Genomic DNA, 57671 nt, shown 5'->3' on the forward strand with positions numbered 1-57671 from the left:
GCCAGATCCAACGAAAATTGAAATTGTGGAAGAGCCGTGGATTACTGCAACAATAATGGTCCCTGACCAATACTTGGGAGAGATTCTATCTCTATGTGAAGAAAGGAGGGGAGAACAGGAGGATTTATCTTACATTGGTAACACAACAACAGCATTGTTAAGATATAAATTACCACTATCTGAAGTTGTTTTTGACTTTTATGATCGATTAAAATCAATTTCCAAAGGATATGCAAGTTTGGATTGGGAAATTTCCAGCTATCTGGTAAGCCAAATAGATAAATTAAGCTTTTTAATTAATGGAGAGCCCGTAGATGCACTGGCTTGTATCGTTCACAAAAGTAGGGCAGAAAAAAGGGGGCGTGAAATATGTGCACGCTTGAAGGATCTAATACCACGTCAGCAATATAAAATCGCGATTCAAGCGGCAGTGGGCGGAAAAATTATTGCCAGAGAAACGATTAACCCATACAGAAAAGATGTAACAGCTAAACTCTATGGTGGAGATGTAACGCGAAGAATGAAACTACTTGAAAAGCAAAAGAAGGGTAAAAAAAGGTTACATTCTATAGGGAACGTAAATATTCCACAGAATGCTTTTATTCAAGCCTTGAAGATAAGTGATTGATCTTAAAAGACTTCTTGTATAGTTTTTGGCAACAACCGTTAGAAACGAAAAAACTTACTTGACACCCTTCGCCAGCCCCCTTATCATGAAACTGAAGCTATTTATTTATCTTCTCTGTACAGATTAAATGACAAAAAACTCACGTATCTGGCGTCTCATGTTTAATTTTTTGCACTATGTGCACTCTATGTCTTTATCAAATTTCTGGGTTTTTACCTACACAAGCTGAAATACGCTATTTAAAACATTAAAAAACGCCAACTTAAAAAATAGATAGTGAATAACTAGCTACCCTAGGGTTTCTTTTGCCTTTTTTTCTGTTTAGTAAATTTCTTAATGTTTATAATTTAGATTAGTTGCGGCTTAAAAGCAACTGAATCGCGGTTATTAAACGTTTAGAATAAAAAAAACGCCATACTTGAAAGTATAATGTAAGTAATTAGCCAACCACGGGGCTTCTTTTGCCTTTTTTTTATTTGGTAAATTTCTTAATATTTATAGCTAAACGACAACCGTCATCCCGCTGCTTGTTAGCGGCTAAGAGATACCGCGGCGGTATGACGTAGGACTGCTGTCATTCAAGTAGCTGAAACTGGAATGACACGTCATAAAGGAACCAGTGTCAGCTACTTGGATGATACCTTTTTTCTACTTAGTTTGGGTTATGCAAGAAGTCTATTTACTTCTTAACTTGACGCACATGATGTCTTGCAGCATCATCTACTGTCTCTAAATAAATCATTGCTAGACATATACCACTGTGTACTTCTACGGATACCTTATTGCCTAAACTTCGATTAAAGCAAGAATTTTTTCCCGGAAAAGCAAGATTACTAAGGTGCAGTTCCCATTTTAATCTTTTAGTTGATATTTAAGCTCTCGGTATACCAAGTAAAGATATTTTAGTATTTTTTGGCAAAGAAAAAAAATGGGTAATACCTTTTTGTAAAGTGTAACCTACCATGGGAGGTGAAGGTGTGTAAAAGATACTGCCCGTACTTAGAAAAATGTTAATATTCTGTAGTATGTGATCAATTGCTCCTCCAGTAATACCCGTTACTATTGATGGCAATAACTTTACTGTTTTTAAGTGAGCCATTGCTTTAGAAAAGTCGCAATAATCTTGATCAGGTAGATATATCGTATTCAAATTAGCACGTAAATCCAGATTTACGCTATCCAAATCTCCTACTACAAGATCAGGTTTTACGCCAATTGATAGAAGCTTGTTTGCTCCTCCATCTACAGCAATAATAGGTATATCTCGTTTAAAAAACGATGAGCTCGGTATTTTTCCATTTAGCACTACAATAGAACGATATTGTTGTTGTGTACTGCAGTGCAGCACATGATCATGGTGCAGGTTTTGCATCGTAGTAACATTTTTGAATAATTGATATTATGCTAATCACTAATCCAGCAATATTGCTAAGCACCACAAAAATTGAGCTCTGGTAAAGACCATAGCCAATCCAAGACAATGAACAAATAAGATAGTTTACTAACATTAACATCGATACATCATGAGTAACTTTAGTGATATATGCTTTATATACTTGAGGTGATAATCCAATTAGAGATGCAATTAACGCAATGAAGCCGAAGCATTCTTCAATATTTATATACATACATTTTCCTACGCTTGCTTTAACAATATCAGGTTCAAAGGGTTGTACTTTATGTACTCTCAGCTTTTCTAGAGCACCCCTAATGCGTGTAATTTATAACATCATTTAGTCTATTAATCAAGAAATTAATAGTGACTTGCATTTATGAAACCCAATCGGCTCCTATGCTAATTATTATCTAAACTAATCTTCGGTTGTGCATCTTGCTCAGAGATTAGGGCAACCAACAAATTATTTATCAATTGAACCTTTTGCTTGCCATCTAATTGTAAGCTTTTGTTTTTTTCAAAATGAGCTATTACTTCCTCGACAATTCCTATTGCATTTTGCACTATATGCCTTCTTGCCGAAGTGATAGCATGTGCTTGTTGACGCCTTAACATTGCTTGTGCAATCTCGGACGAATACGCCAAATGCGATATTCTTGCTTCTGTAATCTCAATTCCTGCAATATCTAATCTTTGTTGTAACATTGACCGCAATTCATCTGAAATTTTATCAGAATTTTTACGTAAAGACTCCTCATCGCTTTCGCTATCATACGGATAATTGCTTGCTAATTCTCTTATTACTGAGTCACTTTGTACAAAAACAAATTCGTGATAGTTGTTAACATTATAATACGCCTTCGCCGGGCTGTTCACTCTCCAAACAATCACTGCTGAAATCTCTATTGGACTTCCATTGGCATCATTCACTTTTATTTTTTCTGTGTTGATATTTTGAAATTTTAGGGAAACTATATATTTGCTTGAAAAGGGAAGCGTTACACATATTCCAGACTTAAAATAAGTTCCAATATAATGACCAAAAAACTCTATCACTCTTGCTTCATTAGGGTCATTAATAAAAAATCCTTGAAGAAAAGTCAAAATTGAAACGGCAGCAACTCCAAGTGCAATTGTGCTGTCATATGCCAAAAAAAGCAGCGATAAAATTAATCCTAGCGCTATTAGTACAGGAAAAAACCGGAGTTGACTTAAATTTCTATCGTTTATCGTATTCTTATCCATATTGTCTTTAAACTTCTTTTTCACTTGAACCCTCTCTGTTGATCGTTTTATTTATCTTATTTACAAATAGTTTAAACTCTCTTAATTCATGATCAGGCAATTTTACTTCAGTTTTATGCGCTATCGTAAGCGGATCGATGTGTTTGCCGTTATATATAACTTCGTAATGTAAATGAGGTCCTGTTGCAACACCAGTGCTACCAACATAGGCGATGACCTGCCCCTGCTTTACTTTAGAGCCTAACTTTATATCGCCACTAAATCTACTTATATGCGCGTAACAGGTTGAATACTCATTTTTGTGTTTTATTTTGATGTAATTTCCATAGCCACCATTCTTTCCTATATATTCTATCACACCCTCTGCAGCAGCGTATATGGGAGTGCCAAGTTTAGCTGCATAATCCACTCCTTTGTGAAAAGCAATTTTACCGCGAACAGGATGCTTTCTATTGCCAAATTTTGAGGATATGCGATAATCTCCATTTAAAGGATTTGCAAAAATTTCGCCATTTTTTAAGCTTATTCCTTCTTTATTAAAATACCTTTCTTTGCCGTCTTGTGATTTATAATGATATAAACTAATAGCTTTTTTGTTTATTGTCAGTGAAGCATATAAAATTTTTTCTTCAGTCTTCTGATTATTAGGCAATCTCTCAAAAAGAACCTCCAATTTACTCTCTGGCACAATGTCTTTTTTAAAATCAACACCAAAATCTTTATATATGTTGATCAATTTCACCACTGTATTTGGCGCCAACCCTTCCGTGGCAAAAAAGGAAGATTTTATGGTACTGGATATGAATAACAACTTTCTATCACTTTCTGTCGTCAAAGTAGCTTTTTTTTTTCTGATTCCATGCTGGAATGGCTGTGCAAGATCTGTTGATGTTTCAGTAGCATATGCTGGTAAAATACAAAGCAATACAAATATTACCAGCCTCATAGCTTATCAACAAAAGTAAAATTACCTTCCACATACTGTACATCATCATTATCTTCCAGCTCTTCAACCAATGCAGATAATTTATCAATCAACTCTTTATCGCTAATTTCAATCAGATCTTTTGGCTGCCATGAAAGACGAGCAAGTTCTGGTTCTCCGAATTTTGCATAAAAGGCATCGCGTACTTTACCAAAATCTTTTATTTCACAAGTTATAACGTGTAATCCTTCTTTGTCATTTTCCTCAATATTCAATACTTCTAATTCGATTCCATGACTGAATAAATCGTCAAAATTCACACCCTCTGCTTTATAGACGATTAAGCCTACATGATCGAAAAGGTAACTAACACTTCCTGTTTCTCCTAAATTTCCACCTTTACGAGAAAAGATATAACGTACCTCAGAAGCAGTACGGTTGCGGTTATTAGTCAAGGCATGGACAATGAGTGCAGTGCCAGAAGGCCCATGACCTTCATATTGGATTTCCTCATAATTTTCTCCAGCAACGTTACCAGTTGCATTTTTTATTGCTGTTTCTATTTTATCTTTTGGCAAATTTTCCTTGCGCGCAGCAAATATAGCAGAACGAAGGCGTGGGTTGAGTTCGTGATCGGGTAGCCCTTGCTTTGCAGCAACTGTTATTTCTCTAATCAGCTTCGTAAATTTTTGAGAGCGCTTTGCATCCTGAGCGCCTTTCCGATGTTTTATATTTGAAAATTGTGAATGACCAGCCATATTCAAATAGTTAAAAATCTAAATTATATATCAAAGCATAGAAAAAGCTAAAGCAAATTTTCAAGCCTCCGGCTTGGCATCTTGTAGGTTTTCTGCTAATAACATACTTTCATACTGCTCAGCTTCTAAGTCAAGGCCAATAGCTGAATGGACTGCTATTAAATAGTTAATAGATTTAGAAAAATATTTAGAATCCTTATAGCTTGCCATATTCTGGAAACGCTTAATTGCTGCTAAATATTCACCACGCCTCAGGTAAAATTTACCGATAGAATACTCTTTTGTTGATATATGCTCTGTGATTAGCTTTGTTTTTTCCTTTATCTCGTCTACATATTCGCTGCCTGGAAAGAGATTAATGTATTCTGTACCCAGCTCTAAAGTTTTATATGCAGTTTGCTGTCCAAGTTGCACTTTATTAATTTGCATGTAATAAGATAATACTCTTAAGTAGTATACATATGGTAAATCTTCACCATTTGAATAAACATATATATAATCAGCCATATCACTTGCAGCACTGCTATAGTTACCCATATTATAGTGAGAAACTCCAGATAATAATTTCGCTTTCATTGCCCAATAAGACAAAGGATACAAATCCTCTATCTTGTGAAATGCCCTAATAGCTTGTTTATATTTTTTCTGGTCAAAAAGTTCAACTGCTTCTTCATATAGTTCAGTTTCAGTTTTTTCAAGATCATCCGCATACGATTGTGTAAAGGAGCAAATTAGGAAAATAAAGCACGTGATTAAAGTCTTATACATAAGATTTTTTTCGATCAAAATAAAGTATAGACCTAAATATTACTTAAATAAATAAATTTCTTAGGCAATAGCCGGCCCTTCTTCTTTATAACTACGGTCAGAACTACCTGCATTTCTTGATTCACCTCGTCCTTCCACTTTTGGATCTTTCAGCGTCTTGCTGTAGGAATGTATAGTTAAGATCTGTACAGCCATAAAAATTGCAATACCTATCAAGCCTAAAGTAGGTCCAACAGCAGGATTTAAGGACGATGCTAATGCCATTAACATTATCCTTCTTATTAAAAATATAGAAGAACCAGCAAGCGCCAATCCGGCTACAGATATATTGCTAGTTTTCTTGCTAGATTTCTCATCAAGATCAGACTTTTCTGTTTCCTTTTTCTTATTTTTTTCATGCTTATCAATATAAGAAACAAGAGTTGCAAGAAAAGCAATTGCATTGGCAAGAAATAAAATTGCATCCTCTGCTGCTTCAAGTGAAGATGTTTCACCCATTATCATACCTACAATAACCAGTGCAGTTGTTATAGCCTCAATATAGATCAAACACTGACCTATATCAGAAATATTGTGCTCTTTTTCCTTTACTTCCTCTCCATTTTCAATAATCTCCAACTCTCGTTCTTTTTGTGCTATCTTCCTATTATTGTAAATTAAATATAGCGTACAAATAAGAGATAAGACTGTAAAAGGTAATATAGTGTGGCTTAGCGCGCCACTTATCACGCCAAGTAATACCTGATCGCTACATATTTTTTCCAGTTCAATAGCCATAAATAATGCAAATGGAACCATTGTTACCAATGATACACATTGTCTATATAGCTCTCTTTTTTTTAGTGCTAATAGTTCTTGTTCTAGCCTTTCTCTTTTGACTTCTTTATCAACTGTTGGCCAAAAATCCCAAAAAAACTCTTCTAATGGTTCAAAATCTCTTTTTTTCTTATTCTTTCCTGGAACCTTTTTGGTAGAAGAAAATTTGCCACTAGGTATTTTCATAATATTAACCTAATTAGTTGTAAGTTAATACAATTATACACCTTTTTGCTTTCTGAGTCAATATCACTAAGATATTAACTACTCTTGTCTATTAACTATTTCCTAGGAGATTTAACCAATCTGTTTGATGCCGGCTAGGATATAATTATAGCCTGACCACATAGTTATAATAGCTGCAACCCATAAACAAATCGCACCTGTATATTGAATCATATAATAATCGTTCATTATTAGCGCTACTACAGCAACCATCTGCAAAAATGTTTTAATTTTGCCAGCTTTGCTTACAGGTAGACTAACATTTGTAGCTATCAAAAACTCCCGCAAACCCGAGACTAATATCTCCCTACAGATGATGATAATCGATGGTACTATTGTAAAATCATTTATCTTCTGCTTATAAACTAGCATAATTATCGTTGAAACCACTATTAATTTATCAGCAATTGGATCAAATAGCTTGCCAAATTTTGATTGGACTTTCCACGCACGCGCCAAGTAACCATCAAAAAAATCCGTAATGCACGCAAACACAAAGATTGATATTGTTATCAGGCCTGCATATTTATTTTCTATATAAAAACTTAATATTATTGCTGGTACTGCAAGCGCACGAGAAATTGTAAGCAAATTAGGCACGTTTTTCTTAAGCATGTAATACCATTCTACGTAGTAGGTAAACTTATACAGAAGTACACCAGAGTTCACAAGCTAATAGTTTACAATTGAACATTTATAAAAACTCCATATACTTAAAAAATATAAGCTTAAAATATAAGGATGTAATGATGAACGATGATTTAGATAGTACCACAAAACAAGAGGCACTTAATTATCACAGTAGAGGTGGTAAGCCTGGTAAAATTTCAATCATGCCAACAAAACCTTTATCTACCCAGTATGATTTGTCACTTGCTTATTCCCCTGGCGTTGCAGCTCCGTGCCTTGAAATAGCTAAAAATCCTGAGGTTATTTATGATTATACGGCAAAAAGCAACTGTGTTGCTGTCATTTCAAATGGCACTGCAGTGCTTGGACTTGGTAATATCGGTCCTCTTGCTGCAAAACCTGTCATGGAAGGCAAAGCTGTTTTATTTAAGCGTTTTGCTGATATTGATGCAGTTGATATAGAAGTTGGTACAGAAAATATAGAAGATTTTATCAATGCAGTAAGGTACCTTGGGCCAAGTTGGGGGGGGATAAATTTAGAGGATATAAGATCTCCCGATTGTTTTATAATAGAGAAACGTCTGAATGAACTGATGGATATTCCAGTGTTCCATGATGACCAGCATGGAACTGCAGTGGTTGTTGCAGCTGGTATAGAAAATGCTCTTGATATTGTCGAAAAGAAATTAGAGGACGTTAAGATCATTATGAATGGTGCTGGAGCAGCCGGTATTGCATGTTTAGAAATACTAAAGTCCATGGGCGCTAAAAATATAGTGCTGTGTGATAAGCAAGGAGTAATATACAAAGGTAGAAACGAGGACATGAATGAGTGGAAGGAAAAATATGCAATTGATACTTCCGAACGTTCTCTACTTGATACAATAAAAGGCGCTGATGTATTCATCGGACTATCTGCAAAAGATGTGTTAAATGAAGAGATGTTAAAGAGTATGGGCAAAGACCCGATTATTTTTGCTCTTGCCAATCCCGATCCAGAAGTAAGGCCTGAGTTTGCAAAATCTGTGAGGCCAGATGCAATAATTGCAACTGGTAGGTCAGATTACAACAACCAAGTCAACAACGTAATGGGTTTTCCTTATATATTTAGAGGGGCACTTGATGTACATGCAACAACAATAAATGATGAAATGAAAATTGCAGCTGCAGATGCAATAGCAAAGCTTGCCCGTGAGCCAGTACCAGGTGAGATATCTGCAGTCTATGGCGGTCGTAAAATGGGCTATGGACGTGAATATATAATACCTACTCCATTTGACCCAAGATTAATTTCTATAGTAGCTCCTGCTGTTGCAAAAGCCGCAGTTGATTCAGGTGTTGCAAGAAAGGCAATACAAGATTGGAGTAAATATGAAAATCAATTAAAATCTCGTCTTTCTAATGTTCTCAGCACGCTGAATTTACTATCTTCACATATGTAATTTATTGGATAAAGTTAAAAGTGATAAACCAACCCAAACTCTAAGCCATATATGCCAAACCTATTGGTAATGGTTGCAGTTGTTGATTCAACACGTGCAGTTTCATCAACTTTACTTCCTCCACCGGCAGGAATATATCCTTCACCAGCTAGTATCTTTATTCCTGGTACAATATCTTTAAATTGGTTATCAAGGATACCAAAATAGCGTAAACCAGCAAATGCTTGAGTTTGTGCTGTAAGTTGGTGATTGATACCAAGTTTTGCTTGGTAAGCCAAGGCATATCTGGTTTTTCCTAGAAATTTAACCCTAGTTACACCTGCACCAATACCAACATATGGGGTGAATGGCATTTTTGCTATATTAAAATCACGATATACATTGACCATTCCAGCTAAGTTATTAAAACCTTCATTTTTCATCTTAAATGCAGCTCTGAACTCTGCTTCAACACTACAATTTTCTTGAATGTGAATATCAACCTTTCCACTTCTCCAAGGTGAATTGCATTCCGCTCCAGTAGACGCATCATTGTGACGACGAAGTTCAATATATCTTGCTTTTTTCTTATCTGAATAATCTTCATCATATAAGTTAGTCTGAGAATATAAGCCTTCAAACTCAACTCTCATATTTTTGAATAAATACCCTATTGCAGCACTACCGGCAAACCCTGGAACATATTTAGGACTGTATCCAGCTTCAATTCGCTCCTTCTTATTAAAACTAAAAACCCCCTCTGTTATATTGTCACCTGCATCTTCTTTTCCTTCTAGAGAACCTATTGCATTGAAGAATGCTCCAAAATAGTTAGCTTTGATGTAAACATTCTCTAAGTTATTTATTTTATCATCGTAAGATAAGCACCTAAATGAAAAAGTTAGCAAAACCAAAGATATGTGAATTTAAATCTTTCGCCCACCACAAAGCCTCCCTGCATAACTTGTCATTCCATTATTATAGTATGCTTCTATTTTTTATGATAGCAACTTTTTATTGCGCTCAATCGTTTTAGATTTATAATGAAAGTATTGTAATTTAAAGCAAATCAATGACTATTGCAATTCACGAATTAGAGAGGATCATCAAACAATCGTTCCCCGACGCTGATATAAAAATTCATGATCTTGCTGGAGATGATGACCATTATCATTTAAAAATAAACTCCAAGTGTTTTCTTGGAAAGACAAAAATAGAACAACATAAAATGGTATATAAAGCTCTGGAAGGTCAGTCTATACACGCCTTGCAACTGGAAACTAATACTTTAAAATAAGGTGAATTTATGAGCAATTTTGAACAAATAAAAAAAGATATAACAGAAAATGATGTGGTATTGTATATGAAAGGCACTTCTGATTTTCCTCAATGCGGATTCTCTGGACTCGTCGTGTCAATCCTAAAAAAATTGAACGTGAAGTTTAAGTATATTAACGTGTTGGAGAATGATGAAATACGTGAATCTATAAAAAAGTTTTCTGATTGGCCAACAATTCCACAATTATATATAAAGGAAGAGTTTATTGGTGGTTGCGACATCACTCGCGAGATGTACGAAAAAGGCGAACTGCAAAGTTTATTGAAGGAAAAAAAAATTATTGCGGAATAAGTACCAAGAAACCAGTGACCAGACGCTGGATAGCGTAGTATAGCTATGAAAAAGGATCTTATGTCTTAAACCGTATCCGTTCAGGGGAGCGGCAAAATAAGGTAGACAAAGCAAGATAATAATGTTGATGTTAACACTATTGTCAAGTTTACTGGCCTTTCTATTAGTGAGATTGAAGAATTAAGTGTGAGCGGTTACAAATAATTTACCATTTCTTCTGGTTTCACTATCCTTTCAAACTCTTCCTCAGTGAGCAGTTGAAGTTTTGCTGCTGCTTCTTTTAGAGTGATATTTTCTTTATAAGCAAGCTTCGCTATTTTTGCTGCATTGTCGTACCCTATATGCGTATTTAATATAGTGACCAACATCAACGACTGATTCAGTAAATCTTTTATCCTCTCTTCATTTGCTTTAATACCAACTACACATTTTTCTGTAAAATTTAAACTTGCGTCAGCTAAAAGTCTTATAGACTGCAAAACATTGTAAATTATCACTGGCTTAAACACATTCAATTCAAAATGACCGTTTGAACCACTAATGGTTACAGCAACATGATTTCCCATAACTTGAGTGCATACCATAGTCACCGCTTCACACTGAGTTGGATTCACTTTACCTGGCATAATTGAAGAACCAGGCTCATTTTCCGGTAACATTATTTCCCCAATTCCGCATCTTGGACCAGAACCAAGCAGCCTTATATCATTTGCAATTTTCATTAAACTGACTGCTACTGTATTGAGTGTTCCACTGAGCTCAACTAAAGCATCATTTGCTGCTAGCGCTTCAAATTTATTGCCTGCTGAAGTAAATGGAAGGTTAGTAATTCCTGCAACTTGCTTTGCAAAATCTTCAGCAAAACCCTTTTTAGTATTGAGTCCCGTGCCAACCGCAGTGCCACCTTGTGCAAGCTCATATATATCACTTAAAGTTGATTTTACTCTCTCTATCCCCTTTTTAATCTGGGCTGCATAGCCAGAAAACTCCTGTCCTAGTGTTAGGGGCGTTGCATCTTGCAGATGAGTACGTCCTACTTTTATTATATCTTTAAATTCCTGAACCTTATTATCCAGCACCTTATGCAATTTTTCAAGATTTGGAATAAGCAAGCGGTTTATCTGGTCTGCTGCTGCTATATGCATTGCTGTTGGAAAGGTGTCATTTGACGACTGACCATAATTCACATGATCATTTGGATGTATCGGAGATTTACTACCCAAATTACCACCTAAAATCTCTATTGCGCGATTGCTGATCACTTCATTCATATTCATATTAGTCTGCGTTCCGGATCCGGTTTGCCAAACAACAAGCGGAAATTCATTATTAAATTTGCCATCTATTACTTCCTTTGCGGCTGCGCAGATTGCGTCCCCTACCTTATTATCTATGCTACCCTGCTTCATGTTAACATGTGCTGCTGCAAGTTTTACTATTGCTAATGCTTTAATCAGAGGCTCTGGCATTTTTTCTGTGCCAATCTTAAAATTTTCTAAAGAACGCTGAGTCTGCGCTCCCCAGTAATGTTCACTTGGTACTTTTACTTCCCCTAAGCTGTCTGATTCTATTCTCGTCTTTCTATCCATATTTTCCTCCTGGTGTTATGCAAACTGGTTCACTACATAATTTTTTCATGCCTACTTCTTGGTTAATTAAATCATACTAGATCCAAGTAGTCAAGTGTACGAACATTGCAATTTTCAGGTAACTTGCATGGTAGATGTACAACTGTACGAACATTGTCTAGCAGGAGGGTGTCATCCCAGCGCCCCTATGATGTCATCACAGTGCTTGACACTTGGATCCAGAAATTTTATTAAGTTGGTAAGCATAAAAGTAGCCGTTTTATGTTAAAATACAACGTTTTGATGATTATGAAAAGGCTGGATCCCAGTGTCAAGCACTGGGATGACACCATCTGCCACGCAAATTGCCTGCAAATTGCAATGTTCGTACAGTTGTGTGGTAGATGCAAGTAGCTGACACTGGGATTTGTTGTGTTTAACAAAAACAAATGTTCGTACAAATATATTCTAGTTATATGATAAAATAAATGAAATTCACATCTTAAAAGGATCATATACATCGATTTCCTTAGAATTACTCTTTTTCAATTTTTCACTTAATAATCTTAAAATAGGCTGTAAATCACCATTAATTGATAAGCACAGCACTTCTTTATTGAGATAATTAGCTAGGTGATTCTTCTTTTCCAGAATTTCTGCTTCCCTCAATAAGTCGCATTTGTTTAATACTACAATCTCTTCTTTTTCAACAAGATCACTATTGTAAAGTTCCAATTCATTATGGATACAACTATAAGCCGAAACAACGTCATCGTGAGTTACATCGATTAAATGAAGTAAAATTTGACACCTTTCTATGTGCTTTAAAAATTTATGCCCGAGCCCAACTCCAAGGTGAGCATCAGTAATTATTCCAGGAATATCTGCTATTACAACTTCGCTATCATCCACTTTTACCATGCCTAAATGAGGTCTTACGGTGGTAAATGGATAATCGCCTACTTTTGTATCGGAATTTGAGCAGCGAGTCAAAAATTTTGATTTACCTGCGTTTGGCATGCCAATAATTCCAACATCTGATAAAACTTTTAGTTTTAATAATACATGTTTTTCTTCGCCAGGCTGACCGTAAGTAAAATGTCTTGGTGCCTTATTAGTAGAAGATTTAAAATTAGTATTTCCAAGTCCACCTTTTCCACCCTGTGCTACTTGAAATTCCATACCAGGCTTGTCAAGGTCTACTATTATCTCTTCACTTTCTTCATCAATTATTTGTGCACCGACTGGAACTTTAAGTATAACGTCTTTCCCTGCTGTGCCAGATCTATCCCTGCCTGCACCATTTTTTCCACTATCTGCTTTAATGTGTCTTCTATAACGAAAATGAAGCAAAGTGTTGAGATTAGCGTCGCTGATGAAAACTATGTTTCCACCCTTTCCTCCATTACCACCATTTGGACCACCAAATTCAACGAACTTTTCTCGACGAAAACTTGCACAGCCATCACCACCGTCACCGGCTTTTAAACACAATTTTACTTCGTCTATAAAACCCATGCTAACCCACGATAATATTTAGCATCCTTTCCTAACGTGCTTTCTATTCTCATTAGCTCATTATACTTCGCGAGTCTATCAGAACGCGATAGCGACCCGGTTTTTATTTGCCCGCAATTTGACGCAACTGCTATATGAGATATTGTTGTGTCTTCTGTTTCACCTGAGCGATGAGAAACAACAGCTTTATAGCCATTTGATTTTGCCATTTCAATTGCATTAAACGTTTCTGTTAACGTCCCTATTTGATTTGGCTTGATCAGTACAGCATTTGCCATTTTTTCCTCTATTCCTTTACGTATTAGTTCACAATTTGTAACAAATAAATCATCCCCGACCAATTGAATTTTATTCCCTAGTTTTGCAGTAAGCAATTTCCAGCCTTCATAGTCGTCTTCACTCATTGCATCTTCTATAGAAATTATTGGATATCTTTCCACAAGGTTACAATAATATTCGGTTAACTCTTCTGAAGTAAGCCCCTTACTTTCAAATTCGTAAATTCCATCTTCATAAAAAGTAGATGAAGCAACATCAAGGCCTAGTGCAAAATCACTTTGCGCTGAATAACCTGCTGATTCTATAGCGTATATGATCAAATCAAGTGCTTCTTCAGTACTTTCAATATTTGGTGCAAAACCACCTTCATCCCCTACATTTATGCTATAACCTTTTTTCTTAAGAATGCTACGTAAGTTGTGGAATACCTCCGCAGATATTCTAATCGCTTCGCTGAAAGTCTCAGCACCGACCGGAAGAATCATGAATTCTTGGAAATCGAGCTTATTGTCTGCATGTACTCCACCATTAATTATGTTAATGAGTGGAACCGGCATAACACTCGTCTGCTTTCCTCCCAAATATCTATATAGCGGCATTTTGAAACTGTTTGCTGCTGCTTTTGCAACTGCAAGAGACACACCCAAAGTTGCATTTGCTCCAAGTTTTGATTTGTTTTTTGTTCCATCCAGTTCAATTAATGCTTTATCAATTGCATTTTGGTCCGCTGCATTCATTCCAATGATTTCATCTGCTATTATCCCATTTACAGCTTGAACAGCTTTCAGCACTCCCTTACCACAATACCTTTTCTCATCTTGGTCCCTGAGTTCCAAGGCTTCTAATTTACCAGTTGAAGCTCCAGAAGGTACAGATGCCCTGCCTATTGCGCCATCACAGAGCTCAATTTCTACCTCAATAGTGGGGTAACCCCTGCTATCTAAAATTTCTCTTGCAAATACGTTATTGATTATCTTATTCATTACATTAAACCTTAACTTCCGCAATAAGTGCTGCAGTTTCTTTTGCTAGCTTAGCTATATTACTACCAGCACCAATAAATAATACTATATCACTTGGACTTGTCGAATCACTAATAAAATGTGAAATGAGCAAAGCATCATTCATAATTTTTGTGTTATTAAATCCATTACTGATTAAAGCTTTTTGTATATCATCAATCCCACAACCAGGAATAGGATTGTCTTCTGGGGGATGAACAGGAGTGAGGATGACATAATCAAACATCATGAAAATTCGTATGAATTCATCAAAAAAATTACGAATGCGGGCAAAACGAAGTGGTTCGATAATTCCTATTACTTTTCCTTTAGTAATCGAACGTGCAGCCGTTAAAGTTGCATATATTTCATTTGGATGATGGGCATAATCCTCAATTAACTTAACACCTTTAATATCGGCAATCAAAGAGAATCTTCTTGCTACTCCTTGAAATTCCAAAAGGCCTTTTTTAATCTCTGCATCGCTAATTCCGAGCTTTATCGCAACTGATATTGCAGCTAGGGCGTTGCTTACTTTGTGAATTCCAATTGCATTTGATAGTACTATGTTTTTTAAAGGGCTGGATCCAAGTGTCAAGCACTGTGATGACATCTCTGTACACTTTCCTTTTGTCATTCCAGCACGTAATGCTGGAATCCAGTTGTTCAACACATCAAATTCTATGCTGTTAGCATGCTGTTTAATGTTGCTGGCTCTTATGCTACCATTCTCAAACCCAAACGTTATAGAATTACCCGCATCATAATCGATGTCTACAGAATCAGGTAAAACTGCAGAACCTGCATTATTCACGAATTGGGAAAATGCATTTTTGATATTATCAAATGTGCCGTAATAATCTATGTGGTCATTGTTGATACTTGTTATGACAGCAATCTTTGCAGGGATTTTTAGCATAGTTCCATCAGACTCATCAGCCTCGATCAGAAAAGTGTCACTCCCTCCAAGTTTGAAGTTGCTCTTATAGGAATTTAATATCCCTCCTACAGTTACAGTCGCATCAATGCTAGAATGATCAAAAATGGAAGCAATCATAGCGGTTGTTGTTGTCTTTCCGCTTGAACCTGAAACCGCTATCACATATTTATCTCTTAAAAGTTCAGCAAGCATGTCTGATCTATGCAAAACGATTTTATTGTTATTTTTTGCCGCAATTAACTCCACATTATCAGATTCTATCGCAGAAGAATATACAACTATTTGAGCTCGGCTTATATTATCAGCATTGTGACCAATGTAAACTTCTATACCCAGCTTTTGTAATCTATCTACATTGTTGTTTGACTGTGCATCACTGCCTTGAACTTTGTAATTGGAATTGTGAAGAATTTCAGCAATGGCACTCATTCCGATTCCACCTATACCAATAATATGTATTATTCCTTCTTGAGTTTTGTTAATATTTAGCAGTAGATGTTTACTCATTACTAAATTTATTATAGTATAATTTAAAATCCTCATAGTATCGAACCCTCTTACCGAATACAATGATAAAAAACCTAGCCTTCCTATGTCTAATATTCGTTTTGATGAGTAGTTGCAGTTTTAGCAACAGGTTTAATTGCACTGCAGGTCATTACAAAATTGGCAGCAGCTACACAATAAATGGTATAACTTATTATCCAAAAAACTGTAAACACTATGAAGAGATAGGGACAGCGTCGTGGTATGGAATAGAAGATCATGGCACGCTTACAGCAAATGGTGAAGTGTTTAACCGTCACTTGATCTCTGCAGCGCATAAGACTTTGCCCCTACCCTGCTTTGTTCTTGTCACTAATTTAGAAAATGGAAGAAAGCTTGTTACAAGGGTTAACGATAGAGGACCATTTATTGAAGGTAGAATAATAGACTTATCAGAAAAAGCAGCTCAAGTCTTAGGATTTCATAAATCTGGGCTTGCAAAAGTAAAAGTCCAATACCTAAGAAAGATGTCAGAACAATTGATACAAAATACTCCTCATTACAGAAAGCAGTATGAAAAAGAAATACAGAAACGTCACCCAAAACAAGACAGTGCAGAAAGTAAGGGATATGTTGCATTTTTTAAAAGTGCTCAGGCTGCTAAATCAGCTGCATCAAAGCTTCGCAATCAAGGAATAAAAAATGTTAGATTGCTTTTTAAGAACGATCAATATTGCGTGAAAGTGAGTTATAGGTAGTGGTGAGTGCAGAATTTGAAAAATTTGGTTAATGTCAGAAACGCTGGCTAACTATTGTAAGTTAAAAATGTGATATAAAAAAGATATCAACAATTTATAGCTATACCACCGCGATATCTCTTAGCCGCTAACACGTAGCGGAATGACGAGCTTATCGTCACGCCACCGCTAACCGTCATACCGCGATTCATTCGCGGTATCTCAGCCGCTAACAAGTAGCGGGATACTTGACCTTTACAGGAATGACAGTTGTCGTTTAGCTATAAATATTAAGAAATTTACCAAATAAAAAAAAGGCAAAGAAACCCTAGGGTAGCTAGTATTCAAATTCTCCCTTGTCTATTTGACGTCTTTTACTGTCTTAAACACTTTATAAGCGCGTTTCGGCTTGTATAGGTAGAAACCTAAAAGTTTTATAAAGATATGAGGTGCACATAGTGCAAAAAATTAAGCATGATTTACGCCAAATACATTAAGTTTTTTGTCATTAATCCACTGCAGAGATTGCGAAGATAAATAAATAGCTTCAGTTTCATGATAAGGGGGCTGGCGGAGTTTGTCAAGTAAGTTTTTCGTTTCATCCAATGCGCTGCCAAAAGTTTGTTATGCAAGAATGCACTAGCCATTTCTCACAGATTCATTTAAACTTAATCAAGTAGGAGTATTATTAACGCGAAAAGAGTTTAATTAGAGATTTAAGTGATATGGCGCGTGAGGAAGATATAAACCAATTAGTAGAAAATGGATTTGATATTAACTCAAAAGATGCAAGTGGAATCACTCTCTTGCACAAGTTCACAAAAGAAGGTGATTTAGTTGGAGTAAAGTCATTACTAGAGCACGAAGCTGATTTCAATGTCGTAGACAACGAAAATAGAAATCCACTGCATTATGCCATTATGCATGGACACAAGAAAGTTGCTAAACTTTTTGTTAATCAACTGACAATTAATTCCAAGGATAAAAATGGATTTACTCCACTGCACCTTGCTGCACTACAAGATGACACGGAATTAATAGATTTTTTGATAACAAAAGGCGCAAAAATTAATGAAAAAGATGTCAAAGAGGGCTATACTCCTCTTCATATAGCTTCACTATACGGTTCTAAAAAAAGCGTCCAAATTTTAATTGATAGCGGAGCAAATCTCGAATGTGAAGATAACAATTTTCGTACTCCTTTGTTTTTAACCATTTATCAATGCACCGCACATTATGACAGCAGAGCAGAAATTATAGAATATCTGATAAAGAAAGGTGCAAATATAGAAGCCAAAGATGCAGAAAATAACACTACGCTTTTCCTAGCAGCGTATAACAACAAAATGCAAATAGTAAAGCTTATTGCAAAAAAACAGCAAGCAAGTAACGATAAAATTAAACTTAAAGAGTTTTTTTGCACAAAAAACAATCATGGTTTTGATGCATTAGATTGCGCTATTGAGCATAATAATAGAAAAATGGTAACATTTCTTGTATCAAAAGGAATAGATGCAAATGATCAAGATTTTAATGGCAACGCCAGGCTGCATAAAGCTAGCCATAATGGTAACACTAAAACAGTTAAGCTCTTATTGAGGCTTAAGGTAAACATTAATGCTGTTACTAAATGTAACAGAACTCCCTTGCTACTGGCAGTTAAAAAAGGCCATACAAAAATTGTGAAAATGTTATTGGAAGTTAGAGCCAATATGAACATTTGTGAGCAACAAGGTTTTGCACCTCTACATCTTGCTGTTCAAAAGGATTATTTTGATATAGCTCAGCTATTAATAGAAAAAGGTGCAGACCTTAACATTAAGTGTAATAACGGTCATACCGCAATAGATATGTTCATTAGCAAGGCTCATAGCAAAAAAAACATCGAAGAAAATTACAAAAAATTTTGCAGATTTTTGATGCTTTACCTGAAAGAGCTACATAGTAAACACAAAGCCTGTTGTATACTTTCAACCCTAGCTCTAAGCCTAACAATTATAGGCTTACCATTTATTTTCAAGCCTATTATTAAATATAGAGAAAGAAGTAAAATATATAAAAAAACTAAGGCTATGCTGGTCTACATTTAAGTACAAGAAGAGTATACAAAAAATACATAGCCAAAGCTAATATATGACAATTATCTGCTCGATGAAAACGAAATTAAATACATTTTTAATATTTTTATAGAAATCTATTAGTATAGATCTATATGCTGTTCTAATGGCTATTTTTAAATGCTTAATACTCCTCTTCATTATTTCTTGCACACATCTACCTACCAAGCAATATCCTATTAACATAGACAATTATAAGCACGATTATCCGTTGCAACAATATAACACCTCTTTGGAGATTAATGAACCGGCAATACCAGAAATTATGCCTTTACCAATAGAGTTTCCCGATCTCACAATCAGTAATCAGCTTATTTCTATTAATGTTAGTGAAGAAGTATCAGTAAAGGATTTGCTGATTGAGATAGGAAAACTTTCTGACGTTAACTTGGATATGGACCCAAAAATATCAGGTAATATTATTTTAAAGCTAAAAGATAAGGATATAAACGAAGTAATTCAGAGTATAGCAAATAGCGCCAAACTGCGTTACTCAACAAGTAATGGTGTAATTAGAATTGAGCAGGACTTGCCATACGCACAAAATTATTACGTAGACTTCATCAATATTCAACATTCTGCTCAAAGCAGTTTCGTCATTAATAACAATATTACTAACAGTGATGGAAGTAACGTTGATAGGGACTATAACAATGTTATGAAGTCTCAATACAGTAGTGACTTATGGAATTCATTAGAAAAAGGCTTGAATGCAATAATGGATGTTAACGGGGTGGATGATGGCGAATTCCTTTCATCCAACAGAGAAGCTGGTGTTATTATTTTGAATGCTAGAAAAGATATCCACAAAGCTGTTGAAGAATATATTAATAAGGTTAAGAAGTTAGCGTCTTCTCAAGTAATGATAGAGGCAAAAATAGTTGAAGTTGTGCTAGATGACAAATACCTTTCTGGTATGAACTTAAATGACTTACAAGATGGAACTAAGTCTATAATAAATCAAGATAACTCCATTATTAACCTAGCAATGAACTTTGGTGCAAATGATCTAGGAGATTTAGTAAAAAATTTAGACAAATTTGGCACTTCAACTGTAATTTCAAGCCCCAGAGTACATGCTATAAATAATCAGCAAGCGATGATTTCATTTACTAAAAACCATATTTATTTTACCTCCGATATACAAAAAGATACTAGAAACTCTAATCAGACCTTAATTACCAAGATGAATAGCGTCCCAATAGGTGTTGTGCTAATAATCCACCCAAGCATTAACATTGATACTAGTGAAATATTCATGGATATACATCCAACTTTATCAAGAATTAACGGCTACACTAAAGATCCAGATATAGAGTACGTCGCACAGCAGAGTAAAATGAAATTAAATAGCGACATTCCAATTGTTGAAATCAGAGAAATGAACTCTATGTTAAAAATTAAGAGCGGTGAAATTATGGTAATCGGCGGGCTTATAGAACATAGAGAAGATAAGCAAAGCTTATTGCATCAGAAATCAAAAAGGCTAGCGAATAATATTAGAACAGTAGAAACTGTCATTTTTTTAAAAGCAACAATCGTACCAACATTTGGTTTGTTAGATAGAAAAGATAAGAATTTATATATATATTAAATTATCACTAAAAATTAAATATCAAACCAACTTCAATATTGTGAGTAGATATGTCATCTGCAACAGGTATCGGAACGCTAAAGTAACGATAGCCGAGAAAGGTTTTGATTTCTGGGATTATTGAATAATCAACACCAAGTTTTATTTGATAAGCAAACCAAGGAACATTCAGTGGCATTGAATTTTGGGGTGACCCATTAATCCTTTTTAATCTAAAAACTGTTGGTCCTATACCAAGACCGATGTACGGAGCAAATTGTGTATCCTGAACGCTGGGATTATAATAGAAGTTTAACAAAAACGCAAATATACTTGCTGATTTATCAAATACCGGAGGAGAATTACTATCTTCAATATTGGCTATAGAATACGCGGCTTCAAAATCAATTTTACCATTTTCTCCAGCATAGTAACCTAAAGACATGCTGCTAAACCACTGGAAATCAATTTTACCATCAAATTGCTGTATACTTTTAATTTCATCTGCCACTATATTTTTTATTATAAAACCATAATGACTTTCAACTAAAGTTAGGACTCTCTCCCCTATTGCCTTTATACCCTTTACAAATATTTCTGAATTATCATGGTATACCTTACCACCGTTAGCGCTAACATAAAAATCAAGTTTTTTTGATTTTTCTTTTGTAGGCTCAGCTTGATCTGCAATACGTGACCACATATTTTTCTGATCAGCTACTTGGAAAACAGAAGGTGGACTACTTTCAAGTTCTTGATATTTTATTGGTATTTCTTTTGCAGTAACCTCCTCAGAACGTATCACACTTTCATCATTGTCTGTTTCTAATTTTAAGGGTTGTACTTGCTCAATGTGTGTACTATTACTAATATAAGTAATAAAAAAATAGACACATGGAATGAAAATCAAAAATAAAGCAATAGATATTTTAGTTATCACAAATGAACCCATAATTATCATTTATAGTATAACTACTATATCATATATTTCTTTAATGTACAAAAAATTAAGGTAAGATACTTCCGATTAGATAATTATTTTCCACTCCTTTAACATTAACTTTCACAATACTCTTGGCTTGAGCTTTTGGTTCAAGCTTTACTAATGCAAAATTTTCTGTTCTACCGATATGATTTTGCTCAACCAGAACGCTTTGCTCGGTGCTGAGCAAAGATTGATAAAAACTGCTCATCATTTCCTTATTCACCTCTCTTAGGTGCTTTACCCGTTCTTTACGTACATTTTCTGGTATTTGCGGCATCCGTGCAGCAGGTGTATTTTTCCGCTCTGAATATGGAAAAGCATGTAGGTAAACTACATTTATTTTTTTTAGTAGATCAACCGTATCCTGAAACATTTCATCAGTTTCTGTTGGAAATCCAGCAATAATATCAGCGCCAAATGCTATATTAGGTCTCAAGCTCTTCATTTTATGATAAAATTCTATCACTTGCTCTCTGTTGTGACGACGCTTCATTCTCTTTAGTATTAAATTATTACCAGATTGTAGACTCAAATGTAAATGAGGCATAAGTCTTGACTCATTAGCTATTAAATCCATTAATTCGTCGTCAACTTCAGCAACATCGATAGAGGAAAGTCTTAGCCTCTTCAACTCTGGTATATCCTTTAAAACTCTCCTAATCATTGAACCAAGTGATGGCTTACCCAACAAATCTGTACCAAAGTCAGTAATATCAACCCCTGTAAACACTACTTCTTGATATCCATTTTCTACAAAGATCCTGATTTGCTCTATAATACTGTTTATTGGCACAGATCGATTATTCCCTCTTGCCTCAGTAATTGAACAAAATGTGCAGCTATGATTACAACCATTTTGAATTTCAATAAATGCCCTTGACTTATCTTCAAATCCATTAATTAGAACAGGTTCTACTTGGTTATCACTGACCAAGATTTTATCGTCATTTAGTAAGTAATTTTCAGCTTTTAGCTTATCTTGATTACCGAGCACTTTACTTACACCAGGAATGCTACTGTAAACTTCTGGATCCAACTGAACAGCACAACCAACTACGATAATTTCTTTATTTGGATCATTTTTGTAAATCTTACGTATCTTTTGCTTTACCTGACGTTCTGCTTCGTTTGTCACTGCACAGCTATGCACCACAACAACATTTTCTCTCTTTGCTTTTTTTAATGCTTCTTTGATTAACTCGCTCTCGTAAAAATTTAGACGACAACCAAATGTTATCACTTCATTCATGTTAGTATTTTTTGCTTTAATAGACCTAAATTATATCAAATATCCAAGCAAAGTCTCTTGCATGACTATTTTTTGTAAATAAATGCTATGCAAGCAGCAGACACTGGGATCTCAACGATTTTCACTCAGACACAGTATCACTCCTTTGCTTATTATAGTCTTTTGACCTTTTTAAGATACAATCCGGATTGGATACTGAGTTGGTGAGTATAAAAGTATAGCTTCTACGTCATACCGCCGCGGTATCTCTTAGCCGCTAACAAGTAGCGGGATGACGATTGTCGGTGAATCTAAGTTACCTTAGCTACATTTCTAGCTGTAACTATAAATGTATGGATTTTTTATCGTGCCATGTTATAATTAACGTCTTGCTAAAAATTAAATATTGATGAATGAACTAAGAAAGTTAAGTATTACACAAATGCATGACGGGCTCAAAAAAAAGAGTTTTTCTGCCGTTGAACTCGTAGAGGCGCACATCAGTGCGGTTGAAAATGAGAAATTAAATGCATTTATAACAAAAACCCCAGAGATAGCAATGAAAGCTGCTAAAGCTGCAGATGAATATTTCTCTAGGCAAAAGGATGATTTAATCTCGCCGCTCATGGGTGTACCAGTTGGCATCAAAGATCTATTCTGTACAAAAGGAATAAAAACAACAGCATGCTCAAAAATGCTGGAAAATTTCGTTCCGACTTACGAATCTACGGTGTCTGACTTGCTTTTAAAAAGTGGAGCAGCCATGCTCGGTAAGCTTAATATGGATGAATTTGCTATGGGTTCTGCGAACACAAACAGCTATTTTGGCCCTGTCGAAAATGTGTGGATTAGAAAAAGTGATGGGGAAAAAGTTGTTCCTGGTGGATCATCTGGTGGATCTGCAGCATCGGTGGCTGGATTTTTATGCGCTGGAGCACTAGGGAGTGACACCGGTGGATCTGTACGCCAACCAGCAGCTTACTGTGGAGTAGTTGGAATAAAGCCAACTTATGGAAGATGCTCGCGTTTTGGTATGATTGCATTTGCGAGTTCTCTAGATCAAGCAGGAGTCATTACTCGTTCTGTCTCTGATTCAGCATTAATGCTGGAAGCAATCTGTGGCTATGATACAAAAGATTCAATATCAAGTAGAAAGCCAGCACCTAAATTTTCCAGCTTTATAAATGGTGATGTTAAGGGTAAGCGTATTGGTATACCAAAAGAATATAGGATGGATGGAATTTCAGAGGAAATAGTCCATAATTGGGAGAAAGTTGCTTCCTATTTAAAAGAAAATGGCGCTGAAGTTGTTGACGTTACTCTGCCACATACTAAATATGCAATACCAGTCTATTATTTAATTTGTTCTGCTGAAACTTCATCCAATCTTGCTCGTTATGACGGTGTGCGTTATGGGTTCAGGGTTGATGCTGATACCCTTGAAGAAATGTATTCACTAACAAGAGCAGAAGGTTTCGGTAAAGAGGTGAAAAGAAGAATTTTAATTGGCGCTTATGCGCTTTCTTCAGGTCATCATAATGAATATTACGAAAAAGCGCAGTGCATTAGGGCATTAATCAGAAATGATTTTATAAAAGCGTTTGAAAAAATAGATTACATACTTGTGCCATCTGCTCCAACAGAAGCTTTTGGCTTAAATGAAAAGCCAGATCCGCTAATTATGTGCATCAATGATGCGTTTACTGTGCCGGCAAGTCTGGCAGGATTGCCTGCTATTTCTGTTCCTGTTGGGCTCTCCAATGAGGGTTTACCACTTGCCTTGCAAGTGATTGGAAATTATTATGATGAAGCTGGAATATTAAATGTGGCAAGTGTGATAGAGCAAAATTGCGGCAGAATAATTAGACCTCTTGCATAATCTATTTTTTGATAGTAATTTTTGCATTAAAATTTGCTTACGCTCCTCAACGTACTCTATGGTTCCATTTTTAGATGAATAGCAAAAACAGGGTATATTAATCTGTTTACAAAATTTTCGTGTAACAGTTCACACTTAATTAAACAGACTGAATTCTGTAATTTTGGGATGTTGAAAAATTTACCTCACGTTGTCATTCCAGCGCATAACGCTGAAATCCAGATTTATAGAAACGAAAAAACTTGCTTGACACCCTTCGCCAACCCCCTTATTATGATGTGTAGTACAATGATACAAATTAAGAATTCCCCCATCCTGTGCTGGTTCTTCGATCTGAAATCCTACTTCTACCTGATCACAACCAATGTTAATTTGTCCTATTAATGCTTTAATAATGCCGCGCTTAGTTTGCCAATCTAGCTGTTCCAGGTTCGATTTTACACTAGAATAAAAATTCTTTATGCTATTTATAATAAGACTTATTCCTTTTTCTACTGCCTTCTGATCAACTACCTTTTTTTCTCTTCTTCTATCCCTTGTAAGCGTTCTTTCATTTTTCTCATTGTCTGTTTAAATTCTTCCTCGCTTATATATCCTTTCTCTCCTGCATTTTCTTGACTATAATAATCTTCCATTAATTTTTCGATACCTTCTTTTATTTGATTTTCTCTTCTTGCAAACTTTTTCTCTGATGATTCATCATTTTTATTTTCTAATACTCTACGTTGGTATTCCTTTTTTATCATCTCTGGGTTTTTTAGTACATCTTTCACCTTTTCCCATACTGACCTTACCCAGAAAAAGTAGAGAGAAAGTTAAGACGTTTTTGGAGTAAAATAAAACGTTTTTTCAAAATATGACAAATAGAAGAGAATATACAGCAGAATTCAAATTGGAAGCTGTTAAGCTGACAAATGAACAAAGAAAGGCAGGTCAAACAATTACAAAAATAGCAAGAGATTTAGGAATAAAGGGTGGTTTATTAGGAAAATGGATAAAGAAACACAACGAAAAAAAGTCGGCAGCAGATGCATTTCCAGGTAGAGGTAACATGGCTCCTTACGACAAAGAGAGGTTTGATTTACAAAGCAAAAGTAACAAGAGAAAGAGACATTTTAAAAAAAGCCCTGGCCAGTCAAAAAGAGTAAAATATTTTTTTATATAGTAACTGCTATAAAGTACAGGAATTATGTAGGATTTTCTGCTAGTGGCTACTATAAGTGGACTACAAGGAAAATAAGCAGTAGAGAATCAGCAAATAAAGAGTTATTAGCAGATATTCAAAAAATATATCAAGCTTCTAAATGTAGATATGGAGCTCCTAAAATTCATGCTGAATTAAAGGCTTTGGGTAAAAGTTGCAACTTAAAAACAGTGCAAAGTATTATGCAGAAAAATGGTATTCAGGCTATATTGAGAAGAAAATTTAAAATTAAGAAACAACAAACGGACAGTAGCTCCCAATATATTAGACCAAAACTTTATTGTCGATCAACCAAATAAAGTATGGGATTACTTATATAAAAACCAAAGAAGGATGGCTATATTTGGCAACAATAATCGATCTATATTCACGCATGGTAGTTAATGAGCAGTTCAATAAATAAACAATTGGTTATGGACTCTTTATTAATGGACGTTAACAAGCGTAAACCTGTTAAAAATCTACTGCTGCACAGTGACCAAGGTTCACAATATACTGCGCAAGGGTATCAATATCTCTTAGCTGTAAAGAATATAGATGAGTAATAAAGGCTGTTGTTACGACAATTCTGTTGCAGAAAGCTTCTTTAGCTCATTGAAAAGAGAAATACTTATTGATACTTCACAACACTCTGCTCAACAAACTAGAACTGCAATATTTGAATACATAGAAATTTTTTATAACAAACAACGTCACTATTAACTATTGCATTCCAGAACAATTTGATGCATCATTCTTTTTGTAAAAAACATTCCACACTTTCTCTCCACTTTTTCTGGGTAAGGTCACTTTTCCACTGATCATATTTAATCGCCATAACTTTACTCCTACTTTAACAATATTTTAATTATCATATATTATGGCAAGAAAGTCAACCCTACCTAATTTTGCTTAGTAAGCACACTAACTATGAAACAATCTATATTACCATCAAAAACAGAATTTATATTGCCCACTTCATGTCCGGTTCTTAAATCCTTCACCATTTGATATGGATGCATAACGTACGATCTGATCTGATTACCCCAGCCTATATCGCATTTTTTACCATATTCTTCAGCCATTTTCTGTTCTTTTTTTTCCAGTTCAATTTGGTATAAACGTCCTTTAAGTAATTTCAATGCCTCATCTTTATTTCTGTGTTGAGAACGACCATTTTGGCATTGAACTACAACACCAGTTGGAATATGCGTAATGCGTACCGCACTTTCAGTTTTGTTCACATGCTGACCGCCTGCTCCAGAAGCTCGGTAGGTGTCGATCTTTAGATCCTTTTCATCCACAGCAATATCAATTGAATCTTCTATCACTGGAGTTACTCCTACACTTGCAAAACTGGTATGACGTTTACCATTTGCATCAAACGGCGATATTCTAACCAGCCTGTGAATTCCACTTTCACTTTTTGCCCACCCATAAGCTTTTTCTCCAACGATTTTTATCATTGCAGACTTTATACCAACTGACTCTCCTTCTAATTTTTCTACAACTTCAACTTTAAAGTTGTGATAAATTTCTGCCCACCTTATATACATGCGCATCAGCATTTCAGCCCAATCATTGCTCTCGGTTCCGCCAGCTCCTGAGTGGATTTCTAAAAAGCAGTTATTATTATCTGCTTCACCAGTAAATAAGGACTCTGTTTCTTTATACTTGATTAATTTCTCTAGCTTAGCTAATTCATTTTCAACTTCAGAGAAAAATTCTTCATCATTTTCATCAATAGCAGACTTCATTAAGCTGATGGCATCGTTGTAATCGCTTTCCAGCTTTAAAAACGACTCTACGTCATTCTTAATTTTAGAACGTTCTTTTAAAACTTCTTGTGCTTTTTGGTTATCTTGCCATAGGTCATCATTCGACGCTTGGGAGTCAAGCTCTTCAAGGCGCAACTTTAATTTTTCTATGTCAAAGACACCTCCTGATAAGAGAAATACTTTTATTTAAGCTTTGAAAGTGTTCAAGAATTTCTGGATAAGTTTTCATTATACTTTAGATTTTAATATATTTACTATCAATAACAATAACAGTAAACAAAATAGAAATTTAACCATATGATAGTTAATTTAAATAATTTCATTATACTTTAATGTTTAAGGAAATCAAGCGCGTATATTTATTAAAAAATAAGGTAAAGTAATGAATATTAAAATAAGTTCTCATTATGGTTTAGACAAAAAGGCTATTGATGACTTAATAGAGTCACTTGATAACGAGGAGCTAGAGAATGTTTGTAGTATTGTAAAAACGATAGATAGCGTTCAGTTAGCTTATTTTTTATCTACTTCAATCAGTGATCACAGGGAGAAATTAGTTAATATCCTCGATCAACATTTGTTAAGTGATGCCCTAGTGCATGTAGTGCCAGATTTACAAATAGAGATCATAGAAACATTGGGAATAGAAAATACAGCAAAGTTACTAATGCTCCTTGATGTAGAAGATATAGTAACCATAGTGAAAGATTTAGATAGAAAGTCTGTAGAAAATATACTTTACTATTTGCCCAGCAAAACTCAGAAATCGGTAGAGGAGTTGCTATCATATCCAGAAGAAAGTGCAGGAAGGTTAATACATAAAGATATGGTTATAGCTCCATATTATTGGACAATAAATCAACTGACAGAATTTGTGTGCAACTATAAAAAAATACCAGAAAAATTTCACCAGATATTCATTATCAACTCAAAATTAGAGCCTATAGGCAGTGTTAATTTAAATAAGGTAATATCTCACTCAGGAGACACAATAATAAAAGAGATAATGGATCATGACATAAAAATCATTAAAACTGGAGTAGACCAAGAGGAAGTAGCAAGAATATTTAAAGATTACTCTCTATTATCGGCTCCGGTAGTAAATAAGAATGGTAAAATTATTGGTGTGATCTTAATTGAAGATGTGATAAAAGTTGTTCAACAAGAAACAGAAGAGGATGTACTCAAAATAAGCGGTGTATCTTCTAAAGCCGATATAAATGCCCCTATACATAAAACTATAATTAAAAGGCTACCTTGGTTACTGTTTAACCTCTTAGCTGCAACAATGTGTTCCATAGTAGTTGGCTTTTTCGATGATGTAATAAAAAGTTTTATAGTGCTGCCAATAATCATGCCGATAATTGCATCAATGAGCGGAAATGCAGGATCCCAAACAGTAACGCTAACCATCCGGGCAATCGCAACAAAATATCTAACTGAGCAAAATGCAAAAAGAATACTGATGAAAGAATTTTTAATAGGTCTTATAAACGGGGTGATCTTATCTACTATTTCATTAGTAGTGTTAGCAATAAGGTTTCACAACTTCAAAGTGGAGATGATTTTTGTGGTCTCCATGATTATGATGTCAATTATTGCAACGTTCATCGGAACTTTCATTCCTATAATGCTTCATCGCTTAAAGTCTGACCCTGCCGTTTCTTCTTCAATCCTAACATCGGCAACAACTGATATTCTCTCAGCTTTTATATTTCTTGGTTTAGCTACGATCTTTTTATTAAATAGCTAATACTATCTATAGCTATACCGCCGCGAACCGTCATGCCGCGATTCATTCGCGGTATCTCTTAGCATAGATCCCGCTAACAAGTAGCGGGATGACGAGAAAGGGGCTACTTGGATGACATTCTTCCTGGTGTGCCCAAATCACAATGTTCGTACATCTGTGGATTTATTCGCGGTATAGATATCGCTAACGAGTAGCGGAATGACGGTTTTTCAAATTGTCGTAAGTCAGTTTAGCTATAATATCAAGTTTCACCAACTATTTCTCTCTATTAAATAAGAATAAATTACCTATACAAAAATAGATTGGCAATATTTCAAGTCTGCCAAGCAGCATTAAAAACGATAGAAATAATTTTACTTCATTACTGAAAGAGGAATAATTACCCGAAGGACCTATTAAATTACTAAATCCCGGGCCAGAGTTTGTAAGCGTTGCAGAGACTGAACTGATGCTAGTTATAAAGTCTGCATTGCTTAAGTAAGACATCACTATTGATGAAATGGTAAACGTTAACATGAAAATTGCAAAAAATATAAAGACAGAGTGAACTTCATCATTCTCCAGAATTTTTCCATTGAATTTTACTCCATTGTCTGCATCAGGGTTTAATAAAAGGTAAAAGTAATTTCTTATAGACCTTAAAAGAACAATCAAGCGGAAGATTTTGACACCACCACTTGAAGAACCGCTACATCCACCAACAAAGGTTAGAAAAAAAGCTAAGACTGAAATGAAACTCCAATCTATATGATTACAGATTGCATAACCAGTTGACGTAATCAAGGAAGTGATGGTAAATGTGCTGCATCTAAATGATAATGACACTCCTAAATCAACATTTTTATACAACCAAAAACAAGCAAATAAAGATGAGATAGTAGCTATCTTAACAAAGTAAGAGACCTGTTCATCATAGCAAATGTCTAACCGTCTTATAATTTTTAAATAGCTAAGAAAAGGCAGAGAACCCAAAATCATAAAAACGATCGTTATGGCTTCTAGTATGGGATTATTATAGTGCCCTATAGAATCATTATAGTTAGCAAATCCACCAGTTGATACAGCAGACATTCCGTGACATATTGCATCAAATAGTGGCATACCAGCTAGATAATAGGAAAATATGCATAACAAAATTAAGCCATAATATATTGCCGTAACATGAATCACTACGCTTCGCGTGTTCGGCAACTTCCTTTTGGTAGCATCTGAATATTCAGAATAAAGTAAATTATTTAGGCTGAGAACCTTAAACATAGGAAAAACTGCAATTCCTAAAGTGATTACGCCAAAACCCCCCATGCCGTGTAGCATTGCTCTCCACAGCAGTATTCCTGGAGATTGTTTTTCAATATCATTAAATATAGTTGCCCCTGTGGTTGTGATGCCAGATATCGTTTCAAACAATGCATCAACATAGCTCAGATTATCAAAATAGAAAGGAATAGCTGCAAACAGAGACAAGGCAATCCAGGTGCAACTAGTAATCGCAAAAATTGCTGGCATTCCATGCAATCTACTTAATTTACCGAGTAAAATAAAAATTGCGCCAGATGTGCAGGTAATTATGAATCCAGCGAAAAAATTTTTCCATTCGTAGCTGAGATACTTATTGGTAATATCAGGAATAAGCATTGCTAAGCTAAATAGCAATAGGAATATTCCCACAATAAATGCAATTGAACGTAAAGTTTGTAAACGTTGATGATTTTTCATAGAGTTACTTCCTCGCTATACAAAGCCATAAAAGCTACTCTAACGTCAAGCATTTTGTTGGCCTTTATTAACAGTTATTAACAATATACTTGATTTACTTGTAAATATGTATGATAATTAAATTTTTATTAGAGGTAAGATATGGTTGAATTAACTGATGCACAAGAAGAAATTCTAGGTTCATTAAGACAGGCAGTCAGGAATGACAATTTTCAAGAAGTCCAGAACGTACTCAACAATAAGGAACATAATGATATACAAGCAGTTTTGAGCCACGAGGGGACTCTGACTAGTGACAAAGGTACCATTTAAATGATGTTATTGGCTGTACTAAAACTAGCGTTAACACTAAAGTAGGGATCATTGAACTAATTTGGAAGGAAGCTGATCAAAAAACTCGTGATTTTTTGTGTGATTACAAGGTAACAAAATCTTTTGAAGATCAACCATATTTTACGGATACAATAGATGATCTTAAACGCTTTCAAGGAAAATTTGACCCTCATAGCACAGAATATTTTGCTCTTGTACAAGTTGTTCAAAAAATAGAAGATCACAAGTGGGTAATGGATCTTGATTCCAACTTACAAGAAGCAATAGAAAACCTTGATATTGATCAAGTTAAAGCAGCATTAGAGAATTGTGGTGAAGATGTAGAAAGGGTTTTAGAGCGAGAGGTATATTGGAGTAGTGGAAGAGTAGATGCCCTTTTAGTTTATCCTCTGAAAGTTGAATATAGTGAAGAATTGAACCAAGAAGATGTGGAAAAGATAAAAGAAAGCTTTAAATTAATGTTTGATGCTGCTTCTCCAGGGCTCCTTGGGCTCGAGCCCAATGGAAATAACTATGTAATGGATAAACTTACATGTGCACAAAAACGTTTTGCTAAAATACCTGGAGTAGGTGAGCAATGCTTTCAAGATTTGATTCAAGAATTTGAGGAAAAACTTAGTAAAAATGAACTAGATAATGCCAAGATTAATGATCAGATAGCATGGGATAAAGAGTATGCGACTCGATTTTCACAAGAAATCAATCAGGATCCGTCTGAGAATGATGATCTTAACTTTATAGATGACACTGATCTAGATCAAAACACCGTAAACTCTGCACCAACTGCAGACAACAAAACCCCAGAAAAAAACGATACAAACTTCTGGAGTGAACACAAAGGGAAGATCGCTCTGGGCGTTGTTGAACTATGCGTAGTTGGTGCTATTGCAGCCTATGTGCTGGCATATCCTGTAGTTGCATTAGTTTTAGAAGTTTTAGCAGTTTCAGCATTGGCTGTACTAGCTTATATTGGAGGAGTTTGTGAGAAATCAGAAAGCCCAAATACGAAAAGCTCGGACCCGGTTGTTTCTGGGGTGTTGCAACAACGCAGAACTGTCTAATTAGTAATCCATTGTCATCCCAGCGCGCCGCGCTGGGTCTGACTACGCTAGAACAAAGAATATAAAAGAAACGTTGCCGTCACGTTATATCATAAACCTTTGCTGAAGCTTTCTTTATATCTTCACTTGAAAGTGGAATTAGACCAAGCCTAGATAGGTACCCATCTTCAATGCCGATCGAATCTATAATTTCTTTTATGAATTCTCTTAATCCATCAACAGTATCCAGGTGTTCTTTCTTTATATAAAGGTATAGAGGTCTTGCTAATATATATTTTCCCGATGATATATTTTCGTAAGTTGGCTCAATTCCTGCAATTGTGCTCCCTTGTATTTTATCTTGATTCCTCATTAAAAAGCTAAAACTAAATATCCCTAAAGCGTTCTTGTTACTTTTCAATTTTTGTATTATTATGTTTTCATTAATTCCAACTTCTATATACCTTCCGTCATCCCTTATATTACCACATGCTTTCTTTCTTTCTTCCTGATCTTTATAATTCTCTTTGAAAATTCTCGAGTTCATGCATGAATATTGATCAAGCATAATAGAATTAACCAAAGTTTCGTATGTGCCTGTATTTTGATGTGGACCATAAATTTCAATTTCTGTTTTTGGTAAGGCTTGATTTACATCAGACCAAAACTTCTTATTATTTTTTACTAATTTATCATTTTCTTGAGAATATGCAGATAAAGTTTCAAATAAGTCCTTCTTTGTGAAATCAAATCTATGGCTTTGATTTGAATTTGCAATGACAATTCCATCATAGCCAATGATGATCTCTATCACTTCATTAATTTTATTTCTTTTACATAGTTCTCTTTCTACTTCCTTCATAGGGCGAGATGAAGTGGTGATGTCTGGCGTGTCTTCCCCTATTCCTGAGCAAAACATTTTGAACCCTGATCCACTTCCTATTGATTCCACAACTGGAGTCTTAAAAGGGAATACACGATTGAACTCCTCGGCTATAAACGAGATAAAAGGAAAAACAGTTGAAGATCCAACAATTCTGATGTATTTCCTGGCATCAGCATTTGACGGCGGCGTGAATAATACGAATACAAAAATCAGGAGAAAGTTTCTAAGCATTATTTTTAGTTAAGAACATAAATCTAATTATTGTAACAAAACATCAAACTGAAAAGCTTTAATTGCATGACAAAAGCTACAGTTTACATTTAAATTTTATTTTATATTATTGTAAGTATTACACAACTTTAAGGAACAGTTATGGCAGTTATGCCAGATAAATGGATAAGAGAAAAAGCTGAAAACTTTGGAATGATAGAGCCTTTTGTGAATCACAAAAGCAGCAAAGGTGTTATATCTTTCGGACTATCATCTTACGGTTACGATGCAAGAGTGGATAATAAATTTAAAATTTTTACTAACGTTAATTCAGCCATCGTGGACCCTAAAAATTTTTCTGAGAATAGTTTTATAGATAAAGAAACAGACGTATGCATAATTCCACCAAATAGCTTTGTGCTTGCAAGTACAGTGGAATATTTTCGTATACCAAGGAATGTACTGGTCATTTGTGTTGGTAAATCAACTTACGCAAGATGTGGAATTATAGTAAACGTTACTCCCTTAGAACCTGGATGGGAAGGTCATGTCACACTCGAATTCTCAAACACCACTCCACTTCCTGCAAAAATTTACGCTAATGAAGGCGCATGCCAATTCGTATTTTTAAGCGGCGAAAGTGAATGCGAGAAATCATATGATGATATGAAAGGAAAATACATGAATCAGCATGGTATCACTTTGCCGTTAGTTAAGTGATTACTTTAGGTAAAGCGTGATATTGTTTTATTGTACTGAAGATTACTAAAATGAGTTTTAACTAATTTGTCGCATTCTTTATCACCTAAAACTGCACGTGCAGAGTGGTTTTTAAATGACTCTACATAGCTTGAAAAGAAATTTGTAGAAGGATTACTTAAAGCTTCTGCAACTTCTTTTTTTTCTTTATCATTGGAAAGCTGATTAAATAGTTCTTCTCCCTTTTTTTTGCAGCTCATTTTCAAATTCCTGCTTTATAGTATTCTTATCTGCTTTTTGCAAGAAGGAAAACTCTTCAAAAGTGTATAAGGAAGAGACAATACTGTTAAATGTGCCAGTAAAACATGCACTTGAACCACGACCACCACGCACTCCGTATTCTGTTTGCGATTCTACTAAATGTTTAACCAGTTGATATTTTCTCTGTGATATGCGGGTATTAATAGCTATATTATTTGCTCTAGTTTGATCGTTGCAAGCCTTCCAAACTAAATTTAAAACTTGCTTCAATGTTAACCCGCTTCCACTATGTGTACCAGGGTTATTTTTTATACGCTTCAAGCACTCAAGTGCATGTTTTTTCTCATCTTCTGTAAGTTGATCTTTATCTGCAGCTTTTTGTGTGCCATTTGCTATGCACTCTAACTGATCAATAAATCCTTCTATTTCCTCTATAAACTTATCATCAATATCAGGCTCACCGTAGTTTTCTTTTAGCTTTTGAACGTTAATATTAATTGCATCATTTACATCAGTATCATGCGTTGTTTGTGGAATACGTGCTGCCTCCATAAATGCTTCAGCTCTTTGCTCTAACCATTCTGGTGCTTTGCCTCCTGCAAAAAGATATAGCTTACTCAATACATTGGCGATTGAGAGAAACATCAGGAAAGAAATAACAAATATTATCAAAAGTACTACAGATAAACCTATGATTAGCCACCTTACAGGAGCTAGCAGAATTTCTTTTGCTTTTTTTAATTTTGACGGTCTTTGTATGTTGTCTGGTGTATTTACTACTGCTGGCATAATTAGTTTAAGTTAATATCAATATTATTAATATACTATATTTTTTCTTATTTTGTCAACTCAAATTTCTACTTCCGCACTTTCTTATTGTTGCTTACAATGATTATAGCTACACCATGTGCTTTTCTTAATTACAAACTTCAACTATTCATTGTAAATTATTGAATTTCCTACTATTTAGTAGCAAATTGTCATCCAAGTGGCTGTAAAACGACAAATTCGTCATTCCGCTACTTGTTAGCGGCTAAGAGATACCGCGAATGAATCGCGGTATGACGGTTAAGTACCCTGCTACGTGTTAGCAGGATCTAGAGATACCGTGACGGTATGACGGTTCGCGGCGGCATAACGATAAGCTCGTCATCCCGCTGCTTGTTAGCGGCGCGGCGGCATGACGTAGAGCCTACATTAACTATAGAAACAAAAAGGAGGATTACCATGTCTACAATAATTTTATCATCAATTTTTGGTCAAGCAGGCAGCATTTTTGGGCCAATTGGCCGGATTATCGGCTCAGAACTTGGTGCTCTTCTTGGTGCACAGCTAGATGGGGCAATGTTCGGCCTTGAAGCCGAGCAAAAAGTAACGCATGGGGCAAGGCTAAAAAATCTGCAAGTTCAAACCTCAACCTACGGCAGAACGATCCCAATTATCTATGGCACTGCTCGTGTTGCAGGGAATATTATTTGGGCACAGCCAATAAAAGAAGAGGCGATAACCACCAAAAGTAAAATTGGAAGAGGTATGAACGTTACATATAATTACTATGCAACGCTTGCAATTGCGATCTGCAAGGGGAAAGTAGAAAAATTAAACAGAATCTGGGCAGATACAACATCACTTAGCTTTGATGAAATAGATTATACTTTTTACAGCGGCAGAGAAGACCAAAATCCTGATCCATTTATGTCATCAATTGAAGGAGAGGGGAATGTGCCGGCTTATAGGGGAATATCTTACATAGTCATCAAGAATTTTCCTTTAGCAGACTATAATAATCATGTTCCGGTATTTACGTTTGAAGTGCAAACTGCAGTAAAGTCAAATGAATTTTCAGTAGCAAAAAATATTCGGAATATCAATATCATACCAGGTTCAGGTGAGTTTGTATATGATACAAAAATACAGAAGAAAATCGCGCAAGAGAAAATAAGCAGCAACCAATATATCCCATATGGGCTGGCGCAAAGGGTAAATCACAACAACCACACTAAAAAGAGCGATGCAATGCTTTCTTTGGATCAATTAAAAGAAGATTTGCCAAATGTTGAGTTGGTGTCGGTGGTAGTCAATTGGTTTGTGAATAATCTGAACATTAAAGATTGTAAAATATACCCTGCAGTTGAATTTCAAGATGATTCCGCGATATTACCTGATGATTGGCAAGTAGGGGGTGTAACCAGAGATAATGCTCAGCTAATTTCAAAAGATGCGAGTGGAAACCCAAGGTATGGTGGCACAGTTAGTGATGCAGAGTTAACTAGATATATAGAAGAGCTGCACAGCAGAGGTTATAAGGTGATGCTCTATCCAATGCCCTTACTTGATACAAAGAACAAAGAGTGGCGAGGAAGATTGAGTGGGGCTCCTGAAGATATAAGTGATTTTTTTAAGAATCAGTACAACAAATTTATAGAGCATTATGCAAGCATTGCCAAACAAACTAAAGTGGAAGGGTTTATCATTGGTTCTGAATTTGCGCAACTTACCAAAATCAGGGATGAACAAGGGAATTACCCTGCCGTTATAGAGCTGGTCAAGCTTGCAAAGCGAATAAAACTTAATCTTGGAAAAGAAGTAACAGTTACCTACGCTGCAGATTGGAGCGAATACCATTCATATGATGGTTGGTATAATATGGATGAACTGTGGTCTTCAGAGTACATCGACGTTGTTGGCATAGATGCTTATTTTCCACTGACTGATGGTCCAGAGCCTCCTTTTGGCTATTCTGCGGAAGATGTAATGGGTGGTTGGAGCAGTGGAGTGGGGTATGATTATTTCTATGATTACTCAAAGAGTGAGTCTGAAAAAGTAAAGTATAACGACAGCAGGTATGCGTGGAAAAATATAGAGAAATGGTGGAGTGAAACTCACATAAACCCCGGTGGTAGTAAAACAAAATGGCAACCAAAAATGAAAAAATATGGTTTACTGAATATGGATTTCCCAGTATGAACGGCTGCACTAATGAGCCAAATGTGTTTGTTGACAAAGGCAGCATAGAGAGCAAATATCCACGATATTCAAACGGAGAGGTGAGCTTTCTTTCGCAAAAAATTGCAATTGAAGGAACGCTAAAAAAGTGGCAAAGTTCAGAAATGGTAGAAAAAATGTTTCTCTGGGCATGGGATGCAAGGCCATTTCCTTATTTCCCCAATTTGTGTGATATGTGGACTGACTGCCATAATTGGCAGACAGGACATTGGATTCAGGGAAAGCTTTCACAGCTTAATATTTCCGATGTTTTATCGGATCTGTTACAAAAAACAGGTTTAAAAAGCGATCAGTTCGATGCAAGCAACGTCAAAGGGTTATTGTCTGGGTATGTGATAAACGACCAGCAATCGGTACGTTCAATTATTAAAATGCTGCAAAGTTGCTATTTTTTGATGTGGTTGAACAGGACTCTAAACTGAAATTTGTCCAAAAGGGCAGGGGAGTTACGACTGGAATACCAATTGGTGAAATGGTTTTCAGTAACAATTCAAAACTTGCTAATATCAGTCAATTAGATTTAAACAATAAAGTTAACGTCGTTTATTTTAATCGCAATTTTGGCTATCCAATTGATGTTAAATATGCTGAGTTGCCAAAGCAAGGCGCTGCTATAACAGTTGAAATACCGCTCATTATGGAGGAGGGAGAGGCGCAAAATATAGCTGAGGTTTTACTTTATTCTTCGTGGCAAGAGAGAAATATATACAATTTCAAGCTGCCGATAAAATATGCGTGGCTTGTGCCAAGTGATGTAATAACGATTTTAGACGGTGAGAAAAAGCATACGGTGAGAATTATAAAAACAAAATTCGAAAGCATGTCCATTCAAGTAATTGGCGTTGGTTATGATCACTCTATATATAAGCTTTCTTTTCCTTCAACAAGGTCACTTATGCTGAAGGAATACCCTCCCTCTCACATTAGCAAAACCATCGTAGAAATGATAGATTTACCGGATATTAAAGGTAATAGTGCAAGCTTTACTTTAATTAGTGAGGAAAAGAATTGGAAGGGAGCAACACTCTTTATTTCGTACAACGATAAGGATTATAAGCCTATTGCAAGCACAAACAAGCAGTCTACTTACGGATATGTAATGGAATCTACCGACGAGGGGCTTATAGTAGTGCTACGTTTTGGTATATTGAGTTCTTCATATAACCATTATTTAAGTGATGGTGTCATCCCAGCGCTTGACTATATTTCTCCTGGATCCCAGTGTCTGGGCACTGGGATGACGGAAGAGGGTTTTACAAGCACTAACGTTAGTACTATAAATGTAAGCAATTTAGCACTGGTTGGAAAAGAGGTGATAAAGTTCCAGAGTGCTGAACTAATAGATAAAAATAAATATAAGCTTAGCAACCTAATTAGAGGGCAAGAAGGCACCAAAGAGTATCAGCACACCACAGGTGAAAAATTTGTTCTACTTGATGATTCAATAATATCTTTTGAAGTGCAACCAGGAAAACGACTTTTCCTTAAAGCAGTGACTTATGGTGATTCATTGGATAATACGGAAGCGAAGGTCTTGAGTAATTGAAATTTAATAAAGTAAGTGCTAAAATTAATATACAGGTATTAATGGTAGAGATATAACATGTCAAAGGAAATGGTCAATGCGTTGAAAGCTGAAGTGAAGAAGCTCAAATATGCTGATTTCAAAGCTAACACTTGGGACGAAGTAATTTCTGGTGAGGGAACATATAAGGATCTTAATAGAACACACGGCCTTGCTATTAACGGACAAAAAATAACTAACGAATTTATTAACAATCTGTATTCAAACCATAAAAATCTAATTCTACGGGATGAAAACGGAAAAGAGAATTATCGTCCATTTCTCAGACAAATTTTTACAGAAATGTTTAAACACGTTGGTGCAACAATTCCCAATAACTCTATTATTGAGGAGTTAATAAATAACTATTATCAGGGCGGATATACTCATTTTCTTCCTAATGATATGAATCAAGCTCTTGGATCTTTTCATTTGTCAACGCAAGGCAACTGTATGACAAGAGAGTATATTATGGATTGTCGTGAACCCAATTGTATAAAGCTTAGTTTTAGCATGAAATATACAAAAATGCTTAACTATGATGATTGTACATATATCGAAACACCAGGTTTTTGCAGTTCAGCGGAGTTTAAGCTGAAATGTAAGGATGAAAATGTGACGTATGAAGACGGTAAGGTATTGCTTACCATTCCTAAAGAGTTAGAGGACTATAAAGCTGGTGATGACGGTTTGTTTGATAAGCTTACTTATATTATAAATAAGCTTATTGAGTATTTCAAAAAACTTTGTGAGAAATTGGGCTTTGAGTTTGATACAAGAATAGAGTACGATCCTGAGCGTAATATAAAAATAGAGCATAATCTTGGTGAACCACTAAAGGTAGTAAGTGAGGCAAATGCATCTTCTGTTGAAGACTTAAAGCTTAAAGTGAATAATCAAAGATAAGGTATTGAAATTCAGGCTTTTCATGATTTTAGCTTAAGATTTCAGTGTCCGCTACTCGAATGACATCGTTTACTATGTAACATTGTACTTATACTAATGAAAAAAATACATTATAATTAAGTATATTTAATCCAGTAAATCATTAAGTGAAAACAGCTCTTCCGCAAAATATCATCTCTCTTATTATGATATTGTCTGTAGCAATTGTCGATATGGCAACTGACCTATACTCAGTTGCACTACCAAGCATTGCCAATTATTTTAAAGTAGAAGGCAGTGTAGTGCAGCTTACAATTAGCTTGAATCTAGTTGGATTTGCAGTATCTGGCTTAATTTATGGTCCATTATCGGACCATTATGGTAGGCGTCCAATGATGCTGATTGGTATGACAATTTTTACTTTGGCAAGTGTCATGTGTTATATAGCCGACAGTATTGCGCTCTTGATACTAATTCGCTTCATACAAGGAACAGGGGCTGGTGTTGCAGGTGTTGTTGGGTATGCAGCAATAAGGGATATGTACTCGGGTAGTGAATACTCGAGAGTCATTTCAAAATTAAATATGGTTGTGGCACTCTCACCTGGAATAGCTCCAGTGGTGGGCAGTTATATAATTTCACATGGGTATAGTTGGAAATTTTTGTTTTTTATTATATCACTTGCAGCAATTGCTATACTTATTTTTATCTACTTTAAGTTACAAGAAACACTCACTGTAAATAAAAATGAAACCAGTATAACTAACATAACTACTAATATCTGCAAGCAATATATATCAATATTTAGAAATTATCGTTTCCTTGGGTTTTCAGCCATTCATGGATTAACTTTCATGTGGCTTTGGGCATACATTGCTAACTACCCTTTCATATTTGAATCGATGGGCATTGAAGTACAGTATTTTGGCTACCTCATATCGATCATAGTCATATTTTACATAATTGGAACTTTAATTAATAGAAGGTATGTACCAAAAGTAGGGGTTAGCAAAATGCTAATAATAGGTTTGGTGTTACCGATAATATCCGATAGTTTATTGGTATATTTTTATTTAGCGGACAAGTTAAATATATTAATTCTTCAAACTGTTTGGATTCCAGCCAATATCGGACTTGCATTAATAATAAGCAATAACGTAACTTCTGCTTTAGAAACGATCAAAGGTATAGGGCTTGGTAGTGCAGTTCTCTCATTCTGCAATGTGATGTTTGGGGCTATTGGAATATATATAGTAGGAAAATTTTTTCGCTATGGTATTTTACCAAATTTACTATTAACAATAGCATGCTCTACAATTGCAATTCTTATGTACAGCCAGCTCAAATGTACTGAAAAACACAGGGAATAACCATTATTTGCGTGATCCAGAGCTCATGGGTTATTAATGACTTTATCATGATAATATAATTTTACAGGGGGTGAGAGCTCATAGATTATTAACGGCTTTATCATAACAATATAGTTTTACAAAGAGGTGTAGGATGAGTAGTTCACAAAGTAGAGATAATTTTTTTAAGGCTGTTGAAAGAGGTGATATTGATGCAGTAACCCGTCTAATAAGTGAAGGAGCAGATGTTAAGGTAGAAAATGATAAAGGAGAGACTCCTTTACATATTGCTGCTGTATGGGGCCATAAAGATGTAGTAGAAGCCCTATTGGATAAAGGGGCAAATGTTAATGCAGTAGATAAAGATGGAAAGACTCCTTTCAAATTAGCTGCTAACGAAGAAATACAAACTCTATTAGAAAACACAGCTAAATTACTTGAGGCTGCTAGAAAAGGTAATATTGAGGAAGTAACCCGTCTAATAAGTGAAGGAGCAAAGGTTAATGTAAAAGATCAAGATAACAAGACTCCTCTACATTGGGCTGCTGAAAAGGGCCATAAAGAGGTAGTAGAAGCCCTACTGCAAGTAAAAGGGATCAATGTTAATGCAAAAGATCAAGGTGGAAAGACTCCTTTACACTTTGCTGCTGAAAGTGGTTATCAGCAGGTGGTGCAAGCTCTATTGGATAAAGGGGCAGATGTTAATATAAAAGATAAAAATGAAAAAACTCCCTTAAATTTAGCCACTGATAAAGAAATACAAGCTCTATTAAGGAATGCAAAAAACCCTGGCGACGGTTCTAAGCCATCGACGGACAATGAAGAAAATTCAGAGGAAGATGCTGGTACACGAGAGAAAGAAAAACAAGAAGGTGATGCTCAATCAGGATCAGACATTACAAAGCAAGAAGCTGATAAAACTGTAAATTCGGGGAGTGGAACACCACAAACACAACAGGGGACCACCAGTGCAGGACAAGGAACTGATGTACAAGACAACGGTGTAAATTATGTTGCTTCCACAGAACCTGCACAAACAGAAGAACAGCCGAGCTCTTTTTTTGGTAGTTTGTTTAGTATACTTATGAAGCCTTTTTCATTAGTTGCATCATTTTTTGGTGGGTTTTTTTCATGGTTGTTTGGGTCTGATGAGCCAACACAATCATCATCTGAATTTGATCAACCAGTTGTATTAGAATCACCAAGTAGTTCAGAAGGCAATGACATAATATAGCCAGAGGTTTACTAGATTCCAGCGTCACGCGCTGGAATGACATGGTGGTATGTATTCAAGTAGCTGACACTGGTTCCTTTATGACGGCAGTGCCCAGAGGTGTCATCCCAGTGCCCAGACACTGGGATCCAGGAAACTTAATTGCAAGTAATGCATTGGGTTTGGTGAGTATGGGTTTTGCGTTATAGAATGAAGCACTTTTGGTGAATTTGTAAAGAAAACTAGATGCCAGTGTCAAGTGCTGGAATGACATCATCTTGGATGGAAATAGCGTCACGCGCTGGAATGACAAAGAAGAGTGGGCTTTCATATGGTTATGCAAGAAGTCTACTGAATGTAAACCAGTTTCTCACACACACATTTTACCACATGATCAGCGTTGATATTAAAATGCTCATAAAGTGTTTTATAAGGTGCTGATTCTCCGAAGCTTTTCATGCCAATAAATATACCGTTTGAACCTATGTATTTATGCCAACCCATTTCACTTCCGGCTTCAATTGCAACTTTAATGCTGTCATTATTTAATATTGCCGCTTTATATTCATCGCTTTGCTCGTCAAAAAGCCTCCAGCATGGCATAGAAACAATCCTTGTACCTATACCCTTTTCCTGCAATTTCTCCCTTGTTTCAACTGCAATTTCAACCTCGGACCCCGTAGCAAATATCGTCACTTTTAATTCTTTTGAACATTCACACAAAATATATGCACCAAACTTCGATAAATTAGCAGATTGATCGATATCAGAGTAGAACTTGCGCATGTAACTTACGTTTTGCCTTGAGAGCGCAAACAGTGCTGGAGATTCTTTCTTTTCGAGTGCAATGCTAACACACTCCAGAGTTTCAACTGCATCGGCTGGCCTAAAAACATATAGATTTGGTATAGCACGCAAAGAGGCTAAATGCTCTATTGGCTGATGAGTTGGGCCATCTTCTCCCACTCCAATTGAGTCGTGAGTCATGACATACATAACCTGCTGCTTCATCAGAGCTGAAAGACGTATAGCAGGACGACAATAGTCGGAAAATACCAAAAAAGTGCCGCCATAAGGAAGAATCGCGCCGTGAAGTGCCATACCATTCATACATGCTGCCATAGCGTGCTCTCTCACTCCATAGTGGACATAAGAGCCACTATAATTATTGCTATTTATTACCTGCATGTGCTTATATTTAGTGCAATTTGACCCGGTAAGATCAGCAGAACCGCCGATTAATTCCGGCATATGTTGTGTTAAAAGTTCCATTACCCTACCAAAAGAAGATCGAGTAGCTTCGTTTGGCATTAGCTCACATATTTGTTTCTTCAGGTCAGCTAAAACACCAGCGATATTATCCGGCAAACGCTTATCAAGTCTTCTTTTTAGTTCTTCATTTTTTTCTCTGGATTCCAGTGTCACGCACTGGAATGACAATGAATTGTAATTTTGTTTTGCTCTCTCAACAGTTTTCTTCCAGGCATTTTTCACATCTTCTGGTACATGGAATGGTTCATAATTCCAGTTTAATTTCTCTCTCATCTGTTTGATGTCTTCCTCCGAAAAAGCACCACTGTGAGCAGAGGATGTGCCAGCACGGCTTGAAAATTTTCCGATAATGGTTTTGCAGCAGATCATTGTAGGTTTATCAGACTTTTTTGCTTGCTCTATTGCAAAGGATATGGCATCAAAATCATGGCCATCAATTTTGTCAACATTCCATCCATACGCTAAGAAGCGTTTCTCTACATCGTCAGAACAGGAAAGGCAAGTAGCGCCATCTATAGAAATATCATTATCATCAAAAAGAGCTATAAGCTTATTCAATTTAAGATGCCCAGCAAGTGATGCTGCTTCATGGCTTATTCCTTCCATAAGACAGCCATCCCCTAGCATCACGTAAGTGTAGTGATTGATTCTAAACTGCTTTTCAAGTATCGATTCAGCAAGTGCCATGCCAACAGCAGCGGCAAACCCCTGCCCTAAAGGGCCTGTTGTTGCCTCTACTCCGGAAGTCAAGCCAAACTCTGGATGACCTGGGGTCTTGGATCCCATTTGCCTGAAGTTCTTTAGCTCATCTATGCTAATATAACCTGTCAAATATAATATTGAATATAGTAACATTGACCCATGACCGTTTGATAAAACAAAGCGATCTCTATTGAACCATTTAGAATCATCAGGATTATGATTCAGATATTTAGCAAACAAAACAGTTGCAACATCTGCCATGCCAAGTGGCATACCTGGGTGTCCAGAGTTTGCTTTTTGTACTGCATCAATTGATAAAAAACGGATGGCGTTTGCCATAGATTCCAAATGTGAATGATTCATGTGTTAATAGAAAAACTTAAAAATGAAGTATAAAAGATTATATCAGCAAAAACAAGTTGACACTGAGTGCTAAAATCCTTAATAATCTAAAGTTAAATCGTGAGAGTTTTTATATGACAACTGTTATCACTAGAAAGTATAGGATTAGCCGTAGACTTGGTGTAAATTTATGGGGTAGAGCTAAAGACCCAGTAAACAAAAGGAAATACCCTCCAGGTCAACATGGTATTCTTGGATTCAAGAAGTTATCCGACTTTGGTAAGCAGTTTGCTGCGCATAAGAAATTTAAGTTTTACTATGCGATTTCAAGTAAGCAGCTCAGACGTACATTTTTAGATGCTTATAACAGAAAGGGTTATACGGCTGATAATTTTATCGGTATCTTAGAATCGAGATTAAGTTCTGTTTTATACCACTCTGGTCTTGTTCCAACAATTTACTCAGCAAAGCAGCTCATATCTCACAAGCACGTTACAGTTAATGATAAGGTGGTTAACATATCGAGTTATCGAGTGAAGCCAGGTGATATAATAAAAATAAGAGAAAGGGCAGCAAAAATCCCTGTAGTAGTAGAGGCTGAACAAAAACAAGAGCGCAAGGCTCCGGATTATTTAGAAGCAGATAGTAAAGAGCATTCAGTGAAGTATTTGAGGTCACCTCAATATTCTGAGGTTCCTTATTCAGCAGACATGGAAGTCAATTTAGTAGTAGAGTTTTACTCTAGATAGATAAAAAAAGCCCGTGTGGCGGAATCGGTAGACGCAGCGGACTTAAAATCCGTGGGTTTTGCGACCTTGGGAGTTCAAGTCTCCCCATGGGCACCAATTTAACTTAGCAGATAAATACAAAAAAGTATGAAATGGCTTGATATAGAAGATATTGTGGAAGCTCTGGAGGAAAAATTTCCAAATGAGAATATAATTAGTATCAGATTCACTGAGCTTAAAAAAAAGGTCTTGAGTTTAGAGGAATTTGATGATGATGAAAAACGCTGTAACGAGAAAATACTCGAAGCCATTCAGGCAGCTTGGATTGAGGAAAGATTAACCGCATAGCAATAAACCATACGCAAACGTGATTTCTATTACAATTTGCATATGGATTATGCTATTTTTTGGATCTAGCCTGGCAAGTTAATAATAATTTAACTAATTACAATTAAAACAGCTATAAGGTTAATTATGAGGCAAAGATGACAGCACAAAATTTGGTAAATGGAACGATCTTGACAAGTGCTACGTTGAGATAAGTTTTGCATAAAAATACTGCTTTTACGGTGTGAGGCTAGAGGTTTGTAAAGCAGTTAGAAGGTTGTCATCTAAGTAGCGTGACCAGAGCTAGATTCCGCGAACACGCCGCGGAATGACGACTATGCAATATGCGTTGCGGAGTGACGATTATGGTCATACCGTCACGGTATCTCACAAACATGTAGCAGTAATGACAAAATCTCAAGTTATATGTATACTTTTATATTATCTACCTACTAAAAAAACAGAAAAATGCTCAAACGTAGCGGTCCAAAAAAATTAAAGTCTATAATAGAAAACTATGCATTAAAATGCATGAAAAATAAAATTAGCAAAAATGAAATACGTCTTATTTTAAACTGGCGAAATATAGTAGGGAAAGAAATAGCAGAGTGTACAAAACCGAAAAAGATCTCATATGCACAGAATATAAATTCGGGTGTGTTGCATCTGGTAGTAACAAATGGCAGCAAAGCATTGGAAATTCAGCATATGATTTCTCTTATAATAGAAAAAATTACGATATTTTTTGGCTATAAAGCAGTATATGGTATAAAAATTAAGCAAGAGAGTATTGACTATTTGACTATATAAGGTAATCTAAGTACATAGAATAATTTGGTATATTGAAGTGAGTAGAGTTTGTGAATTAACAAATAGAAAAAAATCTTTTGGTAATAAGGTATCACATTCAAATCGTAAAACAAAGCGTACCTTTCTTTTAAATTTACATAAGGTTACGTTGACAAGTGATATATTGAATAAAAAGTTTAGATTTCGTGTGGCAACAAGAACTTTGAGAACTATAGATTACAAAGGTGATTTAGATGCTTTTTTGCTCAACACAAGAACGATTAAACTAAGTGAGAAAGCGCAGAAGATAAAAAGAAGGTTGAAAAAAGTTTTAGTAAAGCAAGAGGTAGAGTTAGCAGTTTCAGATGCATAGCAAACCTCAATGGCTCAGAGCAAAAGCTCCGACCGGTGAAGTGTTCAATGAGACCTTAAACATCGTTAAACTGCATAACTTGCATACAGTGTGCGAAGAGGCTGCATGTCCAAACATTGGTGAATGTTGGAATAAACGTCATGCTACTGTGATGATTCTTGGTTCTGTTTGCACTCGTGCTTGTGCATTTTGCAACGTTGCAACTGGCATTCCTGATAAACTAGATCCTCATGAACCAGAAAATTTAGCAAAAGCAATAAAAAAGTTAAACTTAAAGCATGTTGTTATTACTTCCGTTGATCGTGATGATTTACCAGATGGTGGCGCAAATCAGTTTATACAGTGCATAGAAGAAATTAGAAAGATAACTTCAGAAACAACAATAGAGATTTTAACTCCTGATTTTTTAAATAAGAAAGGAGCATTTGAAGCAATCGCTGTTGCATCACCTGATGTCTATAACCACAATATTGAAACAGTGCCGAGATTGTATGCAAAAATAAGACCACGAGCTCGCTATTTTCATTCACTATATTTACTGAAGATGGTAAAGCAGATTAATTCTAAAGTTTTCACAAAGTCAGGGCTTATGGTTGGTCTTGGAGAAACAAAAGAGGAAATACTTCAGGTTATGGACGATTTGCGCAGTGCTGAGGTTGATTTTATTACAATTGGTCAATATCTACAACCAACTCCAAAACATGCAAAACTTGATAGGTATGTTACCCCAGAGGAATTTGAGCATTATAAATATATCGCTTACTCCAAAGGGTTCCTAGTGGTTGCATCAAGCCCACTAACTCGGTCATCATACCACGCTGAAGAAGATTTTAACAGGCTCAAGGCCTGTCGTTGACATTTGTGTTAATTCAAATTAATTTTTACTAATTATAAAGGAGTTTTTACGTAATGTCTACTATAAAAATCGAGAAGAAATCACAATTAGTTAAAGAGGTATTCGATTCCGTGGCAAGTCGCTACGACACCATGAATGATATAATGAGCCTCGGAATGCACAGATTATGGAAAGATAAGATGGTAAATAGTGTGCATTTTACAAAAAACTCTAAGGTTTTAGATGTTGCTGGAGGAACTGGAGATATAGCAATAAGAGTAGTAAGAAAAGAGCCAAGTGCTAAGGTTACAGTATGCGATATAAATCAAAACATGCTAAACAGAGGACGTGATAAAGCTATAAATTCAAACCAAATTAATTTTGATTGGGTATGTGCAAGTGCAGAAAGTTTACCATTTGAAGACTCCGAATTTGATTATTGCACAATAGCTTTTGGCATTCGAAACGTTTCTGACCGCAAGAAGGCTTTAAATGAGGCGCACAGGGTATTAAAACCACATGGAAAATTTATCTGCTTAGAATTTGCCCCTATGCACTATCAAAATGAGATATTTACCAAACTTTATGACTTATATTCATTTAAAGTAATTCCTAAAATTGGCAGCATAGTTGCTAAAGACAAGAGTTCTTATGAATATTTAGTGAGGAGCATTAGAGAGTTTCCAACTCAGGCTGATTTTAAAATGGAAATTGAAGAGGTAGGCTTTAAGAATGTTGAGTTTCATAATATGAGCTATGGAATAGTGGCATTACACATTGGAACAAAATGAATATTAAACTCTGGTATAGAACGCTGGATTACTATCTCATCCTTCCAGTGTTTTTTTTGCTCACTATAAGCTTCATTCTTGTTTATTCAGCAAGCCCTGTAATTGCGCAGCGTCTTTCTTTACCACAAGATTATTTTATACGGCGTCACACAATTTATATAGTCCTGTCACTAATTACCTTGGTGACATTTTCTTTTCTCAACACAAGAACTATACTTAACCTCTCGTTCGCAGGTTTCATTTTATTTACTATTCTAGTAGCAATTGCGATAATACTTGGTATAGAGGTAAAAGGTGCGAAACGATGGTTACATATTGTCAAAATTTCAGTTCAACCATCTGAGTTTGTAAGGCCATTTTTTTCTGTTGTTATAGCTAGTATCTTGGCCAGCGAAATGAAGTTTAAAATACACATATCAATCATAATATTTCTGTTAGTTTTTGTGTTGTTACTTTTGCAACCTGATTTCAGTATGTCTATGCTTTTAACATATTCTTTTATTGGTCAAATGTTTATTGCATGTATACCATTTTTATACTTTCTATGCATAATAGGAATGGCCACAACTGGAACTACAATAGCTTACTTATGCCTCCCACATATAAAGCAAAGGATTTACAATTTTGTCTTTTTTACGCAGCGCGATAACTTTCAAGTCACAAAATCATTAGAAGCATTCAAAAGAGGTCGATTAACTGGGGTTGGACCTGGTGAAGGTAGCGTAAAAGCCTCTCTTCCTGATTGTCATACAGATTTTGTGTTTTCTGTTTTAGCAGAAGAATTTGGTTTGATTACGTGCTTAGCCACATTGATGTTATTTGGCATCATTTCCGCCCGTTTGCTTTACGTTGCATATAGGGAAAATGAATTATTTAATCTGTTAGTGATTCTCGGTATCTCAATGCAATTCATCACACAATTCATAATAAACATAGGGGTAACATTGAGTGTTTTTCCAACCACCGGCATAACCCTGCCGTTACTTAGCTATGGTGGTTCTTCTCTTTTATCTTCGAGCATCGCACTTGGCATAATGCTGTCTTTTAGTAGAAATCAAGCTATTGCATTAAAGTTTCGTGAGCGTATTATGCTTGGAAGGTATATGGACTAAACTTGTACCGCTCACAACTATTATTGGTATCCCTCCAAAATGGGTATCTGTTCAGATGAGTGGCAAGAGATATTATGAAATCTGAAAGAGTTATGTGGAAATTTTTCAGAAAATATTCCACTGACATGCTGAACAACAAATACATCACTATGTCGTTTATCGCAAAAACTTATATTTTTCGTAACCATTCACACTTAATTCTGCAATTCTTTGATCTCACTCATAGAAAGACCAGTAGTTTGAGCTATAATATTAAAAGAAACACCTGCTTTAAGTAGATTCTTTGCGACTTCAATTTCCCTCTCTTTTCTACCTTCCTCTTTAGCAAGATCAAGTCTGTATTCAAGAATGGCTTCTTCTTTGCGCAGATCCATTATTCTTTCTTCATAAGCTATTAGATCTTTTTCATTCCAGTGAAACTTATCTAATTCATCATATGCTAGCTTTATTATTGGTGATTTTTCCGCAATTTTTCTGAGATCTTCGTCCGTTGTTTCATCTGCATATTTGAAAAAAAATAGCCAACAGTCTACTACACTTTATAGTTGTTCTTCTCTACTCTTAGGAAATTTTGGCAGCTCTATGAAGATAAATTGAAAATCTTTTAAGTCATGCTCATTGGTTTTCTCATCTCTTATGGTATGGCTAGATATATAGTCAAGCTTATCAGGGAATAAGGTACAATTTGAAATCGCGATAAAGAAAATCTTCTTTAAATCAACGTATTTACCAGATTTATCAGCTTGTCTTGAGTAAGCCTTAGCAGCATAAAGTTGTGCACGTTTTTCAAAGCCTTTATCACGAGTGAGCTGCATCTCAATTATATACCTGTTCCCACTAGAATCCCTGCAAAGAACATCAACAATGCTTTGTTTATCAGAAGCAATTTCAGGGTCCATAATGGTGCTTAAGAATTCTACTTCTTGTATAGTGTTGACTTCAGTACATCCTAAAATATCGTTCAAAAAATGAATAAGAATATTCTTATTTCTCTCAGTACCAAATATTTTTTTAAATGTTAGGTCCAATTTTGGATCGAGAAATTTAGAAAGAGCCATAGTAAAAATACTGAGAAAAGATTAATAATTATACACTATTATTAACAACTATTCAACCATATTTTTAAGTATAGCTATACCGCTGCGGCGCTAACACGTAGCGGGATGACGAGCTTATCGTCATACCATCGCAAACCGTCATACCGCGATTCATTCACGGTATTTCTAGATCCCGCTAACACGTAGCGGAATGACGAATTACTATCTACACTGTCATACCGCCGCGGTATCTCTCAACATAGATCCCGCTAACACGTAGCGGGATGACGAGCTTATCGTCATGCCACTGCGAACCGTCATACCGCCGCGGTATCTCATCAGCTAACAAGCAGCGGGATGACGATTGTCGTTTAGCCATAAATATTAAGAAATTTACCAAATAAAAAAAAGGCAAAAGAAGCCCTGGGGTTATTATCTGCTTTAAAATATTGGCGTTTTTTATGTTTTAAACGCTTGACAAGCGAGATTCAGCCGCTTTTAATTGCAACTAACTTACGCTGCAAATGTTTAAGAAATTTACTAAGCAGAAAAAAAGACAAAGAATCCCCGAGTTAGCTAGTCTTTTACTATCTCTGTCGAGTATTGGCATTTTTTGATGTCTTGTAACGCTTTATAAGCGCGTTCAGCTTATTTAGATAAAAATCTAGATGTAGATGAAGTTTTGTAAAGACATACAGTATCTATATACTGCAAAAAATTGAACATAAGACGCCGATACATTAAGTAATCCTTACCTTTTGACTGCTAGTACAACATTGCATAATTCTATTATGGCTATTTTGATCAAAATTTGCAAGACTTTTTATGCGAAATACTATATACAAGTGATTGTGATTGATTTCAATTTGATGAATTAACATTCTAATAATATTTTGCTTAGTCTGCCAATCCACTTGATCAAGCTTTGATTCAACACTTGAGGAAAAGTTTTTCAAGCTATCTGTAACAAGGCTCAATTCTTGTTGTAGTTTTTTTTGATCAAGCGTTCTTTCTTTCTCTTCTTCAATTTCTTTCAAATGCTGTTTCATTGTTGTGATTCTTGGTTCAAATTCTTCTTGGCTTATAAACCCTTTAGCATAGCTATCAATAAATTTTTTGATACTTAATCTTAACTTACTTTCTTGCTTTTCACGTGTTTGATTATGTAAAGGTTTTTTGTTCTCTGATAATCTACGTTGATATTCATTTGCAATCCTATCTGGCTCTTTCAAGATACTCTTGACTTCTTCCCATATAACTCCATCTAATATATCAGTGCGTATTGATTTATTATCGCAGATTTTATTGCCATTGAATTTGCTAGAGTTTGTACCAGAGCAACGATAGTAATAATATGTCGACTTTTTATGAACGTGGTTTGTACCACAATAAGTATATTGACAACGTTGACATACCATTAAACCTTGCAATAAATATGTTTCTCTTCTTTGTCGTACTCTTGCTCTTTGCCTATTTTCAGTTAGTTGTGCCTGCACTGAATCAAATAAATGCTCATTGATTATTTTTGGTACTGGAATATAAGTCCAATTCTCTTTATCACTATTAAAGCGACCACTTTTAAGTTTACCACAAGTTCCTTTTTTTGATTTTTTTACTTGTGGTTTTGAGCATGTCCTAGTTTTACCATAAGCTGCTTGTCCTATATAAGCAGGATTTTTTAACATGTTCCAAATAGTGCTCCTTTTCCAATACCTTTTTCCTGTTCGTGTTATTACCGGTATCTTATTCAGTTCATGTACAACTTCTCCTATACTTGCTCTTTCTTGGCCAACCCGACTAAATATTTTACGCACTATATTTGCCTCTTCTTCATCAACCTCAAATTGAGCACTTCCTTCACCTACATGTTTTGCTATGTAGCGATAACCGTAAGGCGCCCTACCCATCACACTTATACACCCAGCTTTGGCCGCATGAAGTTTACCTCTACGGTTTCGTTCCATAATCTTTGCACGTTCATACTCTGCTATTGCTCCCTGAATCTGTAGAAATAAATGGGAATCCGGATTATCATCAAACTTATGATTCAAAAATACTATTTCAGATCCAGCCTTTTTAAACTCTTCGAGTAAGATCATTTGATATGAAAATTTACGTGATAGCCGATCAGGTGAATGAATATATATCTTATCAATCTTACCTTCTGCTACTCTATCACGTAAATTTTCTAAGCCAGGACGTTCTAAATTTGATCCACTATAACCATTATCGACAAACTTATGCTCATCTAATAACTCATGTCCATCGCTACTAATGCGACGCTCCAATTCTACAATCTGACTCTCTATCGTATTCTCCTGTGCTTGTTGTCTTGATGAAACTCTTGCATATAAGCTTACTGTTGTCATTTTCTTTCACCTCCTTTATTTTACATTTCAATAATTGTTCATAAGCATCTGCTAGATATGTATCTGCCAATCGATTAGGCTTATAACCCCAATAAATAGCCAACTCTCCTTTTTGCATGTTTTTCTTCCTGTGAATTTTTTTATAGGTTAGGAGACTTCTATTAAACTAAACCAATGCACACCTTATGTCTCGTTTAAGAAAGCTATCTAGTTCACACAAATTCTCCCTAATAAATATACAAGATTTGAAGAAATTATGTCCAAAAAATCTTTGCCTAAATCATCATATTATGTATAACATGGCTTATTTAATATGTTATGGAGATTTATCCAAGTCATAAATTCTGGGAGAGCGACTTAGAAGTTCCTGTTAACCTTTTATTAGATCGTTTTCAGGATTCTAATATACGTCAGTCTTGGTTAGATTCCCTTTCTGGTAAACAACTGAGCATTATTTTTCAGCATTGCTTTAAAAATCATTTAAATGGACAACTTTTTCAAGACGGAGACTACGATGATAGATCCACTCAACAAAAACGTAAGATACTTGCCAGTTACTCTGACTCTCTTTTTAACTATTATCTCATTAGCTACTTTGATCGTACGAAACTTGAAGCTACAGTCAGTGAAGTAGCAAGATTTGCCCTCACTCAAGAGTTAATGAGATCGTACCTGATAAAAAATAATACTAAGTATGATAAAAGATCCTTGTTATTTTTACTGTTTCACATAAATTGTGAATTTCTAAAATCTGTCTATCATTTTGATAAAGTACAAAAGAAAGGTTTCATATCATTTGCTCTACAGAAATCACCAAGACAAATAAACACTTCATTTAAAGAGTTTATGTCACAAGAAGCTGTAGAGCAGATACTTAAGGATGATGACCAGTTGCAGGGTTTTTTCCATCATCAAGATCGAATATATATGTTTGTACGTCGAGGAAGTGACATGGATTTACTGCTTAATTCAAACAAAGTTGTTCATGGTCATAAACCTGAGTGGATGATTTTAGATTTCTCTCTTGATGGCACTCAGGTTAATCTCTGTGCTAAAAATACTAATAAAGCTGTGGAAATAGCAAATAGCATTGTAAGTGGGTATTTTGACTGCGAATGTACTTTTGTAAATATACAAGATAAGAACTTTCCACTACAAGTGCACAAATTTCTTCAAGCATGTATAGATGGTTCTGACTCTGACATTTGTATATTTGAGTTAAATTTTAAGTCAGATTATTTTAAAAATAGTAATACATATCTTACTTTAAGTGTAAAACCGTATGATCCTATTGCACCAGAGTTACATATTTTAAAGCCAGCTATTGGCAACATACTACAATCTATTCAATCAGCTAAAGTAATGTTCCAAAACAAAAAGGTAACATTTTCTTTCAAAATAAGTGGGGAAGTTTATTATTCAGAGCATCCACTCAATAAAAAAGAAAGAGAGGACCTGAAGAAACATATGGAACAATCTTATGGTCTTAAAATTCTTTCACGAGCAAATTGCTGATCTTTTAAGTTCAAATGGTTCCTGGATTAATCCAAGCCAAAATCATATTAAAGCAGCAAGATACTTATTCGATCTTGGATTGATAAAAATGCAAGAAAGGTATTATATTGTTTGCTCTCGTGAAGAAGATCATCTTGATTGGCCAAATGTAATTGATTCAAGTTGTAGCAATGAGATTTTTATCGATTCAGACTTTGATGAAGCATGTGATGACGCTATTTGTGAAAACTGTTCTCGTCATATTCTGCCTAATACTTATCAAAAACAGAGATTTCATCTCTTATCCATATACTTAAATACAGAAAAGGTCATAGACTGGTTTGAAACAAAGTTGAATGATTCAAGACTTATGTGGGAAAAAGTGGAAAAAGGAGTTTATTATATTTGTAATCAAGGTCGTATTGTAAATCTAATAATCCTTGATTTTTGTACTGATGCGATATTTTTAACTATAGATAAACTTAGAGTCCATCCGACAGTTCTCATCACTCTAAAAAAAGATATACCAAATCTATTGCTGAATCTATATGTAGTGCCAATGGTGAAACTGTTTTGTCAGCTTAAGACTGTAACTGAGATATTCCAAGAGGCAGATAAAAGAGGAGTACCAGAGGTGGTAGAAAATACTTCTTTGCAAGTTTTACCAGCTTCATATATTTCGCTTAAACGTGTTGAACCAATTATACCAACAAAACTTTTGGAGTTACAAGTAGTTAAAGGTATGGTATATGTTAATAGTATTGAAGTTATAAATAAAAAAGCTGCATCATGCCTTAATATTTTTCGAATATTGTTCAAGCAATTTTTACATGACTGTGAGAAAGAATTACCACCTGAAAAACATACACTTCTCAATATTAATCAGTTAGAAAAACTCTTGGGACTTAGTTTAGAAGCAGATTTAGAACATCAAATCAGAAAACCATTAAACAAGATGCAAAAAACGATCAAAGCTACATTGGCTGAGAAATTAGGATTAAGTATTGAACGTGATGATGTAATACAAACCCTTGGTTGGCAAAGATCATCACATGGTTATCGTATTAACCCTTTTACTTTGACTATAAAAAAATAGAGTTTTTTGTTATCAAAAATAGTTTTTTTCAGCTCCATGAATAAATTTTCCCACTCCACGTGCAAATGGTCCTGTTTTAATATCGAGCCATTTATCCTCTTTTGAACCATTAGCCATTCCTTTAACTATTTGCTTTGCCTGTAAAAGCTCTTGCACTATACGCTCTAATCTATCTCTTCCCATACTATGAAAAACTTCAGGCAGTCTATGTCGTTGTTTATGTATTCCTGCACTTCCTGTGTGAGTAAATGGATGTCCTGAAATAGCAGCTCGCGCAATTGAATCAATAAGATATATTTTAAGATCTTTATCGCTAATATTTTGAGCTTTTAATTGTTCAGTGATGTCTTCCAATAGCCCTGTTTCTTCATTTCTTAGGTAAGTGCGTATGGTACGATCAGCCAGGCCATTTGCTTTAACAACAGCTCCATAAAATAGTGCATTTTGTCTTGGGATTTTTCTAATTGACCTAAAAATCATTGGTTTAGTCATATCTTCAACAGGCCAAAAAGCAAAAGAACACCTGACTCCATTTACGAGAGCAGAAGTGCCTCGAATAGCATCTCGTGCTTGCTCTACTGTTGATATAGGCTTTTCTCCCTTCAGCTTTCTCATATGATGTGCAGTAATTATTGAAGCTCCAGTGCTACATGCTAAATCAGATAATAAACACATGAGATAATCCCCTACTGCTGGATCAGCATTTAAATCTGCATGAATGAAAGAAGCAAGGGGATCAAATATAATGAGCTTTAAATCCTTTATCCTGCTCAGCTGCTTCATTACCGACTCAAATTCTGGAGAGATTTCTACAACTTTACCGCGAACGTTCTTAAGTATGGTAAGAGATCCTCCGATGTTTGGTAATGGTACAATAAATAGCCTACCTTTATATTTCAATCTCTCGCATTTTGGATCAAGTCGTTCTAAGCGACGATGTATTTCATTTGTATCATCCTCCGCAGAAAATACCACCACAGATCCATGTTCAGTAACAAGTGGACCAAATCCGCATACCTGATCTATGCTACCTGCAACCTTGAGGGCTAGGTCAAGAAGTAGCATACCTTTGCCTGTATCTCCCATTGCAGCCAAAATGGAGGTTACACCCAAAGGAAATAATCCTTCAACCAAGAATCTTTGCTTTGGTACTGGGCCTACAAAACGCTCTACGCTCCAGCTAAAAATATCAAGTGGTGGTTTAATAATTATTTTTCTTGAGTTTTTTTCGATAAATTCTTCAATATTTATTCCCTCTAACACACAATCAGCAGCATCCCAACTCTTTGGTTTATTCGGTGGAATCTTAAGCGTAGCAAGTGATGCAACACCAAGTTCTAAAAGTCTCTTTTCAGCGTTTTTGGTATATTTATTACCTGCTTCATCGTTGTCTGGCCAAATAATAATATGCTTGCCCTTAAGCGGAGTCCAATCTGTTTTATCAATAGGCGCATTTGCTCCAAACATTGCTGTTGTTGCAGTTATTCCTTTCTCTATAAGTGCTTCTGCGCATTTTTCTCCTTCAACCAGAATAACTTTATCGGACTTTAAAATACCTGGAATGTTGTAGAGTGGTCTTATCTCCGGCTCTTTGAATCTTTGTTTTTTAACATCAAATGGTTTAAACTGTTTTTTCTCTAGAGGAGGATCATAACGGTAGACTATTACGATTACTTGATTGTTCTCGTCGTAGTAGTTCCAGCTACAAGTCAGGTATTGTTCTAGATCTCTAATATTAATTTTTTCTTTGATGCCAAGCCATTCACTTATTGAAA

The 57671-nt window shown here is 35.5% G+C and carries 50 protein-coding genes, 1 tRNA gene, 4 pseudogenes and 1 riboswitch (2 of these 56 only partly in view); of the genes and pseudogenes, 29 read left to right on the forward strand and 26 right to left on the reverse strand.

What is annotated here, in order from left to right:
• Positions 1-628 carry the 3' portion of a translation elongation factor 4 gene (gene lepA, locus OPR39_RS06345; RefSeq protein ID WP_015588959.1) on the forward strand. 1169 nt of this gene lie to the left of the window's left edge, so 628 of the gene's 1797 nt are visible here — the last part of the coding sequence; the start codon falls outside the window, past its left edge; it ends in the stop codon at positions 626-628.
• A gap of 871 nt (positions 629-1499) precedes the next feature.
• Here lepA and OPR39_RS06350 read toward each other — a convergent pair.
• The 8 genes from OPR39_RS06350 to pgsA form a co-directional block, all read right to left on the reverse strand.
• The gene (locus OPR39_RS06350; protein ID WP_255498659.1) at positions 1500-2000 is read right to left on the reverse strand and encodes a thiamine diphosphokinase; all 501 of its coding nucleotides are present in this window, start codon (positions 1998-2000) and stop codon (positions 1500-1502) included.
• A complete protein-coding gene (locus tag OPR39_RS06355; RefSeq protein WP_265039381.1) occupies positions 1981-2256 on the reverse strand; it encodes a SemiSWEET family sugar transporter in 276 nt (91 codons plus the stop codon). The genes OPR39_RS06350 and OPR39_RS06355 overlap by 20 nt, the downstream gene beginning before the upstream one ends.
• Positions 2245-2347, reverse strand: a riboswitch (TPP riboswitch). It overlaps the preceding gene by 12 nt.
• 76 nt (positions 2348-2423) lie before the next feature.
• The gene (locus OPR39_RS06360; protein WP_141457374.1) at positions 2424-3269 is read right to left on the reverse strand and encodes an SPFH domain-containing protein; all 846 of its coding nucleotides are present in this window, start codon (positions 3267-3269) and stop codon (positions 2424-2426) included.
• A gap of 7 nt (positions 3270-3276) precedes the next feature.
• On the reverse strand, positions 3277-4215 hold the full coding sequence (locus tag OPR39_RS06365) for a M23 family metallopeptidase (RefSeq protein WP_015588956.1): 939 nt from the start codon (positions 4213-4215) through the stop codon (positions 3277-3279).
• Positions 4212-4952: a YebC/PmpR family DNA-binding transcriptional regulator gene (locus OPR39_RS06370; protein ID WP_015588955.1), complete on the reverse strand. Its 741-nt coding sequence runs from the start codon at positions 4950-4952 to the stop codon at positions 4212-4214. The genes OPR39_RS06365 and OPR39_RS06370 overlap by 4 nt, the downstream gene beginning before the upstream one ends.
• 60 nt (positions 4953-5012) lie before the next feature.
• Positions 5013-5720: an outer membrane protein assembly factor BamD gene (locus OPR39_RS06375; RefSeq protein ID WP_265039383.1), complete on the reverse strand. Its 708-nt coding sequence runs from the start codon at positions 5718-5720 to the stop codon at positions 5013-5015.
• A gap of 60 nt (positions 5721-5780) precedes the next feature.
• Positions 5781-6722 (reverse strand): hypothetical protein, encoded by a 942-nt coding sequence (locus tag OPR39_RS06380; RefSeq protein ID WP_015588953.1) that lies wholly within the window; start codon positions 6720-6722, stop codon positions 5781-5783.
• A gap of 111 nt (positions 6723-6833) precedes the next feature.
• Entirely contained in the window at positions 6834-7376 is a 543-nt protein-coding gene (gene pgsA / locus OPR39_RS06385) for a CDP-diacylglycerol--glycerol-3-phosphate 3-phosphatidyltransferase (protein WP_015588952.1), read from the reverse strand.
• A gap of 134 nt (positions 7377-7510) precedes the next feature.
• On the opposite strand from pgsA, the gene OPR39_RS06390 reads away from it, so the two are divergent.
• On the forward strand, positions 7511-8833 hold the full coding sequence (locus tag OPR39_RS06390; RefSeq protein ID WP_015588951.1) for a malic enzyme-like NAD(P)-binding protein: 1323 nt from the start codon (positions 7511-7513) through the stop codon (positions 8831-8833).
• A 14-nt stretch (positions 8834-8847) separates the two neighbouring features.
• Here OPR39_RS06390 and OPR39_RS06395 read toward each other — a convergent pair whose 3' ends face one another.
• Complete coding sequence (locus OPR39_RS06395) at positions 8848-9720, reverse strand: P44/Msp2 family outer membrane protein (protein ID WP_080717615.1); 873 nt, start codon at positions 9718-9720, stop codon at positions 8848-8850.
• A 164-nt stretch (positions 9721-9884) separates the two neighbouring features.
• On the opposite strand from OPR39_RS06395, the gene OPR39_RS06400 reads away from it, so the two are divergent.
• Both OPR39_RS06400 and grxD read left to right on the forward strand, forming a co-directional pair.
• Complete coding sequence (locus OPR39_RS06400; protein WP_015588949.1) at positions 9885-10109, forward strand: BolA/IbaG family iron-sulfur metabolism protein; 225 nt, start codon at positions 9885-9887, stop codon at positions 10107-10109.
• 9 nt (positions 10110-10118) lie between these two features.
• Entirely contained in the window at positions 10119-10442 is a 324-nt protein-coding gene (gene grxD, locus OPR39_RS06405) for a Grx4 family monothiol glutaredoxin (protein ID WP_006280013.1), read from the forward strand.
• 194 nt (positions 10443-10636) lie between these two features.
• Here the strand turns inward: grxD and fumC are convergent, their stop codons facing one another.
• Positions 10637-12031 (reverse strand): class II fumarate hydratase, encoded by a 1395-nt coding sequence (gene fumC / locus OPR39_RS06410; protein WP_015588948.1) that lies wholly within the window; start codon positions 12029-12031, stop codon positions 10637-10639.
• 292 nt (positions 12032-12323) lie between these two features.
• Here fumC and OPR39_RS07515 point away from each other — a divergent pair.
• Positions 12324-12404: pseudogene (locus OPR39_RS07515) on the forward strand (WPE palindromic element domain-containing protein); the annotation flags it as partial.
• Between the two features lie 101 nt (positions 12405-12505).
• On the opposite strand, the gene cgtA reads toward OPR39_RS07515, so the two are convergent.
• Genes cgtA through murC form a run of 3 tightly spaced genes read right to left on the reverse strand, consistent with a single transcriptional unit; the run spans position 12506 to position 16291 of the window.
• Positions 12506-13528, reverse strand: a complete 1023-nt coding sequence (cgtA, locus tag OPR39_RS06415; RefSeq protein WP_174515741.1) for an Obg family GTPase CgtA — start codon at positions 13526-13528, stop codon at positions 12506-12508.
• A complete protein-coding gene (eno, locus tag OPR39_RS06420; protein WP_015588946.1) occupies positions 13516-14790 on the reverse strand; it encodes a phosphopyruvate hydratase in 1275 nt (424 codons plus the stop codon). The genes cgtA and eno overlap by 13 nt, the downstream gene beginning before the upstream one ends.
• Positions 14791-14794: 4 nt before the next feature.
• Positions 14795-16291, reverse strand: coding sequence for a UDP-N-acetylmuramate--L-alanine ligase (murC, locus tag OPR39_RS06425; protein WP_265039386.1), 1497 nt, complete (start codon positions 16289-16291; stop codon positions 14795-14797).
• A gap of 26 nt (positions 16292-16317) precedes the next feature.
• Between murC and OPR39_RS06430 the strand changes: the two genes are divergently transcribed.
• From OPR39_RS06430 to OPR39_RS06440, 3 genes are all read left to right on the forward strand, one after another.
• Complete coding sequence (locus OPR39_RS06430; RefSeq protein ID WP_015588944.1) at positions 16318-16992, forward strand: septal ring lytic transglycosylase RlpA family protein; 675 nt, start codon at positions 16318-16320, stop codon at positions 16990-16992.
• 704 nt (positions 16993-17696) lie between these two features.
• Positions 17697-19061, forward strand: coding sequence for an ankyrin repeat domain-containing protein (locus OPR39_RS06435; protein ID WP_141457199.1), 1365 nt, complete (start codon positions 17697-17699; stop codon positions 19059-19061).
• A 133-nt stretch (positions 19062-19194) separates the two neighbouring features.
• The gene (locus OPR39_RS06440) at positions 19195-20682 is read left to right on the forward strand and encodes a type II secretion system protein GspD (RefSeq protein ID WP_015588942.1); all 1488 of its coding nucleotides are present in this window, start codon (positions 19195-19197) and stop codon (positions 20680-20682) included.
• Positions 20683-20689: 7 nt separating this feature from the next.
• Here the strand turns inward: OPR39_RS06440 and OPR39_RS06445 are convergent, their stop codons facing one another.
• Both OPR39_RS06445 and mtaB read right to left on the reverse strand, forming a co-directional pair.
• Positions 20690-21601 carry an outer membrane protein gene (locus OPR39_RS06445; protein ID WP_141457201.1) on the reverse strand — a complete coding sequence of 304 codons (912 nt, stop codon included), beginning with the start codon at positions 21599-21601 and terminating at the stop codon, positions 20690-20692.
• A 67-nt stretch (positions 21602-21668) separates the two neighbouring features.
• Positions 21669-22895: a tRNA (N(6)-L-threonylcarbamoyladenosine(37)-C(2))-methylthiotransferase MtaB gene (gene mtaB, locus OPR39_RS06450; RefSeq protein WP_015588940.1), complete on the reverse strand. Its 1227-nt coding sequence runs from the start codon at positions 22893-22895 to the stop codon at positions 21669-21671.
• A gap of 388 nt (positions 22896-23283) precedes the next feature.
• Here mtaB and gatA point away from each other — a divergent pair, with 388 nt between their 5' ends.
• Positions 23284-24753 carry an Asp-tRNA(Asn)/Glu-tRNA(Gln) amidotransferase subunit GatA gene (gatA, locus tag OPR39_RS06455; RefSeq protein WP_265039388.1) on the forward strand — a complete coding sequence of 490 codons (1470 nt, stop codon included), beginning with the start codon at positions 23284-23286 and terminating at the stop codon, positions 24751-24753.
• Positions 24754-25262: 509 nt separating this feature from the next.
• Here gatA and OPR39_RS06460 read toward each other — a convergent pair.
• Positions 25263-25526 (reverse strand): hypothetical protein, encoded by a 264-nt coding sequence (locus tag OPR39_RS06460; protein ID WP_010082214.1) that lies wholly within the window; start codon positions 25524-25526, stop codon positions 25263-25265.
• An 83-nt stretch (positions 25527-25609) separates the two neighbouring features.
• On the opposite strand from OPR39_RS06460, the pseudogene OPR39_RS07520 reads away from it, so the two are divergent.
• Positions 25610-26702, forward strand: a pseudogene (locus OPR39_RS07520) (IS3 family transposase).
• A gap of 136 nt (positions 26703-26838) precedes the next feature.
• Here OPR39_RS07520 and prfB read toward each other — a convergent pair.
• Positions 26839-27943, reverse strand: a protein-coding gene (gene prfB, locus OPR39_RS06480; protein WP_141456981.1) for a peptide chain release factor 2 whose coding sequence is annotated in 2 segments (ribosomal slippage) — positions 26839-27867 and positions 27869-27943 — 1104 coding nt in all. Because the reading frame shifts where the segments join, the coding sequence is not laid out codon by codon here.
• Between the two features lie 153 nt (positions 27944-28096).
• Here prfB and mgtE point away from each other — a divergent pair.
• Positions 28097-29467, forward strand: coding sequence for a magnesium transporter (gene mgtE / locus OPR39_RS06485; RefSeq protein WP_015589086.1), 1371 nt, complete (start codon positions 28097-28099; stop codon positions 29465-29467).
• 255 nt (positions 29468-29722) lie between these two features.
• Here the strand turns inward: mgtE and OPR39_RS06490 are convergent, their stop codons facing one another.
• Positions 29723-31183: a TrkH family potassium uptake protein gene (locus OPR39_RS06490; RefSeq protein WP_265039390.1), complete on the reverse strand. Its 1461-nt coding sequence runs from the start codon at positions 31181-31183 to the stop codon at positions 29723-29725.
• Between the two features lie 141 nt (positions 31184-31324).
• Here OPR39_RS06490 and OPR39_RS06495 point away from each other — a divergent pair, with 141 nt between their 5' ends.
• Positions 31325-31495: a hypothetical protein gene (locus OPR39_RS06495; RefSeq protein WP_167482803.1), complete on the forward strand. Its 171-nt coding sequence runs from the start codon at positions 31325-31327 to the stop codon at positions 31493-31495.
• Between the two features lie 95 nt (positions 31496-31590).
• Entirely contained in the window at positions 31591-32577 is a 987-nt protein-coding gene (locus tag OPR39_RS06500) for a hypothetical protein (protein WP_265039393.1), read from the forward strand.
• Between the two features lie 79 nt (positions 32578-32656).
• Here the strand turns inward: OPR39_RS06500 and OPR39_RS06505 are convergent, their stop codons facing one another.
• Positions 32657-33673 carry a substrate-binding domain-containing protein gene (locus OPR39_RS06505; protein WP_015589083.1) on the reverse strand — a complete coding sequence of 339 codons (1017 nt, stop codon included), beginning with the start codon at positions 33671-33673 and terminating at the stop codon, positions 32657-32659.
• Positions 33674-33814: 141 nt separating this feature from the next.
• On the opposite strand from OPR39_RS06505, the gene dcd reads away from it, so the two are divergent.
• Positions 33815-34372 (forward strand): dCTP deaminase, encoded by a 558-nt coding sequence (gene dcd, locus OPR39_RS06510; protein ID WP_006280485.1) that lies wholly within the window; start codon positions 33815-33817, stop codon positions 34370-34372.
• Positions 34373-34377: 5 nt separating this feature from the next.
• Here the strand turns inward: dcd and OPR39_RS06515 are convergent, their stop codons facing one another.
• Together OPR39_RS06515 and OPR39_RS06520 are read right to left on the reverse strand one after the other, a co-directional pair.
• Positions 34378-34611, reverse strand: a complete 234-nt coding sequence (locus OPR39_RS06515; RefSeq protein ID WP_265039396.1) for a hypothetical protein — start codon at positions 34609-34611, stop codon at positions 34378-34380.
• Entirely contained in the window at positions 34577-35401 is an 825-nt protein-coding gene (locus OPR39_RS06520; RefSeq protein ID WP_265039398.1) for a hypothetical protein, read from the reverse strand. The genes OPR39_RS06515 and OPR39_RS06520 overlap by 35 nt, the downstream gene beginning before the upstream one ends.
• Positions 35402-36628: 1227 nt before the next feature.
• Here OPR39_RS06520 and OPR39_RS06525 point away from each other — a divergent pair.
• From OPR39_RS06525 to OPR39_RS06545, 5 genes and pseudogenes are all read left to right on the forward strand, one after another.
• Positions 36629-38040, forward strand: a pseudogene (locus OPR39_RS06525) (baseplate megatron protein TIM-barrel domain-containing protein).
• Complete coding sequence (locus OPR39_RS06530) at positions 38016-39164, forward strand: phage tail protein (RefSeq protein ID WP_265039400.1); 1149 nt, start codon at positions 38016-38018, stop codon at positions 39162-39164. Before OPR39_RS06525 ends, OPR39_RS06530 begins: the two are co-directional and overlap by 25 nt.
• A gap of 57 nt (positions 39165-39221) precedes the next feature.
• Entirely contained in the window at positions 39222-40088 is an 867-nt protein-coding gene (locus OPR39_RS06535; protein WP_265039402.1) for a hypothetical protein, read from the forward strand.
• A 185-nt stretch (positions 40089-40273) separates the two neighbouring features.
• Positions 40274-41437, forward strand: coding sequence for a multidrug effflux MFS transporter (locus OPR39_RS06540; protein WP_265039404.1), 1164 nt, complete (start codon positions 40274-40276; stop codon positions 41435-41437).
• A 133-nt stretch (positions 41438-41570) separates the two neighbouring features.
• Positions 41571-42650, forward strand: coding sequence for an ankyrin repeat domain-containing protein (locus OPR39_RS06545; protein ID WP_265039406.1), 1080 nt, complete (start codon positions 41571-41573; stop codon positions 42648-42650).
• A 55-nt stretch (positions 42651-42705) separates the two neighbouring features.
• On the opposite strand, the gene OPR39_RS06550 is transcribed toward OPR39_RS06545, so the two are convergent.
• Positions 42706-42960 carry a hypothetical protein gene (locus OPR39_RS06550; RefSeq protein WP_167482804.1) on the reverse strand — a complete coding sequence of 85 codons (255 nt, stop codon included), beginning with the start codon at positions 42958-42960 and terminating at the stop codon, positions 42706-42708.
• A gap of 17 nt (positions 42961-42977) precedes the next feature.
• Positions 42978-44966 (reverse strand): transketolase, encoded by a 1989-nt coding sequence (gene tkt / locus OPR39_RS06555; RefSeq protein WP_015589077.1) that lies wholly within the window; start codon positions 44964-44966, stop codon positions 42978-42980.
• Positions 44967-45079: 113 nt separating this feature from the next.
• On the opposite strand from tkt, the gene rpsD reads away from it, so the two are divergent.
• The 8 genes from rpsD to OPR39_RS06595 all read left to right on the forward strand — a co-directional run bounded on the left by rpsD (position 45080) and on the right by OPR39_RS06595 (position 49900).
• Positions 45080-45694, forward strand: a complete 615-nt coding sequence (rpsD, locus tag OPR39_RS06560; protein ID WP_010962555.1) for a 30S ribosomal protein S4 — start codon at positions 45080-45082, stop codon at positions 45692-45694.
• A 9-nt stretch (positions 45695-45703) separates the two neighbouring features.
• Positions 45704-45790, forward strand: a tRNA-Leu gene (locus OPR39_RS06565).
• Between the two features lie 30 nt (positions 45791-45820).
• Positions 45821-46021: a Fe-S cluster assembly protein IscX gene (iscX, locus tag OPR39_RS06570; protein ID WP_007552114.1), complete on the forward strand. Its 201-nt coding sequence runs from the start codon at positions 45821-45823 to the stop codon at positions 46019-46021.
• 447 nt (positions 46022-46468) lie between these two features.
• Positions 46469-46810: a DUF721 domain-containing protein gene (locus OPR39_RS06575; protein ID WP_010082513.1), complete on the forward strand. Its 342-nt coding sequence runs from the start codon at positions 46469-46471 to the stop codon at positions 46808-46810.
• 37 nt (positions 46811-46847) lie between these two features.
• The gene (rpmB, locus tag OPR39_RS06580) at positions 46848-47162 is read left to right on the forward strand and encodes a 50S ribosomal protein L28 (protein ID WP_006279619.1); all 315 of its coding nucleotides are present in this window, start codon (positions 46848-46850) and stop codon (positions 47160-47162) included.
• Complete coding sequence (gene lipA / locus OPR39_RS06585) at positions 47155-48018, forward strand: lipoyl synthase (RefSeq protein WP_015589076.1); 864 nt, start codon at positions 47155-47157, stop codon at positions 48016-48018. Before rpmB ends, lipA begins: the two co-directional genes overlap by 8 nt.
• Positions 48019-48071: 53 nt before the next feature.
• Positions 48072-48788 carry a bifunctional demethylmenaquinone methyltransferase/2-methoxy-6-polyprenyl-1,4-benzoquinol methylase UbiE gene (ubiE, locus tag OPR39_RS06590; protein ID WP_010962557.1) on the forward strand — a complete coding sequence of 239 codons (717 nt, stop codon included), beginning with the start codon at positions 48072-48074 and terminating at the stop codon, positions 48786-48788.
• Positions 48785-49900: an FtsW/RodA/SpoVE family cell cycle protein gene (locus OPR39_RS06595; protein ID WP_265039409.1), complete on the forward strand. Its 1116-nt coding sequence runs from the start codon at positions 48785-48787 to the stop codon at positions 49898-49900. Before ubiE ends, OPR39_RS06595 begins: the two co-directional genes overlap by 4 nt.
• A 194-nt stretch (positions 49901-50094) precedes the next feature.
• Here the strand turns inward: OPR39_RS06595 and OPR39_RS06600 are convergent.
• A pseudogene (locus OPR39_RS06600) lies at positions 50095-50958 on the reverse strand (Rpn family recombination-promoting nuclease/putative transposase).
• 719 nt (positions 50959-51677) lie between these two features.
• Positions 51678-53306, reverse strand: coding sequence for a recombinase family protein (locus OPR39_RS06605; protein ID WP_265039411.1), 1629 nt, complete (start codon positions 53304-53306; stop codon positions 51678-51680).
• 318 nt (positions 53307-53624) lie between these two features.
• On the opposite strand from OPR39_RS06605, the gene OPR39_RS06610 reads away from it, so the two are divergent.
• Both OPR39_RS06610 and OPR39_RS06615 read left to right on the forward strand, forming a co-directional pair.
• Positions 53625-54821, forward strand: a complete 1197-nt coding sequence (locus OPR39_RS06610; protein WP_265039178.1) for a hypothetical protein — start codon at positions 53625-53627, stop codon at positions 54819-54821.
• Positions 54787-55896 (forward strand): hypothetical protein, encoded by a 1110-nt coding sequence (locus tag OPR39_RS06615; RefSeq protein WP_265039179.1) that lies wholly within the window; start codon positions 54787-54789, stop codon positions 55894-55896. The genes OPR39_RS06610 and OPR39_RS06615 overlap by 35 nt, the downstream gene beginning before the upstream one ends.
• 12 nt (positions 55897-55908) lie before the next feature.
• On the opposite strand, the gene OPR39_RS06620 is transcribed toward OPR39_RS06615, so the two are convergent.
• Positions 55909-57671 carry the 3' portion of an AAA family ATPase gene (locus tag OPR39_RS06620; RefSeq protein ID WP_265039181.1) on the reverse strand. It continues 259 nt past the right edge of the window, so only the last 1763 of its 2022 coding nucleotides appear in the window; the start codon falls outside the window, past its right edge — the gene reads right to left on this strand; its stop codon occupies positions 55909-55911.

Origin of the sequence: Wolbachia endosymbiont (group A) of Yponomeuta plumbellus (genome assembly GCF_947251575.1) — a bacterium.
GTDB lineage: Bacteria > Pseudomonadota > Alphaproteobacteria > Rickettsiales > Anaplasmataceae > Wolbachia > Wolbachia pipientis.

Bases quoted from the DNA above. Each gene is read 5' to 3' on its own strand.
- lipA (WP_015589076.1), top strand. From the start codon at position 47,155: ATGCATAGCAAACCTCAATGGCTCAGAGCAAAAGCTCCGACCGGTGAA.
- OPR39_RS06515 (WP_265039396.1), bottom strand. From the start codon at position 34,611: ATGAGCTGCAAAAAAAAGGGAGAAGAACTATTTAATCAGCTTTCCAAT.
- OPR39_RS06540 (WP_265039404.1), top strand. From the start codon at position 40,274: ATGATATTGTCTGTAGCAATTGTCGATATGGCAACTGACCTATACTCA.
- dcd (WP_006280485.1), top strand. From the start codon at position 33,815: ATGGCAGTTATGCCAGATAAATGGATAAGAGAAAAAGCTGAAAACTTT.
- OPR39_RS06575 (WP_010082513.1), top strand. From the start codon at position 46,469: ATGCTCAAACGTAGCGGTCCAAAAAAATTAAAGTCTATAATAGAAAAC.
- OPR39_RS06495 (WP_167482803.1), top strand. From the start codon at position 31,325: ATGGTTGAATTAACTGATGCACAAGAAGAAATTCTAGGTTCATTAAGA.
- OPR39_RS06615 (WP_265039179.1), top strand. From the start codon at position 54,787: ATGGTCTTAAAATTCTTTCACGAGCAAATTGCTGATCTTTTAAGTTCA.
- iscX (WP_007552114.1), top strand. From the start codon at position 45,821: ATGAAATGGCTTGATATAGAAGATATTGTGGAAGCTCTGGAGGAAAAA.
- pgsA (WP_015588952.1), bottom strand. From the start codon at position 7,376: ATGCTTAAGAAAAACGTGCCTAATTTGCTTACAATTTCTCGTGCGCTT.
- OPR39_RS06550 (WP_167482804.1), bottom strand. From the start codon at position 42,960: ATGAAAGCCCACTCTTCTTTGTCATTCCAGCGCGTGACGCTATTTCCA.
- fumC (WP_015588948.1), bottom strand. From the start codon at position 12,031: ATGGATAGAAAGACGAGAATAGAATCAGACAGCTTAGGGGAAGTAAAA.
- OPR39_RS06605 (WP_265039411.1), bottom strand. From the start codon at position 53,306: ATGACAACAGTAAGCTTATATGCAAGAGTTTCATCAAGACAACAAGCA.
- tkt (WP_015589077.1), bottom strand. From the start codon at position 44,966: ATGAATCATTCACATTTGGAATCTATGGCAAACGCCATCCGTTTTTTA.
- OPR39_RS06400 (WP_015588949.1), top strand. From the start codon at position 9,885: ATGACTATTGCAATTCACGAATTAGAGAGGATCATCAAACAATCGTTC.
- OPR39_RS06430 (WP_015588944.1), top strand. From the start codon at position 16,318: ATGATAAAAAACCTAGCCTTCCTATGTCTAATATTCGTTTTGATGAGT.
- OPR39_RS06390 (WP_015588951.1), top strand. From the start codon at position 7,511: ATGAACGATGATTTAGATAGTACCACAAAACAAGAGGCACTTAATTAT.
- grxD (WP_006280013.1), top strand. From the start codon at position 10,119: ATGAGCAATTTTGAACAAATAAAAAAAGATATAACAGAAAATGATGTG.
- OPR39_RS06595 (WP_265039409.1), top strand. From the start codon at position 48,785: ATGAATATTAAACTCTGGTATAGAACGCTGGATTACTATCTCATCCTT.
- OPR39_RS06535 (WP_265039402.1), top strand. From the start codon at position 39,222: ATGTCAAAGGAAATGGTCAATGCGTTGAAAGCTGAAGTGAAGAAGCTC.
- gatA (WP_265039388.1), top strand. From the start codon at position 23,284: ATGAATGAACTAAGAAAGTTAAGTATTACACAAATGCATGACGGGCTC.
- OPR39_RS06370 (WP_015588955.1), bottom strand. From the start codon at position 4,952: ATGGCTGGTCATTCACAATTTTCAAATATAAAACATCGGAAAGGCGCT.
- OPR39_RS06375 (WP_265039383.1), bottom strand. From the start codon at position 5,720: ATGTATAAGACTTTAATCACGTGCTTTATTTTCCTAATTTGCTCCTTT.
- OPR39_RS06435 (WP_141457199.1), top strand. From the start codon at position 17,697: ATGGCGCGTGAGGAAGATATAAACCAATTAGTAGAAAATGGATTTGAT.
- OPR39_RS06440 (WP_015588942.1), top strand. From the start codon at position 19,195: ATGGCTATTTTTAAATGCTTAATACTCCTCTTCATTATTTCTTGCACA.
- OPR39_RS06545 (WP_265039406.1), top strand. From the start codon at position 41,571: ATGAGTAGTTCACAAAGTAGAGATAATTTTTTTAAGGCTGTTGAAAGA.
- rpsD (WP_010962555.1), top strand. From the start codon at position 45,080: ATGACAACTGTTATCACTAGAAAGTATAGGATTAGCCGTAGACTTGGT.
- murC (WP_265039386.1), bottom strand. From the start codon at position 16,291: ATGAGGATTTTAAATTATACTATAATAAATTTAGTAATGAGTAAACAT.
- OPR39_RS06360 (WP_141457374.1), bottom strand. From the start codon at position 3,269: ATGGATAAGAATACGATAAACGATAGAAATTTAAGTCAACTCCGGTTT.
- OPR39_RS06355 (WP_265039381.1), bottom strand. From the start codon at position 2,256: ATGTATATAAATATTGAAGAATGCTTCGGCTTCATTGCGTTAATTGCA.
- OPR39_RS06520 (WP_265039398.1), bottom strand. From the start codon at position 35,401: ATGCCAGCAGTAGTAAATACACCAGACAACATACAAAGACCGTCAAAA.
- mgtE (WP_015589086.1), top strand. From the start codon at position 28,097: ATGAATATTAAAATAAGTTCTCATTATGGTTTAGACAAAAAGGCTATT.
- ubiE (WP_010962557.1), top strand. From the start codon at position 48,072: ATGTCTACTATAAAAATCGAGAAGAAATCACAATTAGTTAAAGAGGTA.
- OPR39_RS06505 (WP_015589083.1), bottom strand. From the start codon at position 33,673: ATGCTTAGAAACTTTCTCCTGATTTTTGTATTCGTATTATTCACGCCG.
- eno (WP_015588946.1), bottom strand. From the start codon at position 14,790: ATGAATAAGATAATCAATAACGTATTTGCAAGAGAAATTTTAGATAGC.
- OPR39_RS06380 (WP_015588953.1), bottom strand. From the start codon at position 6,722: ATGAAAATACCTAGTGGCAAATTTTCTTCTACCAAAAAGGTTCCAGGA.
- OPR39_RS06610 (WP_265039178.1), top strand. From the start codon at position 53,625: ATGGAGATTTATCCAAGTCATAAATTCTGGGAGAGCGACTTAGAAGTT.
- OPR39_RS06365 (WP_015588956.1), bottom strand. From the start codon at position 4,215: ATGAGGCTGGTAATATTTGTATTGCTTTGTATTTTACCAGCATATGCT.
- OPR39_RS06490 (WP_265039390.1), bottom strand. From the start codon at position 31,183: ATGAAAAATCATCAACGTTTACAAACTTTACGTTCAATTGCATTTATT.
- cgtA (WP_174515741.1), bottom strand. From the start codon at position 13,528: ATGGGTTTTATAGACGAAGTAAAATTGTGTTTAAAAGCCGGTGACGGT.
- mtaB (WP_015588940.1), bottom strand. From the start codon at position 22,895: ATGAATGAAGTGATAACATTTGGTTGTCGTCTAAATTTTTACGAGAGC.
- OPR39_RS06350 (WP_255498659.1), bottom strand. From the start codon at position 2,000: ATGCAAAACCTGCACCATGATCATGTGCTGCACTGCAGTACACAACAA.